Raw genomic sequence first — 54,458 nt, 5'->3', positions numbered from 1 at the left:
GTTGCCGCAGTCTTTACGCCCTTCGCAACCTTCGACGCTACCGACTTGCCGGCTTTCGGCTTGGCGGCTGCCGATTTTGCAGCAGGTTTTTTCGCAGCTGCCGGCTTGGCGGATTTGGCCGAAGCAGCTTTCGCCGCTGGCTTGGCTGCCGCCTTGCCGTTGGACTTGGCGGCCGGCTTTTTCGCGGGAGCCGATTTGCTGGCCGCCTTGGCGGCAGCGGGCTTGGCCGCGGGTTTTTTCGCAGCTGCGGGCTTCTTCGCGGCCGCCGGCTTGGCGGCTTTTGCAGGAGCCTTGGCGGCGGCCTTCGCGGCAGGCTTTGCCGCCTTGCCGTTGGACTTGGCCGCAGCAGGCTTCTTGGCCGGTGCTGCGGATTTGCTCGCTGCCTTGGCAGCAGCCGGTTTGGCGGCTGGTTTGGTGGCAGCCGCCGGCATCTTGGCGACTGTCTTCTTCGCATCCTTCGACCGCGCGGCGACTGCCGCTGCGGCTCCGGTACCCGCTTTACCCGACTTTGCTGCTGGTTTCTTGACCATGGCGATTTACCCCTTCTCCTCGGTTGCAAGTATCGCGCGAAACTCAACGATTACAAGGTGGTCCCGCTTTTATCGACAGATTTGACGGCAAACCTTTCACTCGGAGCCCGGTTTGGCCCCGGTTTCCGGAAACAGATCGTGATCGAGCAGGGCGCGGCCGAACTGGTAAAGCATGTCCGCAGCTGCGTCGTCTCCGCGACTTTTCAGCCGGTTATAGGCCTTTCCGGCGGCGAAATTCATGCGCTGCGTGGCACCGGCATCGGTTTCATGGAGAGCTTGAGCAATGCATATGGCGATCTCGATGAGCGCCATTTGCAACTGTTCGTTGTCGCTCTTCGTCATCTATTTCAGATACGGCCCGAAGCAGGCCGGGTTGGTGGAAACCCTGCATTCGGCATCGAAACTCCTGGAGCCGGAATGCTGGACGATGCTGGCGAAAGCGCCAGCGAACGCCGCCGAAAGAAGGCAGACGATTCCAATTCTGTGCAGCAAAGGCACGCTCCGTGCATACAGAGCCCCCGTAAACCCGTTGCGTGGATAATATTTCGATAGGATTACCAGTGGCTTAACATCCCGAAATCGGCCAACCTCGCGGATCGGCGCCGCTGACACCCGCTTGCTAACGAGATCAGGACAGCCGATTGTGGGGCCGGCGGGCGCGCTCATTCCGAACCGGCGAGGCAAATAAATGGCAGCCAGGAAACCCATCGACACGGCCCCGAAGGATGGCCGGAAGGTGCAGGTCTATTGGATCGACGCCGACGGCCAGGAGAACGAGTCAATCGCGCAATACCGGTCGCTCGAGCGGCTCAAGGCGGCCGGCGGCGAATGGGACGAAAGCGATGCCGGCTGGTGGGCGTTTGTCGACAGCGACACCCAGAAGCGGATCACCCCGCATTCCTGGACATCCGGCGACGAAGAGGACTAATCCTCGACAATCGGCGGTCCCGGTCCCGCATTGAACGGTTTCGTCAAATTTTCGCCGCGCTTTGTGCGCACGCGAATCTCATGGAACAATATTGCCGCATCATGCGCCCGCGCTATGTCGGAGGGATGAGCAAGCTCATATGGCTTCCCATCGCCGCGGCGGCGTGCTGTAGCATGACCGCCGGCTGCACCCGCACCTCCGACGGCTCCGTCGTGCTGGCCAGGCAGATGTCGCTGCCGCGCGCCCTCGGGGGGACGCCTGCGCCTTCCTATACAGCCCCTTCGCTCCAGCAGCTTCCCCCACCCGCCGGACCGGCTCCCGTCGCGTCCGAACCGAGTTTCGCCGCCCCGGCCCCGCCACGGGCGCCGGCGCGATCGAGGCAAGCCGGCGTCAAGGTATGGAAGCCGGCGGTGGTGAGGGCACCCTTCGCGCGCTCCGACCCGTCGCGCCCGGTCGCATGCCGGAATGAAACAACCGCCAACGGCCGCATTCGAGTCGTCTGCCAGTAGACCACCCTTCGTCCAGCAGCTTCCGGCGTCGCCATGAGCGTTGGCGCCCGACGCAGGATTCACGCGCCTGTCACGAGCCCCGTGATCTTCTGTTCGATGGCGTAAGAGGGAAGCGTCATGGACGATCCGCTGACAAGATTTCTGGTGCCCTGGACTGAAGAAGAGCTCGAAAGGCTCAGGCAACTGGCCGCTCATAATGAGCGCATCGGTTCCATTGCCAGGAAGCTGGGGCGCACCCGCATCGGAATTCGCGCGCGGGCGGTGCAGGACGGCATACGCCTGCGGGAGGATGACAGCTTCGGGACGAGAGCTGTCGATTACAGTCTTTGATTCTGCGGGATCAGGGTGGCGCAGGCGCTGCCCGGCCGCGACGGCCGATCGGGAATGGATGGACTACCGGACCGGATCAGGCAACAGGCCGTCGCGGCCACCAATTCGCCCACGGCATCGGACCGAAAGGTGCGAAGCGGTGTTCGGATGAATCCGATGCGCGAAGGATGTAGAGCGGCATGACGATGCCGTTCAGGCCTGCCGCCCTAGCGGTTCGAACGCGGTTTCATCGTGCCAATGTCGACGATGACGCTGCCCGATATCCTGACGTCCCAGTCGCCCACCTTCACCACGCCATTCTGCAAAGGTGTGTCGGGCTCCGGCTCGAGGACTTCCGCCCGCGGCTTCACGATACGGAAGTCGCCCTCCACACCCGGCAGATCATTGCTCGGCTTCGACGATTGAGCGAGCGCACTGGCGCTGCACAGGCCGAGACAGGCCGCGCCCGCGAGCAAGGCGACTATCCCCGGTGATGTCTTCCACGCTGATCGCATCCCGGATGTATAGGCATCAGGGCCGGTGATTTCAAATCACGGATTCTCCATCGGCGCGACGCGGTCGCGACCATGTGGCCGCCAGGACCGGCGACTTGCATGAGATTTTAGAGGAGAGAAAATTTGGTGGAGCCAAGCGGGATCGAACCGCTGACCTTCTGCATGCCATGCAGACGCTCTCCCAGCTGAGCTATGGCCCCACATCCGGCCGTGGCCGGCGCCGTTTCCGGCAAAGTCCGGCGAGGTCTGGTCCCCGCCGTTGTCGCAGGCGGCTTCTAAACCCGCCTCTCGTCAATATCAAGCCCGCAAATCCGCCTTTTCAGGCGAAAGCAGCGGCGAACCGGCTAACGTGCCGTGCCGCCGCCGGTCAGATTTCGTCGTCGTCGTCGCCGACGCCGATGATGTCGGCAACATCGTCGTCTTCTTCTTCCTCGTCGGCAAGGAAGGTGTCGTCGTCATCGTCGTCGCCCAGGTCGACGTCGTCGTCGTCATCGCCGAGATCGGGCAGGTCGTCGCTTTCGCCCTTGGCCTCGTCGTCAGCTTCCTCGAGCGAAACCACCTCGGGGGCCTCTTCCTCGGCGTCCACTTCCTTCTCTTCGACTTCTTCTTCCTCGACGGCGCTCTCGGAAGCGGATTCGAAGTAGGTGCGCGGATAAGACTTGCCTGTATACGGCGAAACGATCGGATCCTTGTTCAGATCGTAGAATTTCCGGCCCGTCTCCGGGTCGATGCGTTTTGTGCCAAGTTCGGGTTTCACCACGGGTCCAGCCTCGTCATAAAAAGGTTGGTCCCCATAGCCAAGCTTTGCCGCCCTGTCAAAGCCAAAAGACCACGCCGCAAAACGTGCCGGCCCCAACGCTTTTTTCCGGATGACGGGTCGATCCGGGCGTGTTAGGAAAACTGCGCAAAAACGATCACCCCGGCTTTGAGCGGATGCTCGGCCGAACAAATCCAGGACATATGAAAATGGCGCATGACGCCAAGCAACAATCTGCGACCGCGCGGCGATCGTCGGCGCTTTCCGGCACCGCGCGCGTGCCCGGCGACAAGTCGATCTCGCACCGCTCCTTCATGTTCGGCGGTCTCGCTTCAGGCGAAACCCGCATCACCGGCCTGCTCGAGGGCGAGGACGTGATGCGCACCGGCGAAGCGATGAAGGCGATGGGCGCGCATATAACAAAGACCGGCGACGAATGGGTGATCCGCGGCACCGGCAACGGCGCGCTGCTCGAACCCGCCGCGCCGCTCGATTTCGGCAATGCCGGCACCGGGTCACGGCTGACGATGGGCCTTGTCGGCACCTACGACATGGAAACCACCTTCATCGGCGACGCCTCGCTGCAAAGCCGGCCGATGGGCCGCGTGCTCGATCCGCTGCGCGAAATGGGCGTGCAGGTGCTCAAAAGTGCTGCCGGCGACCGCATGCCGCTGACATTGCGCGGGCCCAAGGTCGCTGCGCCGATCTCCTACCGGGTGCCGATGGCCTCGGCGCAGGTCAAATCCGCCGTGCTGCTCGCCGGCCTCAATACGCCGGGCATCACCACGGTGATCGAGCCGGTGATGACGCGCGACCACACCGAAAAGATGCTGAAGGGTTTTGGCGCCAATCTCGAGGTCGAAACCGACAGCCAGGGCGTCCGCCATATACGCATCGAAGGGCAGGGCAGGCTGGCCGGACAGGTCATCGCGGTGCCGGGCGACCCGTCGTCGGCCGGTTTCCCGCTGGTGGCAGCACTGATCGTGCCGGGCTCCGACATCACAATCGAAAACGTGCTGATGAACCCGACCCGCACCGGCCTTCTGCTGACGCTGCAGGAAATGGGCGGCTCGATCGAGATCCTCAATCCGCGCTCCGCCGGCGGCGAGGATGTCGCAGACCTGCGCGTGCGCGGTTCGGAATTGAGGGGCGTCACCGTGCCGCCGGAGCGCGCGCCCTCGATGATCGACGAATATCCCGTGCTGGCCGTCGCCGCCGCGTTCGCCGAAGGCGAGACGCTGATGGAAGGCCTCGACGAACTGCGCGTCAAGGAAAGCGACCGGTTGTCGGCCGTCGCCAATGGGCTCAAGGCCAACAGCATCGATTGTACCGAAGGCGAGGCATCGCTCGTGGTGCGCGGCAGGCCCGGCGGCAAGGGTCTTGGCGGCGGCACGGTTGAAACCCATCTCGACCACCGCATCGCCATGGCCTTCCTGGTACTCGGTCTCGCCGCCGAAAAGCCGGTCACCATCGACGACGCCAGCATGATCGCAACCAGCTTTCCGGAGTTCATGGGGCTGATGAGGGGCTTGGGGGCGGAGATCGAGTTTGCGGCAGAAGCTGCCGGGTGACGATGACGGCCCGGATGTCGTTCGCGGACGCACTGTCGGTTGCAGCGACGCGCTGCACTGACCGGCGAACCGTCCGATGACGCTCTTAAGCTGGCTCGCCGCGGCCCTGACGACCGGCTTCCTCTATGTGATGGGAGCCGTGCCGTTCGCCGTCTGGTCGGGCCGCGCCGTCTATGCCGGCGTTCTGGCCAGCGCTTCGGCGCCCGATAGCAAAGGCAAACCGCGCCCCGGATTTGCCGCGACGCTCTGGCTGGTCGTCCTGCCGGCCTGCCTTATCGCCTACGCTCTGTTTCGCGGGTTCGACGTTCCCAATGACGGCAATGCCGCAGACGAATGGGGGCAGGTGCTGTTCCTCATCCTGTCGCCCTGTTTCGGCCTGATCGCCGGCTACGGGCTCGGCTGGCTGCTCGGCCGCGACAAGGCGCGCCGGGCAGGGTGAGTTTCGACATCGATGTCGTTTTGTTTGGGCGGCGGCCGTTTCAGGCCGCAGCTTCAAGAAGCTTCAGCGCATTCCCTACCTTCATACGGAGGTCGTTCAGGGTGTCCAGAACGCCTTGTCCTGCAAAGGGCTGTCCCAGGTCGAACGCTATATAGAAGGCGTTCTTAGGGTCGCCTTGAAGTATCGTCCCATGGGGCAAGAGAGAACTGAGGAGCCCTCCGCTTCCGTCTTGGGGGTACTTGTCCAAGAAGGTAATATGTCTGATCCCCCCACCTGCTTTGTTTCCGGCACTATCGAGGAAATCGAGCCTCTCAACTTTTTCCACACTCATGGTGGGAATGAGCACCCGGTGCTTGTCGGTAATGTCTAGCAGATGTAGATCGTACAGCCCCAGTTTCCCACCGTCATAGGGCTGTATATCATCAAAGATGACCCGGCACACTTTATCGGAGGGAGCCAATCCTTTCTCTTTATGTCTCTCGATGGAAGCTTCACCCGATTGCCGGTCCTTGCGGAACGGAAAATAGACATCCCTGGTGACGGTGCCCCCGTTGGCTTCGACAAGGGTACAGTACGCATGGTCGAGGGACGCCCGGAGATTATGGAGCGCATCACCCAGCACGGTGGATGTGTGTTTGGGGAACGCGACCCGTTTAGGCGTGGCGTGGTTCAACGATCTGTGATTGCGCTTGGGGCGCAGTCGTTTCATGTTATCCGCGATGTAGTGCCGGAAGATGGTTTCCAGCTGGCGAACGTGATGTTCGGCCCGTTCCACCTTTAGATATGGACCATAAAAATCCACATTCGCCATGTCAGAACTCCCTAAAGACAAAGACTAGGAAAGGGAGAACAGGTATTGCACCGCCTTCTGAAAACCCTCCCGATCATAAGACCGAGAGGGCAGAAAGCGGGTAGCGCCTGATGGTCTAGCGACAGTGAGGGAGTGCCAAAAGGTTGTTCGGCTCCACCCCGTCCGACTCGGTTTTGATGTACTTTCGGCCATTCCGGGAGGACACCATCAGCCAAACAGAATTGCCGTGCTGATCGACAGTCCAGAAGCGGTCGCCGCCTTCTATATGGGCGATCATCTGGTCAACAGTTCGGTACCATCCGTCGCCGCCGGGTCCGCCCACCCCCTGTAGGCGGCGGTCTTTGTCAGCGTTGTCGGGGGTGTGGCAAGTAACTTGGTATGTGCCTGTCATATCGGTTCTTTCTTCGAAAAGAGCCGCAGGACGCCTTGACGGAATCACCCTTGGGAGTAGTGTGGTGATCGAGTTTCATGTGCTGAGCCGTCCTGTGGCTTGGTTGCATTAACGGCGGCGAACTTCCGATTCGCCGCCGTTTTCATTGGAACGGATGCAGAACTGAATTAGCAAGCGCTAAATATCTTCTTGCTCGGTTTTCACAGGGGGCTTCTTCTTTCTCTTCAAAAGCTGCCGGCCTGATCCCCCTTGCCTTCCGGCTGCTTCTCCGCTTCAAGCCTCTGCATGACCCGACCTCTCCTCATCGCCATCGACGGTCCGGCCGCGTCCGGCAAGGGAACGCTGGCCCGCCGGCTAGCCGACTATTTCCATCTGCCGCATCTCGACACCGGGCTGACCTACCGCGCCGTCGCGCACATGCTCATGGAAAAAGGCTGGCCGCTGGACGACGAAGCCCACGCCATCGAGGCGGCGAAGCTGGTCGATCTCGGCAGGCTCGACAAGCATGCCTTGTCGGCGCACGCCGTCGGCGACGCCGCCTCGCGCGTCGCGGTCATCCCCGAGGTGCGAAAGATCTTGGTCGGGAAGCAGCGCGCCTTCGCCCGGCAGCCTTCAGGCGCGGTGCTCGACGGCCGCGACATCGGCACGGTGGTCTGCCCCGACGCCAATGTGAAACTCTACGTCACGGCAAGCGCAAAGGTGCGGGCAATGCGCCGCTTGCGCGACATCGAATCGCGCGGCGGCAGCGCCGATTTCGCCGAAATCCTTGCCGACATCGAGCGCCGCGACGCGCGCGACATGGGCCGCGAAGACTCGCCACTCAGGCCGGCGGAAGACGCGCACTTGCTCGATACGTCGGAAATGTCTATAGAGACCGCGTTTCTGGCGGCCAAAGCCCTGATCGACAAGGCCCTGTCTTCCGGAAGCACAGCCTGAAGCCTCAAAATTCTCGCTGCAGCCGCCAGGGCGGTGTCGCGATCCATTTTCGGGCGTCGGGTGAAAAGCCGCCTGCCAGCATTCTTTTGCGCCGGAACCGCCGCTCGAAAGCGGCACCAGGCCCCAAAGGGCCGGAACGCTGGTCAGGTCAACGCAACACAAACCCACGGCGCCGGTCCCGCGATGCGGGACTTTCCAGGAGAACATATGTCACAAGCAAATCCCACCCGCGACGATTTTTCCGCGCTGCTCGAAGAGTCGTTTTCCGACGGCCATTCGGGTGAAGGCCAGGTCGTCAAAGGTCTGATCACCGCCATCGAAAAAGACATGGCCATCATCGACGTCGGCCTCAAGGTCGAAGGTCGCGTGCCGCTGAAGGAATTCGGCGCCAAGTCCAAGGACGGCCAGCTGAAGGTCGGCGACACCGTCGAAGTCTATGTCGAGCGCATCGAAAACGCACTTGGCGAAGCGATGCTGAGCAGAGAGAAGGCTCGCCGCGAAGAGAGCTGGGTCAAGCTCGAAGAGAAGTTCAACAAGGGCGAGCGCGTCGAAGGCGTCATCTTCAACCAGGTCAAGGGCGGCTTCACCGTGGATCTCGACGGCGCCGTGGCCTTCCTGCCGCGCAGCCAGGTCGACATCCGCCCGATCCGCGACGTCACCCCGCTCATGCACAACCCGCAGCCCTTCGAGATCCTCAAGATGGATCGCCGCCGCGGCAACATCGTCGTGTCGCGCCGCACCGTGCTCGAGGAGAGCCGCGCCGAACAGCGTTCGGAGATCGTGCAGAACCTCGAAGAGGGCCAGGTTGTCGAAGGCGTCGTCAAGAACATCACCGACTACGGTGCGTTCGTCGACCTCGGCGGCATCGACGGCCTGCTGCATGTCACCGACATGGCCTGGCGCCGCGTCAACCATCCGACCGAAATCCTCAACATCGGCCAGACGGTCAAGGTGCAGATCATCCGCATCAACCAGGAAACCCACCGCATCTCGCTCGGCATGAAGCAGCTCGAGTCGGATCCGTGGGAGGGCATCGGCGCCAAGTACCCGCTCGGCAAGAAGATCTCCGGCACGGTGACCAACATCACCGATTACGGCGCCTTCGTCGAACTGGAGCCCGGCATCGAGGGTCTCATCCACGTTTCGGAAATGTCGTGGACCAAGAAGAACGTGCACCCCGGCAAGATCCTGTCGACCACCCAGCAGGTCGATGTCGTCGTGCTCGAAGTCGACCCGGCCAAGCGCCGCATCTCGCTCGGCCTCAAGCAGACGCTGGAGAATCCGTGGGAAGCCTTCGCGCGCACCCATCCGGTCGGCAGCCAGGTCGAGGGCGAGGTCAAGAACAAGACCGAGTTCGGCCTGTTCATCGGCCTCGAAGGCGATGTGGACGGCATGGTCCACCTCTCCGACCTCGACTGGAACCGTCCGGGCGAGCAGGTCATCGAGGAGTACAACCGTGGCGACATGGTGAAGGCGCAGGTTCTCGATGTCGACATCGAGAAGGAGCGCATCTCGCTCGGCGTCAAGCAGATGGCGCGCGATGCGGTCGGCGAAGCGGCAACGTCGGGTGAACTGCGCAAGAACGCGGTCGTCACCTGCGAAGTCACCGGCGTCAAGGACGGCGGCCTGGAAGTCCGGCTCGTCGACCACGACATCGAGACCTTCATCAAGCGTTCCGACCTGTCGCGCGATCGCGACGAGCAGCGCCCCGAGCGTTTCTCGGTCGGCCAGAAGGTCGACGCGCGCGTCATCGCCTTCGACAAGAAGACCCGCAAGCTGCAGGTCTCGATCAAGGCGCTGGAAATCGCCGAAGAGAAGGAAGCGGTCGCCCAGTACGGCTCGACCGACTCCGGCGCTTCGCTCGGCGACATCCTGGGCGCCGCGCTCAAGGGCCGCGACAAGTAAGCTTGTCGCTGCGCCGCATTGCGGCCTGAAACGAAAAACCCGCCGGAGCGATCCGGCGGGTTTTTTGCATTCGGCGTTCCAGTCCTCGCTCAGGCTTTGCCGTAGATCGGCACGACGGCGCCGCTCGCCACCAGGTTGGCGGGCGATGCGAGATGGACGATTGCCTCCGCGGCCGCTTCGAGGCTCACCCATTTCGAAAAATCCGCCTTGGGCATGGCGGCGCGGTTCACCGGCGTATCCAGCGTCGAGGGCGCCACCGCATTGACCAGGATGCCTGCCGATTTCAACTCTTCCGCCAGTGCGACGGTCATCGCGGCCACCGCCGCCTTGCTCGCCGTGTAGGCGACCATGCCGGCACCCTTGCGCGGCTCGAGTGCGGCGCGCGCCGCGACATTGACGATACGCCCGCCCGCCCCCGATACGAGCATTGCCGTTGCCGCCGCCCGGCTGCACAGAAAGACGGTCGTGGCATTGATATTCATCATCGCGGCAAAATCTCCGGGTTCCATTTTGTCGATCGGCGCCATCGCAAAACCGCCTGCGGTATGGACCGACGCCCAAAGGCCGGGGATCGCCGTGTAGAACGCATCGACTGCCCCGGCATCGGTCAGATCGACATTCGGCGCGACGCGGACCCGTTCGTGGCCGGACAGGGCAAATCCGGACGGCGCCGCATCATGGTTCACCGGCACATGGCATATGGCTCCGGCCTCGAGCAGCCGCGCCACCACCGCGTTGCCCAACGCCCCGGTGCCGCCGGTCACCACGACATGCTTGCCCTCGAATTCGTTTGCCATCACGGTTCTCCCTGCCGCTGCGCGGTTCATCGCGCCATACTGATTGCCCAAGCGCCCCGCGTCGAGCAGTCCATTCCGCGACAGTGCGTTCAACGCCGGGGTTTAGGCCTGCTTCTTCTTCAGGAGATGCCGGCGCGCCTTGGCGCGGTTGCCGCAGGAGGACATGTCGCACCAGCGCCTGGTGCCGTTCTTGCTCTCGTCGATGAACAGGAAACGGCACTTTTCGTTGGCGCATTGGCGGATTCGCCTGTCGTTGCGCGCCAAAAGCAGATCGGCGGCGGACCACAGCACCGAGGCGAGCAGCGCCGGCATCGACACGCTCGACCAGGAGACTTCCCAACCGCCATCGGCCGAGGCCAGCTTGCGGCGCGGCGGGGCTTCCGCGAGCGCGCTGTTCACGACGATGAAATCCGCCGCCAGCAAAGGCCTGTCCGTCGCCGCGGCGGCGAACAGGCGATGCAGCGCCTCGCGCAGGCTGATCGCTTCGCTCAGCAGATCTTCAGCTTTCGCCGGTTCTGTTTTCGACTGCGCATCGGCCGACTTCAGCAATGTTTCATCGACGCCGCTTTTTGCCTTCAGCCAGCCGAGCAGCGGCGGAAAGCTCGTCAGCTCGTCCGTCGGAACAGGGCTCCCCCGCCAGTAGCGCGTGTTGACGAAGTCGAGGCAGAGCCCTTCGGGGGGCGCTACGATCACCGTGGTGACGGCCTGGTGTCGGGAGACTGTCATGAGCGAGCTATAGCTAACCCCCATGCCGGTTGACAAGTCCGGCGCGTGGTTGTTTAACCCCCAAGCTGGTTATCTGCATATGGAGGAGAAAATGCTCAACCATGTTTCCATCGGCGTGCGCGATATCAACCGCGCCAAGCGGTTTTACGATGCGGCGCTGCAGCCGCTCGGCTACCGTTGCCTCGATGCCAGCGGAACATCGCTTGGTTATGGCGGCGATGTTTCCGTCTTCCTGATCGATAAGGCCGAACGTCCCGTCGAAGCCGACGCCGGCTCGCATCTGCATTTCTGCTTCGATGCGCCGAACCGTGGCAGCGTCGACGCTTTCCATGCGGCTGCGCTCAAGGCCGGCGGCAGCGACAATGGCGGCCCCGGCCTGCGCGACAATTACGGCCCGAACTATTACGCCGCGTTCGTCGTCGATCCCGACGGCTATCGCATCGAGGCCTATTGCGGCAACGCAAGCTGAGCGGGGAGGCGATCATGGCTTCCATCCGCGTCGAGATATTCATCGAGGCGCCGCCCCAATTCATCTGGGATGCCGCCCGCGATGTCGGCGCCCTGCACACGCGTCTCGTGCCGGGCTTCGTCACTGATACGCGGCTCGATGGCGACGTCCGCATCGTCACCTTCGCCTCCGGGCTGGTCGCCCGCGAACGCATCGTCGATGTGAACGATGAAGGCCGCCGGCTCGTCTGGTCGGTCGTCGACGGCCAGCCGACGCATCACAACGGCGCGCTGCAGGTGTTTGAGGAAGGCGAGGGCAGCCGCGTCGTCTGGATCGCCGACCTCCTGCCCAACGAACTCGCCAGGCCGATCGGCGCCATGATGGAACACGGCATGACGGCGATGAAGCGCGCCATGGAACATCAGTTTGCCGATGCTTAATCCTGCCCGGCAAAACGCACCGATCCTCACAAGGAAACCGCCTAGAACTCGCGGCCGATGCGCGCGTCGACCGAATGCCGGTTGCCGCCGCGGATGACGAAGAACAGGAAGATCGCAGCCCACAGGATCGACTTTTCGGCGCCGCCGTAACCCTGGTCCATGGTGACCCAGTGGAACCAGACGGTGACCAGAAGCACGAACAGCGCGGCGAACGACGCCGGGCGGGTCAGGAAACCGACAGCGATCAAGATGCCGCCGAAGAATTCGGTGAACGATAGCAGGGGCGACCAGAACACGCCGGGATAGAAGCCGAGGCTTTCGACCATGCCCGCGGCGCCGAACGGATCGCCGATCTTGCCGAGGCCATGCGTGACGAGCGCCAGGCCGGCGACGACCCGCAGGATGGTTTCGACGCCGTCATGCGCGGCGGCATAGATGCCCTTGAGCGCGGGAACGATAAGGCGGCGGCTGGTGGTCTGCGTGATGTCGCTCAAAATCCGATCTCCTGAAGATATGCTTCACGCACTCGGCAGTGGCGCATTCACGGTCAAGTAAACAGGTTTTGAGAACGGCGTGATCGTCGATTGCCCGCGCATGGTTCCGCGGTCGGAAGCCAAAGTGCGGAACCCATCCGCCGAAAGGGCGTTTCCAAAACACACGGCGGTTCAGCCGCCTGAAAATCACGAAAGGAGAAACCGATGAATTGGAACCAGATCGAAGGCAATTGGGAGCAGTTCAAGGGCAAGGTGCAGACCCAGTGGGGCAAGCTCACCGACGATGATCTCGATGTCATCAAGGGCAACCGGCGGCAGCTCGCCGGCCGTCTCCAGGAGCGCTACGGCAAGGCCGAGGACGACGCCGAACGCGAGATCGACAGCTGGCTGTCACGCCACTGACCGAACCGTCTCAGGCAAAGCCCCGCCTCGAGCGGGGCTTTTTCGTAGAAAACTGTCGAGCTGGCTACGGCAGTTTTTCGTCCAGCTCGCTGCACAGGGCGGGGTCGGTCTTGTCGAGGCGGAATATCCGGTCTTCGGTGCCGAACGAAAAGAAATCGGCCGGATTGCTCAGGTCGAACGATGGCCATCCGGCAATCGCGTCGGGCATGTAGAGAACGATGCTCCTGCCGTCGCGCAGGTCAACGGGAAAATCGCCTCCCTCTTCCGCCGACGAGCCGTCCTCGCTGGTGGTGGCATGGCAGTCCAGTCCGCCTTTCGCCTTGAAAGCCTCGATGAGCGGTTTGTCCTGGATGTCCTGGTTGGCCGGATCGGCCCAGGCACAACTTCCAGCGACGAAGAACTGCCCGCTCTTCGTGACGAACTGGATGCGGATCGCGGTTCCCTCGATTTCCTCGTATTCCATCAGCGACAGCCGCACCGAGCGCGTCGCCTGTTGCTTGTTTTTGGCAAGATGCGCCTCATCGTACATACGGCCGTAGCAGGCGCCGCCGTCGCCCTTCGCCAAAAGGTCGCTCAGCGGATCGGCGAAAACGGCGGTCGCAGCCGCCGCCGTGAACGCCACTGCCAACGCGGATTTTTTCAACGTCTTCATGCCCATCCACCGTTCATGCCGGAGGACGATACGATGCGGCCCGGAATTCCGCAAACCGCACAGGATTTCGGCTCAGCTCGATACGCCGGGCCACTCGGCGATACGCTGGTAGACTTCCTCCGGAACGGAAATCCCCTGCTCGGCCGACTTGCGGCGCGCCTCGGCTTTGGCGAGACCCGGGATATGGACGCCATAGTCGCCGCCGAGCCTCTCGATCTGCGCGTGCATCCGTTCCTCGAAGCCCGGACCGAAGACCCTTGGGTCGATTGCCAAGACGAACATGCCGGTTCCCGGACCTTCCGCCCCGCTGCCAAAGGGTGGCGCATCCACCGACCAGTTGGCACCCGACAGTCCGGCCGACAGGACTTCGACCATCAGCGCGATGTTGGCGCCACGCGCGCCGCCGAATGCAAGCAGCACGCCCTTCATCGCCTCGTTGGCGTCGGTGGTGGGATTGCCCTCACTGTCCAGCGCCCAGCCGGCCGGAATCGGCTGGCCGTCCTGCGCCGCCTTGCGCACATTGACGAAAGCCGTAGCGCTCGACGACTGGTCGATCAGCAGCGGCGGCCCGCCGGCCTGCGGCGCCGCGAAAGACATCGGGTTGGTGCAATAGACGGCCTTTGTGCCGCCTGACCCCGCCACGATCGGCGGCCCGTTGGTGGTCGCCAGCGACACGAAGCCGGCTTCGGCCAGCCGCCCGGTGAAATATCCTAGCGAACCGCAGGTGTAGGAATTCTTCTGGCTGAAAATCGCGACCCCGCAAACCGTCGCAGCCGAAACCAGTTCGTCGAAAGCCAGGTCGAAACCTGGATGCGCCGCGCCGCCACGTGCATCCGACGTCACGATCGCCGGTGCCAGCCTGGTGATCTCCGGCACTGCCTGCCCGTCGATGCGCCCAGTCCGCAGATCCTCCAGATAGTCGATGAAATGCGCCAGTCCGACCGAGGCCTGTCCATCGGCTCCCGCAGCCACCATGGCCTTCGCCAGCGAGGACGCTGTCTTCGGGCTAGACCCGGCCGCCATGGCTGCCCGTTCGCAAAGCGTCCGCGCCTCGTCGAGACTGAGGGTTTTCATCGTCATCGCATCATCCAAGGCGAGATGGTATCCGGGCTTCGAGTTTGCGGAAGAGGAAGACCAGCACGCCGGTGATCGCCATGTAGACCAGCGCGAGCAGCAGCAGCGGTTCGTAGGTGATGAACGTTTCCTGCCGCACCCGCGAGGCAACGCTGTAGATGTCGACCATAGTGATGGTGGCGACGAGAGGCGTTGCCTTCAATTGCAAGACCGTCTCTCCGGCCAGCGTCGGCAGAGCGCGATGGATCGCCTGCGGCAGCCAGATGCGCCGGAAAACCTTCCAGCGGCTCATGCCGAAGGCGCGGGCGGCTTCCAATTGCCCGCGCGGCACGCCGGCGAAGGCGCCGCGCATCACTTCGCCCTCGTAGCCCGCGTAGGAAATGGTCAGCGCCATCACGCCGTATGGCCAGGCCTGCCGCAGATACGGCCACAGGAACGATTCCCGTATCCACGGAAATTGCGGGAACAGCGAGCCGAGCCCATAATACAGGAGCCAGAGCTGCAGAAGCAGCGGCGTTCCACGGATGATCGTGCAGAACGCCTTCGCCGGGACGGCGAGCCAGATCGGCCCGGTGACCTGCACGAGGCCGAGCGGAAGCGCGATGGCAAGCCCCAGCGCCGACGTCACCACGAGCAGCCAGATGGTGCGCCAGATGCCCTGCAGCGCCAGCGGCATGTACTGCGGCAGCCAGTCCCAGCGCATGAAGATCGCCGCTGCCATAACGATCGCCAGCGCGATCAGGATGAGCACGATCCGGTGCGGCTGCAGCCAGCCCATCACGCGCCGCCGGAGCGGGATGGCCAGCGCCTCGCTCATCAGTGCGGTCCCGAGACCGAGGGCATGCCGCGCCGCGACCAGCGCTCGACACGCTTGATGATGACCTCCGAGAACAGCGTCAGCGACAGATAGAGCACGCCCGCCGCCATGAAGAAGGTGAAGTAGGCCTTGGTGGCGCCGGCCGCCTGGCGCGTCGTCTGCGTCAGTTCGCTGAAGCCGACCACGGCCAGCAGCGCGGTGTCCTTGGTGGCGATGAGCCAGAGGTTGGCGAGGCCGGGAATGGCGAACGGCAGCATCGCCGGCAAGGTGATGCGCCGAAGCAGCAACCCCGGCGGCATGCCGTAGGCGCGCGCCGCCTCGATCTGGCCCTGCGGGATCGCCAGGATGGCGCCGCGCAGCACTTCGGTGGAATAGGCGCCTTGCACGACTGCCAGCACGCCGATGCCGGCGATCAGTCCGTTGATGTCGACCGGCGGATAGCCGAGCGCGGTCATGAGCTGGTTGATGAGGTCGGTGCCGGCGAAATACAGGATCAGGATCAGCACCAGTTCAGGCACCGCCCGCACGACCGTCGTGTAGGTCTCAAGCAGGTCGCGCACCACCGGCCCGCCATAGAGCTTGCCATAGGCGCCTCCGATGCCGATCAAAAGGCCGAGGCCGAAGGCGCCGCAGGCGATCTGGATCGAGGCGGCAAGGCCGCGCAGCAGGTTGGCGCCCCAGCCGGGCGGCTCGAACGACAGGAGTTCCAGCGTGCTGGCTCCGAAAAGACTGACGAGTACGTCCAGCTTGTATCCTCGCGTCTGAGATTGCGGGCGAATCCGGAAGTGTCCGGCCGCCACGCTTCAAAACGGGCGGCCGGGAAACGTGCCTCGATCAGTTCGACTGGGCGGCTTCGCCGTAGACGTCGAAGTCGAAGTACTTCTTGGTGATCTCGGCATATTTGCCGTTGTCGCGGATCGCCTTGATCGCGGCGTTGATCTTGCCCTTGAGCTCGGCATCGTCCTTGCGCACGCCGGCGCCGACGCCGGGGCCAAGCACTTCGTCATCCGGTGCGACGATACCCTTCATGTCGCAGCAGCCCTTGCCCTGGTCCGATTTCAGGAAGGCGTCGAGCGCGATGGAATCGGCCTGCGTGGCGTCGATGCGGCCGGCGGCGAGGTCCTGGTTGGCTTCGTCCTGCGTCTGGTATTCCTTGATCTCGGCGGCCTCGGTGAAGTGCTTCTTGGCATAGGCCGCGTGCACGGTGGAAACCTGCACGCCGATGATCTTGCCTTTCAGCCCCGCCGGCGACGCGTCGAAGGTCTGGTCCTTGGCGCCGGCGACTCCGGTCGGCGTGTTGTAATACTTGTCGGAGAAGTCGATCTCCTTCATGCGATCGGCGGTGATCGACATCGAATTCATGATGGCGTCGATCTTCTTGGAATTCAGGCCGGGGATGAGGCCGTCCCACGGGATCGGGGTCAGCACGCAGTCGAGCTTGGCTTCGGCGCAGATCGCATTGACGATCTCGACTTCCCAGCCGCCCCAGGCGCCGGACGCATCCTGCGAATAGAACGGCGGATAGGCTTCGGGCGAAAAGCCGACCTTGGTCTGCTGGGCGCTCGCCGAGGCGACGCCAGCCAGCGCGATCAGCGCCGCCGCGGCCGCGGTCTTGAAGAAAGTTTTCATTTCAGTTCTCCCATTTCCCTTTTGTTGTTCCCGGTTTTCCCGCAATCGTTCATCCGACGTTGCGCAGAAACTGTTTCAGCCGGTCGGATTTCGGCGCACCGAAAACTTCCGCCGGCGGTCCTTCCTCCTCCACCTTGCCGTTGTGCAGGTAGACGACATGGCTCGCCACTTCGCGGGCGAACTTCATCTCGTGGGTGACGAGGATCATGGTGCGCCCCTCGCGCGCCAGGTCGCCGATCACCTTCAGCACCTCGCCGACCAGTTCGGGGTCGAGCGCCGAGGTCGGCTCGTCGAACAGCATGACGCGCGGCTGGATGGCCAGCGCGCGGGCGATGGCGCCGCGCTGCTGCTGGCCGCCGGACAGGAAGGCCGGATAGACGTCGCGCTTTTCGGCGAGGCCGACGCGCGCCAGCAGCTGCTCGCCATAAGCGATCGCCTCGTCGCGCTTGACGCCAAGCACATGCACCGGAACCTCGATGACATTGTCGAGCAGCGTCATGTGGCTCCACAGATTGAAGTTCTGGAACACCATGCCGAGTTTTGAACGGATGCGCTCGATCTGGCGGCGGTCGGCCGGCACGGTGTTGCCGTGGCTGTCGCCCTTCAGCCTGATCTCCTCGCCATTGACGCGGATGATGCCGCTGGTTGGATTTTCCAGGCAGTTGATGCATCGGAGCAACGTCGACTTGCCGGAGCCGCTGCCGCCGATGATCGCCACCACGTCGCCGTCGCGCGCCGACAGCGACACGCCCTTCAGCACGTGCAGCTGGCCGAACTTCTTGTGCAGGTCCTCGATGTGGATCGCCTCGGCGGCGTCTTCCACCGCGGCCCGGATGGCTGGAACGGCGGTTGCCGCCGTCATCGGCGCTTGCTCCCGCGCGGCATCGTCTTCCCGTCAGCGTGCAATCGGCCGGTCATCGCCCTGTCATCGGTTCCCCTGGCGGTGAGGATGGACCCGTGCGCCTTGTCGCGTCAACCGGGCCACCGTCCGCTCTTGTCTTTCCCCATTACGGCACTTGCGGCGTTGTTATGCAAGTGTATAAATATTCTCCTCGTCGTCACTCAGCCAATTTTCCGGGAAGAAACCTCACGTGAACGCTTACGGCTCACAGTCCATGGCGGCGCCGCTCCGGCGCGTCCTGATGCGCTCCGCGGCCAACGCCATGCGCGGCGCCGACCGGAAGGAATGGCACTACGGGCCGGGCTTCGACGCCGCCAGGGCAGCCCGCCAGCATGCAGCGCTTGCCGAGCTCGTCGCGGCTTCCGGTGCCGAGATCGCCTGGATCGACGACCGCGAGGACGGCCTGTCGGATTCCGTTTTCACGCACGACCCGTCGCTGATGTCGGATCACGGCGCCATCATCCTCTCGATGGGCAAGACGCTGCGCCATCCCGAGCCGTCCCTGCATGAAGAAACCTACAAACGACTGGGCGTGCCGGTCCTTGGCCGCATCGAGGCACCGGGCCAGGTCGAGGGCGGCGATTGCGTCTGGGTCGATGCCAAAACGCTTGCCATCGGACGCGGCGTCCGCACCAACCAGGCTGGCATCCAGCAGATGGCCAACCTGCTCGGCCCGCATGGCATCGATGTCCTCGGCTACGACCTGCCTCTCTGGCACGGCGAGGAGGCCTGCCTGCATCTGATGTCGGTCATTTCGCCGCTCGCCGACGACCTCGCGCTGGTCTACGCGCCGCTGCTGCCGGCTGCCTTCTACCAATTGCTCCGGGCGCGCGGCATCCGGCTGGTCGAAGGCGACGCCGACGAATTCTTCGCCTCGAACGGGCTCAGCCTCAACGTCTTGCCGACGGCGCCCCGCGAAATCATCGCGGTCGCCGGCTTCCCGAAAACCAAAGCCGCCATGGAAGCGGCCGGCTGCGTGGTAAAAACCTTCGAAGCCGATGCGCTCTGCATCGCCTGCGAGGGCGGCCCCACCTGCCTGACCCGGCCGATCCTGCGCCGGTGACCATGCAAGGCCGGCGCAAATTCCGCCGCGAAGGCGAGGAGCGGCGACGGCAGGATCTGATCGAGGCGACGCTGGACTGTGTCGCCGAGCGCGGACTGCAAGGCGCCACCGTGCGGGCCATCGCGCTGCGGGCGGGCGTTACCGCCGGCCTCATCCGTCACTATTTTCCCGGCAAGGAGGAATTGCTGCAGGCCGCGTATGCCACGATCATGGGCAGAATGACGGAGCAGGCAAAAACGGCGCTTGCCACGGTCGCTCAGGATCCGCGGCAGCGCCTTTCAGCCTTCGTCGAGGCCAGCCTGCTGCCGCCGGTCATCGACGCGCGGGTATTCTCGCAATGGGCAAGTTTCATCGGCCGCGCCAGTTCGGACCCCGCGCTCGCTGCGGCCCACCGTGCCGGCTATCTCGGCTTTCGCGACGAGGTGGAGGCGCTGGTCGCCGAAGTGCTGGTGGCGGCCGGCCGTACTGCCGCCAAGCCTGAACTACGCCGCTACGCCATCGCCATCAACGCCATCATCGACGGGCTGTGGATCGAAGGCTGCCTTGCCGGCGATTTTTTCGAGACGCGCGAACTGGCCGAAATCGGTATCGGTTCGGTGGAGGAAATGCTCGGGCTGAGGTTGCGGGAGCCGGTTTGTTCGGCGAAGGAATAGGGACCTCTATGAAACTTTTGGGTTACTTGTCGCGGCGGTTACCCCCACCCCTAACCCCTCCCCACAAGGGGGAGGGAGACGCCGTCGCAACCTATTCCGCAAGCTTCTCGGCTTTTCGCTTGAGCGGAGGCACGAGAGTATCCCCCTCCCCCTTGTGGGGAGGGGTTAGGGGTGGGGGTAATTTTATCACCGATCGCACTTCATTTCGGTCAGCCCGCCAGGAGCATCACCCATGACCACCACCGGCGAAGCCCTGATTTCCCTGCTCGAGGCGCATGGCGTCGACACCGTTTTCGGCATTCCCGGCGTCCACACCATCGAGCTCTATCGCGGTCTGGCGCGGTCGAAGATCCGCCACGTCACGCCGCGCCACGAACAGGGCGCGGGCTTCATGGCCGACGGTTACGCCCGCGTGTCGGGCAAGCCCGGCGTCGCCTTCGTCATCACCGGTCCGGGCCTGACCAACACCATCACCGCAATGGCGCAGGCGCGCGCCGATTCCATCCCGATGCTGGTGATTTCCGGCGTCAACAAGCGCGATTCGCTCGGCAAGGGTCTCGGCTTCCTGCATGAGCTTCCCGACCAGCGCGGCATGATGGAGAAGGTGGCACTGTCGTCGGAGAGGATCGATGAGCCGGCGGCGCTCGCCGGCGCAATGGCGCGCGCCTTCGCGCTGCTGTCGTCCGGCCGGCCCGGGCCTGTGCATATCGAAATCCCCACCGACGTAATGGGGCTGCCCGCCGGCGATGTCACCTTCGCTCCGGTTCGCGATCGTCCCGCTACGCCCGACAGCGCAGGCATCGCCAGGGCAGCGAAACTTGCCGCCGCCGCCAAAAGCCCCGTGATCTTGGCCGGCGGTGGCGCCAAGCGCGCCGAGGCTGCATTGCACCGGCTCGCCGAACTGCTCGACGCGCCGGTCGTCACCACGGCGAATGCGCGCGGGCTCCTGCACGGCCATCCGCTCGGCGTGCATGCCAGCCCGAGCCTGAAGTCCGTCCGCGCCTTGATGGCCCAAGCCGATTTCATCATCGCCGCCGGCACCGAATTCGGCCCGACAGATTACGACATGTATGCCGACGGCGGCTTTGCGGCACCGGCCAACCTTGTCCGCATCGACATCGACGCCACCCAACTCGCCCGCTGGCCGGCGGCCGTTGCGATCGAGGCAGACGCCTCCACCGCGATCGAGGCTCTGCTGGCAGTCCTGCCCACCGGAAAGAAAAGCGGAGGCGCTGCCCGCGCCGTCGCCGCGCGCGACGCGGCCTGGCAGGAAATCGGCCCGGCCATGCAGGACCAGGTCAAGGTGATCGAAACAATCCGCGACGCGCTCCCTGGCGCGATCATTGTCGGCGATTCCACCCAGCCGGTCTATGCCGGCAACCTGTTCTACGATCACGACCGGCCCGGCGGCTGGTTCAACGCCGCCACAGGTTTCGGCGCGCTGGGTTACGGCCCGCCGGCCGCCGTCGGTGCGGCCCTGGCCGATCCATCAGCGCCCGTCGTCTGTCTCTCCGGCGATGGCGGCTTCCAGTTCACGTTCCCGGAAATGGGCGCCGCGCTCGACGCCGGCGCGGCCGTCATTTTCGTCGTCTGGAACAACCGCGGCTACCGCGAGATCGAGACCTCGATGCTGGATGCCGGTGTCGAGCCGGTCGGCGTCTCGCCGGCCCCGCCGGATTTCTGCCGCATCGCCGATGCCTATCACATGCCGGCCGAGCGCCTGATGTCCACCGAAAGCCTGCCCGCCGCGCTGGCGCGCGCCCGCAGCCTTGGCAAGTCCTGCCTGATCGAGATTATGGTGGCGTGAGGCGGCTTGTGTTTTTGCTGCTTCCGCAAACCGCCGGCGATTGGCGGAGCCACCATGCCTGAACGGTGATGAAGCGCGAGGCTTGGAAGTTCGGCGCCCAAGCGTGAATGAATCCGCCCGCTTCGACGGCTTTTCGCTCTTCGGTGAAGATTCTTTCGAGTGATTTCAATCGCTTGCACGATTCCTGAAAATATTTCCGCTTTCGTCTTTTCCACGCCCCTGCGGCCCCGCTTTAACCTTTTGCCTGTTCTCATTTTCGAGGCGAGGCGTGGTGGAAAGGCAGGATCGGCAGGACAGGGAGACGGAGCGCCATCGCACAACGCTGATGCGCCTTCTCGCCTTCATCTTCGTCTATGCCGGGCTTGCCGACGACACCGGCTCCGCCGCCTCGGACACCGGCCGCGCCGGCCGCGCTTTTGAGGCCAGCCGCGAGGCCTGGACATTGTCGCGCCGGGCCTGCCGCAGGCTGCTTCTGCTGCTGAGGCCCGTCGAGGCCGCGACGCGCCGCCTGATCGTCGTTCTGGCGAGCGGCCTGCCCATCCTGAACCCGCGCGCCGCGGGCTCCGAACACCCGGCGACGCAGCCGGCGCCGACCCGGTCCCCCTCCCCCTTGTGGGGAGGGGTTAGGGGTGGGGGTAGTTCCATAGCCGCTCCGTCCGGCGACGGCAAAACTTCCGATGCACGTCCGCCGCTTTTCGCGCTGGCCGACCGACCCAAGCGTTACGAGTGGTTCTTCTCGGGAAAACCGCATGGCGCGGGCTGGAAAGGTCCGTCGCCAGCCCTGCCCGGCGACGACGAACTCGACGCCGCCGGCATCCTGCGCCGCATCGCAGCGTTGGCGCGGGCGCTCGACGATTTGCCGGCACAGGCCGATCGTCTGGTGCGCTGGCGGCTCCGGCGCATGGCTGCCCGCGCGGCGGGCAAAGCCAGAGCCCTGTCGCCGCTCAGGCCCGGAATTCCGCCGGGCTCCTTGCCGCGCCGGGCTCCGAAACGGGAGCGCCGCGAAGAGCACGACCTTTTGTCCGAAACCCACGCGCTCGCACGGGACGCCCTGGTGCGCTTCGACACGTCATGACGCGACGGCGTCCCCGTCTCCTCATCCTGAGCCTGTCGAAGGGCTCAATGGCCAGGGCGGATTTCCGCAGCGTGGCAACGGAGATGCTTGTGCGGTGCACGGTTGTTTTCTCTCGAAAACAGCCGTTTGTTATACCATTTCCGCATCAAGTATTGCCTTCCCGATAAAAGCGATTAAGAAGCCACGACAGACAGGCCAGCAAGCCGAGCGGAGCGCGCCATGACGACAATCACCGAAATCCCGAAACTGGTCACTGTTTTTGGCGGATCCGGTTTTGTTGGACGGCATGTGGTGCGCGCGCTGGCACGGCGCGGCTACCGGGTGCGCGTCGCCTGCCGTCGCCCCGATCTCGCCAACTTTGTTCAGCCGCTCGGCAATGTCGGCCAGATCCAGCCGGTACAGGCCAATATTCGCGTCCGCTGGTCGATCGACCGCGCCGTCGAAGGCGCCGATCATGTCGTCAACCTGGTCGGCATCCTTTACGAAGGCGGCAAGCAGAAGTTCTCGGCGGTGCATGATGAGGGCGCCCGCGCCGTCGCGCAGGCAGCAGCCGCCGCCGGTGCCGGCCTGACCCACAATTCCGCCATCGGGGCCAGCGTCGATTCGGCTTCGCTTTATGCGCGGAGCAAGGCGCGCGGTGAAATGGCCGTGCTCGAGGCCAACAAGAATGCCGTCATCTTCCGTCCATCGATCGTCTTCGGTCCGGAAGACCAGTTCTACAACCGCTTCGCCGACATGGCGCGCTATTCGCCATTCCTGCCGCTGCTCGGCGGCGGCAACACGCGGTTCCAGCCGGTTTTCGTCGGCGACGTCGCCGAAGCGATCGCTCGTTCGGTCGACGGTACGGTCAAGGGCGGCACGATCTACGAACTCGGCGGCCCGGAAGTGATGACGTTCCGTGAATGCATGGAGGAGATGCTGGAAATCATCGACCGCAAGCGGCAGTTGGTGACCGTTCCGTGGTGGCTGGCTGAATTGCAGGGGTCGATCCTTGGCATGCTGCCGAGCCCGCTGCTCACCACCGATCAGGTGACGCAGCTAAGGAACGACAACGTCGTTTCCGCGGATGCCGAGAGACAGGGACGCACCATCACGGCGCTCGGCATTCAGCCCCAGGCGTCCGCCGCGATCCTGCCCTCCTATCTGTGGCGCTACCGGCCGGCCGGCCAGTTCACCCGCAAGACGCTGGCCTGAGTGGAGCCGATCAAGCTTGGAAGCAATCGCCGGTTGGCTGCCTGAAGGTCTTGCCACAGCGCCTGCCGCGCTGCTTGTCGTTGCCAGTTTCTTCACCTCGGCGCTGACTGCCGCCTTCGGCGTCGGCGGCGGCCTCGCCATGCTGGCGCTGATGGGCCTGTTCGTGCCGGTCGCAGCCCTGATTCCCGTGCATGGCGCAGTGCAGTTGGGCTCCAACACCGGCCGCACCTGGCATCAGCGCGCCAATGTGCGCATGGACGTCGCCATGCCGTTCATCGCCGGCAGCGTCGTCGGCGCCATTGCCGGCGTCTTCCTGGTCGTGCAGTTGCCTGATTCGGCGCTGAAGATCATGCTCGGCGCCTTCATCATCGCCATCACCTGGGTGAAGATCCCTGGCCTCGCCACGCTCGGGCGCATCGGCATGGCGGCCGCCAGTGCGGTGCTTGCTCTCACCACCATGTTCGTCGGCGCCACCGGGCCGTTGATGTCGCCGATCCTGGCGCAGATCCTGCCCAACGACCGCAAGGCGCTGGTTGCCACGCACGGCGCCGCGATGACTGTCCAGCACGGGCTGAAGATCCTCGTCTTCGGGATCGCCGGCTTTGCCTTCTGGCAGTGGCTGCCGCTGATCGCCGTGATGGTGGTTTCCGGCTTCCTCGGCACGGTTTTCGGCACCAGCTGGCTGGACAGGATTCCGGAAGACACGTTCCGCAAATGGTTCCGCATCGGCATCACCATCCTGGCGCTCGACCTGCTGCGCCGCGGGGTGATGGATTATCTCTGAGGCCTTCAGCCCCAGATCAGCAGCGCCGCCAGGCCGGCGCCGCCGACGATCAGCCGCCACCAGCCGAACATCGAATAGCCGTGCCGCGATACGTAATCGAGCAGGTAGCGCACGACGATCACCGCCATCACGAAGGCGGCGATGAAGCCGACGACGATGATCGGCAGGTCGGCCGCCGAAAGGATATCGCGGTTCTTGAACAGATCGTAGGCGAAGGCGCCGGCCATGGTCGGCATCGCGAGGAAGAAGGAAAACTCCGCCGCCGAACGCTTGTCGGCGCCCATCAGCAGCCCGCCGACGATGGTCGAGCCGGAACGCGAGGTGCCGGGGATCATGGCAAGGCACTGGATCAGCCCGATGCCGAAATAGACCCGCAGCGGAAAATCCATGACGTCGTGATACTTCGGCTGCAGCGCCCAGCGATCGACCCCCAAAAGCACGATGCCGCCGAGAATCAGCATGATGCAGATCAGCATCGGTGTTTCAAACAGCACCGTCTTGATAAAATCATGCGCCAAAGCGCCGATCACGGCCGCCGGCAGGAAGGCAATCAGGATGCCGAGCACGAAACGCCGCGCCCGTCCGCTGGACGGCAGGTCGGCGGCCAGCCGCAGCAGCCGTGCCGCGTAAACACTCAGGATGGCCAGGATCGCGCCAAGCTGGATCAGCACCTCGAAAGACTTGCCTGTCGATTTGAAGCCGAGAAAATGGCCGGCAAGCAGGATATGGCCGGTGGAGGATACCGGAATGAACTCGGTCAGCCCCTCCAGCAGGCCGAGCAAAAGCGCGTCAACAATTGTCTGGTTTTCCATCGGGACCCTCGGCCGGCCGCCGCGGCCGTCGCTTGCTTGTCACGGCGTCCGTCTGCCCGTATAGCTCGGGTCGCCTCATCAGCCCTCAGAATCGGGCGGGCCAAGACTTACTGGCGCTGCCTTGAATTGGCCAGAGCCGATCGATAATCGCGGTATCATGCTGACCCTTTTCCACCACCCCCTCTTTGCCACAAGCCGCTTTGTCCGCCTGTCCTTCGGTGAATACGGGGAGGAACTGGCACTCATCGAGGAAAAGCCGTGGACACGGCGCAAGGAATTCCTGGCGTTGAACCCGGCCGGAACCCTGCCGGTGCTTCTGGCGGAAGGCGACGTGCCGATCGTCGGCGGCACCGTCATCGCCGAATATCTCGACGAGACGCGCGGCGTGTTGAAGCGCGAGCGCCGGCTTTTCGCCGAAGATCCAATGGAACGCGCCGAAATCCGCCGACTGATCGATTGGTACCTGCAGAAGACCGAAGGCGAGGTCACCCGCCACCTGGTGCGCGAACGCGTGCTGAAGCCGCTGATGCCGAGTACCGATGGCGGCGGCTCGCCGGATTCGGGCGCCATCCGCGCCGCCCGTTCCAACATCAAGCAGCATATGAAATACACCAACTGGCTGGCCGGCACCCGCAACTGGCTCTCCGGTCCGCGGCTGTCCTATGCCGACCTCGCCGCCGCCGGCACGCTGTCGGTGCTCGATTATCTCGGCGAGATCGACTGGACCGACTATCCGTCGGCCAAGGACTGGTACACGCGGCTGAAGTCGCGGCCATCGTTCCGGCCGCTGCTCGGCGATCGGGTACGCGGCCTGTCGCCGGCGTCCCACTACGGGGATCTGGACTTCTGATGCGCGCCGCCGGGGCCATCGCCGATCCGGCGCGCCTCCGGGACCTCATCGACCGCGAGGCGAAAAAGGCCGGTTTCGATATTGTCGCCGTCACCACGCCCGACGCCATTCCCCTCGCTCCGGAGCGCCTCGGTCAATTCGTCGCAGAAGGTCTGCACGGTTCGATGGAGTGGCTGGCCGAAACCGCTTCCCGGCGCGGCGACCCAAAAACGTTGTGGCCGGATGTCCGCTCGGTCGTCGTGCTCGCGATGAACTACGGGCCGGATGCCAATCCGCTCGGCATTCTGGAAAAACGCGACCGTGGCGCGATCTCCGTCTATGCGCAAAACCGCGACTATCACGACGTCATCAAGGGTCGGCTGAAGGAGATTGCCGGCAAGCTCGCGGCGCGCGGCGGCGCTGACGTCAAAGTCTTCGTCGATACCGCGCCGGTGATGGAAAAGCCGCTGGCGGAAGCCGCCGGCATTGGCTGGCAGGGCAAGCACACCAATCTCGTCAGCCGCGAATTCGGCTCGTGGCTTTTCCTGGCCTCGATCTTCACAACGGCCGAACTGACGCCCGACATGCCCGAGGACGACCATTGCGGTTCCTGCCGCGCTTGTCTCGACATTTGCCCGACAAATGCCTTTCCAGCACCCTACCGGCTCGATGCGCGGCGCTGTATTTCTTACCTTACCATCGAGAACAAGGGTCCGATTCCGCGCGAGTTCCGCGAAGCGATCGGCAACCGCATCTATGGCTGCGACGATTGCCTCGCCGCCTGCCCGTGGAACAAGTTCGCGCGTTCCGCTTCCGAAATGAAGCTTGCGCCACGTGACGATTTGCGCGAACCACGGCTGGCCGAACTCCTTGCACTCGACGATTCCGCCTTCCGCGCGCTGTTTTCCGGTTCTCCGGTCAAGCGCATCGGCCGCGACCGTTTCGTCCGCAACGTGCTTATCGCCGCCGGCAATTCCGGTGATTTTTCGCTGATCGGCCAGTGCCGCGACCTCGCGCATGATCTCTCGCCGCTGGTGCGGGGGGCTGCCGTTTGGGCCCTGTACCGGCTGATGCCGTCGCCGGCTTTCGCCGAAATCGCGACCCACCTTGCAAGCGAAGAAATAGATGATGACGTGCTTGCGGAGTGGAGTGCCGCTCGCCCAGCGGGTAGCGCTAATCGCACGAACCATGGAATTCATGCATGACGGATCGCTTCTTCATCTTCGGCGCAGGCTATTCCGGCAAGGCATTCGCTCGCGCCAATCGCGGCGATGCCGCCATCGCCGGCACGACGCGCTCAGCCGAAAAATTCGATCAACTGCGCCAAATTGGCATCGAACCCCTGCTTTTCGACGGGGCCGACCTTCCCCGGGAGACTGCCCACGTCTTGCGCGAAACCACGCACCTCATCGTTTCCATCGCCCCGGGCGACACGGGCGATCCAGTGCTTGCGCTCGCCCGCGAGGTCATCACCAAACAGACGCCGCGCCTCCGCTGGATCGGCTATCTCTCCACCGTCGGCGTCTATGGCGATCATCAAGGTGCCTGGGTCGACGAAGAAGGCGATTGCCGGCCGGTGTCGAAGCGCTCGATCCAGCGGCTCGCCGCCGAAAATGAATGGCTGGCACTCGGACAGGAGACCGGCCTGCCGGTCGCCATCCTGCGGCTCTCAGGCATCTACGGTCCCGGACGCAACGCTTTCGTCAACCTGGCGAACGGCACCGCCAAGCGGCTGATCAAGCCGAACCAGGTATTCAACCGCATCCACTGCGACGACATCGCCGGGGCGCTTTGGCATCTCGCCGCACGCAATCTCGGCGGCGTCTTCAACGTGACGGATAATGAGCCGGCGCCGCCGCAGGACGTGGTGAGCTATGCCGCGAAGCTGATGGGCGTCGAACCGCCGCCGGAGATTCCCTTCGCGTCCGCCCAACTTTCGCCAATGGCGCGGTCCTTCTATGGGGAGAACAAGCGGGTTTCCAATGCGGCGATCAAGGCGGCGGGCTATGATTTCCAGTTTCCGGATTACCGTTCCGCCTTCGACCACATGTGGGCAACCGACACCTGGAACGGTGCAGGCGACGCCGATGCGAGGAGTGCAATCCGCGCTGATTAGTCCACGCCCGACGCGAAGCGTGTTATGATGCTCGGGCGTTTACCTTCGCGTAACCATCGTGGCCCAGGCTTGGGGGTGGATTTATTCTCATGGAAACGCCGATGAAATCGTTCCTTCAGGCTGCACGCCGCTTGGCCGCGATTGTGATTGCGACCTCCGCGATGATGGCTGGAGCCGCCGTTGACGGCAATGCCGAGCAACTGGCCAAAAACCTGTTCGGCTCCCAGAGGCTGCCGGCTGCGACCACGCCGAAATCCTTCGGTTTCTACAGCAAGGGCTGTTTTTCCGGCGGCGTCGCCATCGCCACCGACGGTCCGACCTGGCAGGCGATGCGCCTCTCTCGCAACCGCCGCTGGGGTCATCCCGCGATGATCAGCCTGATCGAAAAGCTGTCCCGCGACGCAACCGCCGACGGCTGGCCGGGACTGCTGCTCGGCGATATCTCGCAGCCACGCGGTGGCCCGATGCTCACCGGCCACGCCTCGCACCAGATCGGTCTCGATGCCGACATCTGGTTCATGCCGATGCCGGATCGCCGGCTGTCGTCCCGAGAGCGCGAAAACATGAGCGCGGTTTCGCTGGTCAACGAGAAAACCCATCTGGTGAAGGATAAGCTCTGGCGGCCGGAGCATGCACGCCTGTTGAAGCGTGCCGCAAGTTATCCCGAGGTCGAACGCATCCTGGTCAACCCTGGCATCAAGAAGAAGCTCTGCGATACCGTGAGGGGCGACCGCAGCTGGCTGCGCAAGGTGCGGCCGTTCTGGGGGCACGACTATCACTTCCACGTCCGCATCGGCTGCCAGCCGGGTTCGACAGGTTGCAAGCGGCAGCAGGCTACACCGAGGAGCGACGGCTGCGACGAGTCGCTCGCCTGGTGGTTCACCGAGGAACCCTGGCGCCCCAACAAGAACCCGGATGCGCCCAAGGCGCGCGACCTGATGACGATGGCGAGCCTGCCCAAGGAATGCCGTGCCGTGCTTGCCGCGCCTGAACCGGAATCGGAAATGGCGGTGACCATCGGCGGCAACGGAACAGCCGTGGCCGCAGTAGCAGCGCCTGAGCCTCCGGCGATGGTCGATCCATCGGCTTCGATGCCGGTCACCGCCAACTCGTTTGCGCCGACGCCGAAGATCGGTATTCCGATGCCGCGGCCGCGGCCGCAGAACTAACGGTGTTGCGCGACGGGCGCTTTTCTGGCAACGGATCGGTCACACGACTTCAACCGATTTAATCCGCTTGCCCAAGAGCCCAGATGGCTTCGAAACTGCGCCTCGCCCTGATCGCACATGACGAAAAGAAGGACGACATGGTGGCGTTTGCCGCCGCTCATGCCGACTTTCTCGCCGGCTGCGATATCGTCGCAACCGGAACCACCGGCCAGCGGGTGCTTGAAGCATGCCCGCAACTTGCCGTTCGCCGCCTGAAAAGCGGTCCGCTCGGCGGCGACCAGCAAATCGGCGCGCTGATCGCCGAGGAGGCGATCGACGCGGTGATTTTCTTCGTTGATCCGCTGACGCCGATGCCGCATGACGTGGATGTCAAGGCGCTGATGCGGCTGGCGATCGTCTATGACATCCCGATGGCGCTCAACCTCGCCACCGCCAGGATCGTCGTCGACAACAAGAAGAACGGCTGAACGCCGCCTGTGAGGGGAATGGAAACGAGCATGGCAAACCAGAACGGCGACGAGAGCGTCCTGCAGTTTCCGATCCTGATCGGCGATATCGGCGGCACCAATGCCCGCTTCGCCATTCTGCTCGATTCCTATGCGGAGCCAAAACAGTTCCCGATCGTGCAGACCGCGGATTTCGCCACGATCGACGATGCAATCCAGACCGCTATCCTGGACCGCACCTCCGTCCAGCCGCGTTCGGCGGTACTCGCCGTCGCCGGTCCTGTCGATGGCGACGAGATCGAGCTTACCAATTGCCCCTGGGTGGTACGGCCGCGGGTGATGATCGAGAATCTCGGCCTGCGCGATGTGGTGGTCCTCAACGATTTCGAAGCCCAGGCTCTCGCCGTCGTGGCGCTCGGTGAAGAGCACATGGAAAAAATCGGACCCGGGACGCCCGAGCCGACCGCCGGCCGTGTCGTGCTCGGCCCGGGTACCGGCCTCGGCGTCGCCGGTCTTATCCACGCCTGCAACCGCTGGATCCCGGTTCCCGGCGAAGGCGGCCACATGGACATCGGCCCGCGCACCCCGCGTGACTTTCAGGTGTTCCCGCATCTGGAGCCGATCGAGGGCCGCATTTCCGGCGAGCAGCTTCTGTGCGGACGCGGCCTCGTCAACATCTATCGCGCCGTCGCCAAGGCAGACGGTGCCGCTCCGCGGTTCACCACACCGGCGGAAATCACAGGCGCTGCCCTGGAGAAGTCCTACAGGATCGCCGAGGAAGCGCTGTCAATCTTCGTGACATGCCTCGGCCGCACCGCCGGCGACCTGGCACTCGTGTTCATGAGCCGCGGCGGCGTGTACCTGACCGGCGGCATCGCGCAGAAGATCGTGCCGGCACTGCAAACGGGCGAATTCCGCGCCGCTTTTGAAGACAAGGCTCCACACAAGGAGTTGATGCGCGACATGCCGGTCTATGTGATTACGCATCCGCTGGCGGCGCTTGCGGGTCTCGCTGCCTATGCCCGCACGCCGGTCCGTTTCGGCGTCGAGACATCCGGGCGCCGCTGGAAAGCCTGAACCGGGTCACGCGGTATTTGCCGGAAGCCGTTGCGCATCGGCCATAGGCAAGCCCGGCCGATGCGGTTAAGAGAGGCGCCGACGCCGCAATAGGCGTTCTGTCGCAGCGGACGTGAACGGGCCCGGAATTTGACACTGCCAGAAACAACGAAGAAGCGCGCGGATCCGGGCGAGGTCGTCGCCGTCATCCGGCGCATCCTCGCGGAAAACGGCCGCGACTACCGCTGGCACTATGTCCTTGCCACGCTTTGCCTGCTCGCCGTCGCGGCCACCACCGCCTTCAGCGCCTGGATCATGAAGGACGTCATCGACGAACTGTTCTATGAACGACGCCAGGACCTGATCCTGCTGGTCGCCGGCTCGATCGCGCTTGCCTTCGTCATTCGCGGCTTCGCCACCTACGGCCAGTCGGTGATACTCGCCAAGGTCGGCAATAACCTCGTCGCCCGCTACCAGCGCCGCATTTTCGACCACCTGATGAAGCTCGGCGTGAACTTCTTCAACGATACGCGCTCCGGTCAGCTGGCCGCGCGCATCAACGAAAACGTCAACGGCATCCGCGATCTGCTCGGCATGACCCTGAAGTCGGTGGCAGGCGACGCAGTGTCGCTGATCGCGCTGGTCACGGTGATGTTCATCCAGGAGCCGGTGCTGTCGGCGATGGCGCTGCTCATCGGCCCGCCGCTCGTCTACACGGTCAACTACCTGATGCGGCGGCTGCGGCGCATCACCCGCGAATCCGTCGAGATCAACTCGCGGCTGATCGGCGCCATGCAGGAGGCGACGCAAGGCATCGCCATCGTGAAGGCCTTCACGATGGAAGAGCAACTGTCGAAGAAGATTTCCGAGCTGGTCAGCAACGCAGAGGCGCGCGCCAACAAGATCGCGCGGGTGTCCGAGCGGGTAACGCCGATCGCCGAAATCCTCGCCGGCTTCGCCATCGCCGGCGTCATCGCCTATGCCAGCCATCGCAGCGCTGCCGGCGTGCAACCGCCCGGCTCGGTATTCTCGTTCATCACCGCATTGCTGCTCGCCTATGATCCGGCGCGGCGTCTGGCCCGCGTCCAGGTCAACCTGGAACGGTCGCTGGTGAATGCACGGATGATCTACGAGATCCTCGACCTCGAGCCTCGCCAGGGCGACGCGCCGGATGCGCCGGCACTGCGGATCACGAGCGGCGACATCATGTTCGACCACGTCTCATTCTCCTATGCCGAAGCATCGCCGGTGCTGCACGATGTGAGCTTCGGTGCCGCCGCGGGCAAGACGACGGCGATCGTCGGCGGCTCGGGCGCCGGCAAGTCGACGCTGACGGCACTGCTGCAGCGCTTCTACGACCTCGACAGCGGCACCATCTCGATCGACGGCCAGGACATCGCGAAGGTGACCAAGAAGTCGCTGCGCAATTCGATCGCCTATGTCTCGCAGCAGCCCTATCTTTTCGAGGGCACTATCCGCGACAACATCCGCTACGGCCGTGCCGACGCCACCGACGCCGAGATCGAGACGGCGGCGAAGCTGGCGCAGGCCGACGACTTCATCCGCCAGCAGGCCAACGGCTACGACACGCTGGTCGGCGAGAACGGCGTCACTCTCTCCGGTGGCCAGCGGCAGCGCCTGTCGATTGCGCGCGCCATCGTGCGCAACGCGCCGATCCTGCTGCTCGACGAAGCGACCTCGGCACTCGACAATGAGTCCGAGGCGCGCGTTCAGGAAGCGCTCGCCGAGGTGATGAAGAACCGCACCACGATCGTCATCGCCCACCGGCTCTCGACGGTCGTCAGCGCCGACCAGATCATTGTCCTCGAAGAAGGCCGGCTGGTCGAGCAAGGCACCCACCGGGCGCTGCTCGCCAGGCCGCACGGCGTTTACGCACGCTTCCATCGCTTGCAGAACGAAAAGGGCCTGGGCATCGTCGACGACATCAAGGCAACGCCGGTCAAGCCGAAGCGGGCGAAGGCGGTGAAGATAGCAGCAGGGGGCACATCATGAGCGAAATGGGGCTGGTCGTCGTTGGTGCTGCAGGGCGCATGGGACAGGCGCTCATCCGCGCGATCCATTCGATCGAAGGTGCCCGCCTTGCCGGCGCGATCGAACGGCCGGGTTCACCATTCCTGGGCAAGGATGCCGGTGAACTGGCGGGCGTCGGCGCAATCGGCGTCGCCATCTCCGACGACCCGTTGCCCGTCTTTGCCAAGGCTGACGGGGTGCTGGATTTCACCGTGCCCGCCGCATCGGTGGAATTCGCCGGCTACGCCGCGCAGGCGCGCATCGTGCATGTGATCGGCACCACCGGCTGCACCGAGGCGGATGACGCGAAGATCGCCGCGGCGGCCCGCCATGCGACAATCGTCAAATCCGGCAATATGAGCCTCGGCGTCAATCTTCTGGCCGTACTGGTCGAGCAGGCGGCGCGCGCGCTGGATGCCGCGGATTTCGACGTCGAGATCCTCGAAATGCATCACAAGCACAAGGTCGACGCGCCATCAGGCACGGCACTGCTGCTCGGCGAGGCGGCCGCAACCGGACGCGGCATCCCGCTTGCCGGCAACGAGGTGCGCGTGCGCGACGGCCACACCGGTGCGAGACCCGCCGGAACCATCGGTTTTGCCACGCTGCGCGGCGGCTCGGTCGTTGGTGATCATTCGGTCATGCTCGCCGGGACCGGCGAAACCATCACGCTTTCCCATCACGCCGGCGACCGGGCGATCTTCGCGCGCGGCGCCGTCAAGGCGGCTCTGTGGGCGCACGGCAAGAAACCCGGCCTCTATTCGATGCGCGACGTGCTGGGATTGAGCTAGTCCGCAAACCGTATCCCCACCAATCGGCAACTGGAAAGGAACACCATGTCTGGAACTCTCGTCCTCGTCCGCCACGGCCAGAGCGAATGGAACCTGAAGAACCTGTTCACTGGATGGCGCGACGTCGATCTCAGCGAAAAGGGCGTCGACGAGGCGAAGGCAGCTGGACAGAAACTCGCGGCTCGCGGCCTGAAATTCGACATTGCCTTCACGTCGGCGCTCGTTCGCGCACAGCGCACCTGCCAGTTCATTCTCGATGCTACCGGCCAGAGCGATCTGCGGACCATTCGCGACGAAAGACTCAACGAGCGCGATTACGGCGATCTCAACGGGTTGAACAAGGACGACGCCCGCAAGAAGTGGGGCGAGGAGCAGGTGCACATCTGGCGCCGCTCCTACGATACGCCGCCGCCCGGTGGAGAAAGCCTCAAGGACACCGGCGCCCGCGTCTGGCCGTACTACATGCACGACATGCAGCCGCACGTGCTGCGCGGCGAAACCGTGCTGGTTGCCGCGCACGGCAATTCCTTGCGCGCGCTGATCATGGCGCTGGAAGGAATTTCCGGACCGGACATCGTCAGCCTGGAACTCGGCACAGGCGTGCCGATGATCTACAGGCTCAATGCCGATTCCACCGTCGCCTCGAAAGAGATCCTCGAAGGCTGACGGCCCAGCGTTCCAGCACGACTGAGCAAAAAGCGCGTTGACACTGCTTTCCCGCCCGCTTACATGAGCGGCGCTGCCCAGATGGCGGAATTGGTAGACGCGCACGGTTCAGGTCCGTGTTCCGCAAGGAGTGGAGGTTCGAGTCCTCTTCTGGGCACCATTTGCACCCAAGTCTTTGATTTGGCTGCAAGCGTTGGTTCTCAAACGGTTTTCTCCCTCGACTTGGGTTCAGGCTCGGGTACATTCGAGGGATGGAAGACATGCAAGCGCCAAGCTATCTGATCAACATCAACGGCACCTACTACGCATAGGTCCGCGTGCCCTCCGACATCGTCGAGAGCTACGGCCGGAAGCAGCACAAGAAGTCGCTGCGGACAAAGGACCACGCCGAGGCATGTCGAAAGCTCCATGGTGTTGTCGCCGGGATCAAGCAGAAGTTCGAAGGATACCGCGCCACCTTGATCGCGCAGACCGTCGCGGCCGAAGTGCCCAAGCCGACACCAACTCCGCAGTCCTTCGCTGAACTTGGACGGCAGCGTAGCCGCGACATCGCCGAACAAGCATTGACGATCCGCGCCGATCTCTATGAGGAAGTTGCCGCTGCGTCCGTGGTGTTCTACGTTTAAACCATCTGGGGGGAGATAAGATGGCTCGGAAAGATGGACCACTCGTAATCAGTGTCATCAATATGAAGGGTGGCGTTGGAAAATCTACAATCTCGGCGCTTCTCGCCCGGCATGGAGCCATAAGAAGAAATCTGGACGTTCTCGCCATCGACTTGGACCCTCAAGCAAACCTGAGCCAAGCATTGATGCACAACAGCTACGGCCAGTTTCTCACCGATCAACGTGCATCCATTGTTGAGGTTTTCAATGGATATTTGCCACCGAGCCCGTCCTCGTCAGGGCCTAGCCCGCTAGGGCCAGATGACGCTGTAGAAGGGATTTTCGAGTGGGAGGATCGCTCTCTGGACCTAATACCAGCACGATTCGATTTCTCCGATAACCTGACAAATGCAATCCGACCGGACGCAAAAGCATTAGCTCGCTTCATTGCTGCTAATTTTAAGGACAAAGACCTTATCATAATCGACTGCGCACCCACTGAGTCCATACTTACTCATGCTGCTTACCATGCGAGCAGACTTTTACTCGTACCCGTGAAGCCTGAGTATTTTGCGACAATTGGGTTCCCGTTGCTCGCGCAATCCTTGACCAACTTCAGGAGGCAAAATCGAGGCCACAAAATAGAGGTCGCGGGTATCGTTATCAACAACGGCTTTTACCACGGCGGCAATAATGGAGGGCCTGAGAAAACGCAGGCGATGGCAGATATTCGCGCGGACGCTGCTAAGAACAACTGGCATATGTTTAAGCATGAGATACCATTTTCCCGAGGATTCCCCAAGAAGATGCGTGGTGATTTTAGCTACTCCGGAAACTCCGATATGTTTTCCTACTTTGCCAACGAGTTTTTCAAATCGATCGGAATGTGAGTTCTATGAAGCCGTCTTCCAATAAGATTCTGACCAAGCTGCTAACGCTTCTCATCGACGAATGGGGGTACGACTCGGTGACGCGCGCGCTTGAGGGGATGAACCGATCCGAGCGACAGAATGTCCGACGTGAGAGTGTGCCGAGCGAGCGGCCGACGCCAACAGGCATGGTGTTGCGACAGAAACTCCCGAAAGCAACTAAAGATTTGCTCCTTAGCGTTGCTGGCCAGTACGAGGCGAAGCGATTTCTGCCGACGATCGCAGATGTACGAAATTTCCTCGAAATACGAGGCGCGCGAACCGGCCAGTTCAAGCAGCGACCGGAAGCCTTTCGCCGGGTTTTGGAAGTCTTGCTGGAGACTCCTCACGACCGGCTTGACAAGATTGTGCAGGAGGGGTTGCGATCCGGTCCATCCCAGTTAGGCCCCATCTCGGATGCGATCAGGTCAACCAACGACGCCATGCGATCGACAGAGGTTGCGGGCTCTACAAGTCGTGAGGATGACAAAGGCTCGCAAGTAGAAAATTGGCCGAGTAAATCGGTCAAGGGTGACCGGCGATCTGGGGGTGGGAGATGACAATTGCTTGTCTCGGCTGGGGATCGTTAGTTTGGGACCCGAGGGAATTGCCAATTCAACGTCTGTGGTTCGAGGATGGTCCGTTCATGCGAATTGAGTTCGCGCGCCAATCGAACGACGACAGGATCACTCTGGTTATTTCTGATGCCGCCGTCCCCATAAGAACACTTTGGGCCGTGATGGATACCACAGATTTGAACGTCGCGAAGGAAGCACTGCGACAGCGCGAAGGCAAGCCAATCCGGGATCACATTGCTCATTGGCAGACCGGAGATGCGTCACCGGCAGCTATCCCCAATTTGGGAGAATGGGCTGCCGCTCACGGTATTCGCGCGGTGATCTGGACAGCCCTGCCGCCGAAGTTTGACGGCACAGAAAACCGTATACCGACCATCGATGAGGTTCTTGCGCATCTAGCAGGCTTAGTAGGAAACAAACGTGAGAATGCGGAGCGATACATTCGCCTCACACCACGCCAGATCGACACGGCCTACCGACGCAGGATAGAAGCTGAACTGGGGTGGGCGCCCTTAGTCGATTGACCTCGCCTTCTTCGATATGAGTTGCCAGGCGGGTACAAGCTCGGGTACATAGCAGACAGTCGAGAGAGATTTCGTAAGGAAATCAACGTTGCTAATGTCAATCCTCTTCTAGGCACCAAAAATTCCCCGAAAACGCTTTTGCGACCCAGCGAGCTGGGTGCTCATCCCCTTCGCGCGAGACCGCCGGAGTGGCCTCAGGTCGACGGTGGACTTCCTAGTCTAGACCACCGAATCCCTCAGCCAATCGAGGTCATCCGGCGACAGCTCGATATCCAGCGCCTCGAGGCTGTCCGCGAGTTCGGCAAGCGTGCGTGGCCCGATCAGGGGGATCGACGGGAAGGGCTGTGCAAGAACGTAGGCCAGCGCGACATGGATCGGGCTCTTGCCGAGCTTGGCGGCGAGTTCCACCGCGCGGTCGCGGCGGCGGAAATTCTTCTCCGAGTACCAGACCCGCACCAGTTCCTCATTGTCCCGCTTGTCCCGCCCCGCCAAGTCGGTGAAAAAGCCGCGGCCCTGGCTCGACCAGGCGAAGTTGGGCATCTGCCGGGCCGTCAGCCAGGCCCTCCATGCGTCGGTCGATGAGGTCACGCAGCCCGCCCAGATGGGTTCCAGCATCTCGGCCAGCGAGAAATTGTTGGAGAGCGCGCCGGGCTTCTGCTTGCCGGTCCGTTCGGCATAGGCGATCGCCTCGTCCATGCGTTCCATCGTCCAGTTCGAGCCGCCGAACGGCCCGCGAATGCGTCCCGCCTTGGCCTCGCGATCCATCGCGTCGATGAATTCGCCGACCGGCACGTCGGGATTGTCGCGATGCATGAAATAGACATCGACATGGTCGGTACCGAGCCGATCGAGCGACTGCGCGAGCTGCTTTCCTATCATGTCGGGATAGCAGAGCGGCGAGTGCGCGCCCTTGCCGATGACGACCGACTGCTGGCGCACACCGCGGCTGGCAAGCCATTCTCCGAGCAGCTTCTCCGTATAGCCCGAGCCATAGATGTAAGCCGTGTCGAACAAATTGCCGCCGGCCTCGAAAAAAGCGTCGAGCAGGATCGCGCCCGAAGAGAAGGTGCGGAAATCCTCGAAGCCGAGGGCAAGGACCGACACCGGCTTGGACAACCCCGGAATGGCGCGCTTACCGATTGCGGTGCCACCGGGACGCAACGGTCTGCCGGAAATCGTGTTGACGCGCTTCTCGGCCTTTTCGATCGCATATTCGAGCCCGACGGCGGCACGCCACTTGTCCAGCACCCGCAAGGTGCCGCGGCTGTCGGCCCAGCTCATTCCCGGCCAGGCAAACTCCTGCTTCCCTTCGAGGATGGCCTCGCCGGCCGCGTCCACCTCGAAGGAATAGAGATGCCGCGTCTCGTTGAGGCTGATCGTCTCCCGCCCGCCATCCGGCTGGATCACGTCGATCCTGCCCGGCCCGACGTCGCGGCTGCCGCCGGCGAACCAGAAGTCGGGAACCTCGATCCGACCTTTCGTGCCGAAGATGCGCAGTACATTGTCCTGGTTCACGGAGATGGAGCAGGAAACCTCGGCGACGATGCCGCCGGGGAAATGCAGCAGAGCCGACGCCCACTCGTCGACGCCGGATTTTCCGAGATGCGCGACGCCCACAACCTTGTCCGGCTCGGCGAACGGTTCGCCTGTCGCCGCTCCCGCAATCAGGCGCGCCATGGAGACGGGATAGCCGCCAACGTCGAGAATGCCGCCGCCGGCGAGATCGTTGGCATAGAGCCGGTGCTCAGGCATGAAGCCTGGCATGGCGAAGCCGAAGCTCGACTTGATCATGCGCACGTCGCCGATGGCGCCGGATTTCACCAGTTCGACCAGCTTGCCGGTTTGCGGGTGCAGCCGATACATGAAGGCCTCGCCGAGGAATGTGCCGGCCTGGCGCGCAGCGTGCATCATCGCGGCAGCTTCGAATGCAGTCAGTGCAAGGGGCTTCTCGCAGAGCACATGTTTGCCTGCCTCGGCCGCCTTGATCGCCCATTCCGCATGGTACGGATGCGGTGTCGCGATGTAGATGGCATCGACCGCCGGGTCGGCGAGTAGCGCCTCGTAGCCGGCAACGATGCGGGCACCCGGAAAGCTCTCGGCGAGCCCGGCCTTGCCCGGATCGCGCGTACCGATGGCGGCGAGTACCCCCGTCCTGGAATTCGCGATGCCGCCTGCAAACGCCTTGGCGATGCCGCCCGGCCCGAGTATGCCCCAGCGGACAGCTTTGTTGGCACTCATTTCATTCTCCTTGAGGCTGGGAGACTATAGTCTCCGACCACCTTGTCTTTGATGTCGGGTGAAATTCGATCAGCGAAGGCGTTTCCCGTTTTCGTCGAACAGGTAGGACTTGCGTATCGAAACGGTGATCTCGGCAGCATCGGCGACCCCGTCGGCATCGCGCTGGATGACAAGTCCGTAGTCCCCCGCGGTGCTGGCATAGATGAAGCTCGTACCGCCCAGGTGCTCGACGATGTCGACGTTGACGAGAAGGTCCGCGTCGCCCTTTCCGGCGTCGCCGAAATGCTCCGGCCGCACGCCGACCACGACGCGGCTTCCCGGTTCCGGCGCCGGCCCGGCGAGTGGTTGCGTGAGGCGGGTAGTCCTCTCCTGGCCAGCGAGTTCGACCGTCACACCTCTCCCGTCGCCTTCGACGACGAGCGCCGGGATGAAGTTCATTTTTGGCGAGCCCACGAAACCGGCGACGAACTGATTGTCGGGATCGTTATAAAGGTCCAGCGGCCTGCCGACCTGTTCGATCGTGCCGTCGCGCAGGACCACAATCCTGTCGGCCAGTGTCATCGCCTCGGTCTGGTCATGGGTCACATAGATCATGGTCACGCCAAGTTCCTTGTGCAGGCGGGCCAGTTCCACCCGCATCTGCACGCGCAGCTCCGCGTCGAGGTTCGACAGCGGCTCGTCGAAGAGGAAGAGTTGCGGCTCGCGCATGATGGCTCGGCCGATCGCGACGCGCTGCCGTTGGCCGCCGGAAAGCTGGCGCGGCTTGCGTTTCAGAAGCTCGGCGATGCGCAGGATGCCCGCCGTGCGCTCGACCCGTCTTGCGATGTCGGCCTTGTCGTGGCCGGTCATCCTGAGCCCGAAGCTCAAATTCTGCTCCACCGTCATGTGCGGGTAGAGCGCATAGGACTGGAACACCATGGCGACGCCGCGCTCGGCCGGCTCGACATCGTTGACCACCCTGCCGCCGATCGACACGTCACCCTCGGTCACGCTCTCGAGGCCCGCGATCATTCTGAGCAGCGTGGACTTCCCGCAGCCCGAGGGACCGACGAAAACCACGAACTCGCCATCGGCGACCTCCAGGCTCGCTCCGTGAATGATCTCGTAGGAGCCGAAGCGCTTGACGACTTTGCTGAGCGTAACACCTGCCACGTTCACCTCTCGATCACTTGACCGCGCCGGCCGAGATGCCGGCGATGAAATGGCGCTGCAGCGTCACGAACAGGACGAGCATCGGCGCCGTCAGGATAACGGCACCGGTCATGATGCCGCCCCACGAAACCTTGGTGAGTCCGATCAAACTGCCGAGCGCAACCGGCGCCGTCATCATCGCGGGCTGGCTGTTGATGAGCAGCGGCCAAAGATAGTTGTTCCAGCTGTGCAGGAAGAGGATGATCGACAGCGCCGCAAGCGTGGGCCGCGCCAGCGGGACGGCGACATAAAGGAAGATGCGCCATTCCTTCACGCCCTCGACACGCGCCGCGTCGAAGAGTTCGGAAGGCATCATCGCGAAGGACTGGCGCATGAAGAGGACGCCGAGCGAATTGAAGAGCGGCGGCACGATCAGCGCGAACCACGTGTTGTCGAGATGGAAATCGCGCGCCACCATGATGAACTGGGGTATCACGACGACGAAATAAGGCAGCGTCAGCGTGCCGAGTATGGTCGCCAGCACCACGCCTTTGCCGACGAAGCGGTAGGAGGCGAGTGCCCACCCGGCCATCGAAGTCAGCGTGACCGAAAGCAGCGTATAGGCGGTGGCCACGAGGATCGAGATCGTGGTCGCGCGGATGAAACCGGTGTCGGCCTCTAGCGCGTTGAAATTCTCGAGGAAATGCGTCGACGGCGTCAGCACGACGTGAGGGCTGAAGATGCCGTTGTCGTCCATGGTCGAGAAGATGAACATCATCCACAGCGGGAACAGCCAGATCAGCGCGAGCGGAGCAAGCGCCGCGTGCAACAGGATGTTGCGCCTGCGTTGGGCGGAGGATCTGCCGCTCATTCGCGTTCCCTTCCGAGCCAGAGATTGAGCAGGGAGATCGCAATCGCCAACGCGGCGATCGTGTACGCAACCGCCGACGCGTAGCCGAAGTTGAATGCGTTGAAGCCCTGCCGATAGAGGAACAGACCGAGTGTCTCGGTCGCCTGGCCGGGGCCGCCCCGGTTGGTGATCAGGAACGGCTCGGAGAAAAGCTGCATGGTGCCGATCACGGAAAGCACGACGCACAGCAGGATGACGGGCTTCAGCAGCGGCAGCGTCATGAAGAAGAACTGCCGAACCTTCGAGACGCCGTCCAGGGTCGCCGCCTCGTAGACGTCCTCCGGTATGGACTGCAGCCCGGCAAGGATGATGATGGCGTTGTAGCCCGCCCAGCGCCAGGTCAGCGCTATGATGATCACTGCCATCGCGGCGTTCGGGTCCGAAAGCCACGGAATGGTGGTCAGCCCGATGCCGGCGAGCATCTTGTTGATGATGCCGAACTCGTTGAACAGCAGGCGGAACATCGCGGCGTACGCGACCTCGCCGACGACCACGGGCGCGAAGAAGGCAAAGCGGAAGAGGCCCCTGACCTTGAGCGCGGGCGAGTTCAGCAGCGTGGCGAGCACTGTCGCCAGCGCGATCATGATCGGCACCTGGATCACGAGGATGACCAGCGTGTTCTGGAGCGCATTGGCGAAAGCCGGATCGACGAGGAGCCGTCCCCACGTCATGCGGGGATTGAACGTCCAGTTGGCGCTCCTCGTGTTCAGGAACGACAGCCAGAACGAGTTGATGATCGGCCAGATCCAGAACGCCAGGAAGATAAGCAGATAGGGCGTCAGAAAGGCATACGCCGTCTGTGTACGCTGCCGCATGTCCGATCCTGCGAAGCCGTTGGAATGCCGGGCAGGCAGGCTGCCTGCCCGGTTTCGCCATCTTGTCTATTCGGCGACCGGCAGGCCGGTTGCACCCGCGACCTGATTGGCCACGTCGTCCAGCGCCGCTTTGGCGTCGGGATATTCGCCGTTGAGATATTTGAGCTGGGTGGCGACCATGATGGCGTTCGCGTCCTGGAAGAACGGCGTGCCGCGGCTCGGCTTGATCTTGGGCAGCGTGGACAGGATATCGACCCACACCTTCTGGCCATTCCAGAACGGCTGTTCGGCCTTGACGTAGTCGTCATCGAGGGCGCCGAGCAGCGAGGGTACCAGGCCGAACTCCTTCAGCATGGTGACCTGGCCCTCATTGGTACCAAGGGTGTAGTTCACATACGCCCATGCGGCTTCCTTGTTCTTGGAGCTGGCCGAGATGGCGAGCGAGGAACCGCCAAGATTGGCGGCGCGCGGGCCGTCGGCGGTGACGCCGGGCATCATGTAGACGCCCCATTTGCCGGCGAGGTCCGGCGAGGTGGAGCGGATCGTGCCCTCGTACCAGCCGCCATACATCTGCGTAGCGACCTTGCCGCCGGTGTTGGCCTGGATCTTCTCGTCCCAGGTCCCGGCAATCAGCAGGCCGTTGTCCTTCAGCTTCTTCACGACCTCCAGCGCGGCGACGCAGGCCGGCTGGTTGACGGTGATCGACTGTCCGTCGCTGGCGAAGTATCCGCAGCCCTGTTCGTTGGAAATCATGCGGAAGAACTCGGTATCGCCGTTGATGTCGGCTTGCGTCATCGAAACGCCTGGGTTGGCTTCCTGGATTTTCTTGCCGGCGGCAATGAAATCGTCCCACGTCTTGATCGACGCCGGATCGATACCCGCCTTCTCGTAGAAATCGCGGCGGAAGAACATAGCGACCGGGCCGGAATCCCAGGGCATCGCATATGCCTTGCCTTCCACCTCCAGTTCCGTGCGCTTGAAGTCCGGGAACTTGGCGGCGATCTCGTCGGTGTAGCCAAGCGTCTTCAGATCGACGAAGCAATCGGGGAACTGGCTCCAGAAAATCTCGGATTCGTGGTTCTCGACGGAAATGATGTCTGGCAACCCGACCCCGCCGGCCGCGCAACCGGCCAGCATCTTGTCGAACGTCTGCTGGTTGCCGAGATCCTCGACCGTGACCTTGATATCGGGGAATTGCTTATTGAAGCCAGCCACCGTCGCCTTGAGCGACGAGGCCGCGATATTCCAGCTCCAGGCCGTGATTTCGCCGGATTGCGCGAAGGCAGGACCGGAGAACAGCACAAGCGCGGCGCACGCCAGTTTGATACGCATGAAATTCCTCCCAGAATTTATCCGCTCGTTGCGTTCGTTGTGAGCAGGGTTAGACTAGGCCCGCAGGTGAGGCTGTCCCCGACAAAGGGAAGATGAACTTGGCGGAAAGTAAGGTCGCGGAAAGAGCGTTCTATCAGCCCGGTGCGAGCAGCGTGGAAGGCCTGCCGCTCGCGCTTCAGATGTTCCACAACCGGCCGCTGGTCATGCTCAAGCCGCATTGGCACGCGCAGGTCGAGGTCAATTTCATCGTCGACGGACATGTGCACTACCGCATGAACGACCACGACATCTCCCTCTCAGCCGGCGACATGTGCCTGTTCTGGGGCGGCCTGCCGCATCAGCTGGTCGACGCTTCGGACACTGTGTTCTACGCCGGCGCCCACCTGCCGCTCGTGCACTTTTTCCGTCTTCACCTGCCAGCCGACGTCCGCCATCGCCTGATGACGGGCGCCACGCTGGTGACCAGCGCCACCGACGATTCCGACCGGCACAATTTCGAGCGCTGGTTTCGCTACGGCCGTTCGGGCGATCCCGCCAAGGCCCAGCACGCCGTCGACGAACTCGTCCTTCGGCTTGAGCGGGTGCGTTTCGAACCTTACCGCCTCGTGCCCGAAGTCCAGACACTCGACGCCGCTGCCAGCCCCTTCGACCAGCAGTCCTCGCGAAACGTCGGGCGCATGTGCGATTTCATCGCCGAGAACTTCCTCTACGAGATCGATTCCGTCGACATCGCGGCGGCGGCCGACATCCACCCAAAATACGCCATGAGCCTGTTCCGGAAATCGACTGGCATGACGCTCAACGAATACGTCAATCTGCTGAGATTGAGCTACGCGCAAGCACTCCTGATGGATCAGGATGCCAATGTGCTGAGGGTCGCCATGGAAAGCGGCTTCGGCTCCCTCAGCGCCTTCAACAAGGCGTTCCGCAAGCTTGCCGGCATGTCGCCGTCCGACTTCAAGAAGAGTTCAGCGAAAAGTACAGCCTGACATCCGGTCGCCCGCTGTACTGGCCTAGCCCGCACCGCCAAAATCGGCGCGGCCATCCTTCAGTGCAAGGCGCGAAAGCAGGAAGTCGATTTCCTGCCGCGCCGTGGCGGTCAGGCCGCTGCCCGGCTTGCGTTGCGCATCGGAGGCAATGGCGCCGCGCTTCATCATCACGTATTTGCGCACCGCGAGGCCGACGCCCTGCTGATGCTCGTAGCGCAGATAGGGGAGATGCGCGTCGAACAGGTCGTGTGCCTCGTCGCGGCGGCCAGAAGCCGCGAGCCGCACCACGTCGACCAACATGTCGGGAAAGGCATAGCCGGTCATCGCGCCATCAGCGCCGCGCGACATTTCGAAATCGAGGAACAGGCCGCCATTGCCGCAAAGGATCGACAGCGGACGCAGCGAGCCGTCCTTCTGGAAGCCGCGCAGGGCGGAGATCTTTTCGAGTCCCGGCCAGTCCTCGTGCTTCAGCATCACGCAGGACGGGTTGTCGGTGACGATGCGCTTGATGACGTTCGGCGTCATCACCACCGTCAAGGTGAGCGGATAGTCCTGCAGCACCCATGGAATGTCTTCGCCAATCGCCTCGACGGCCTGCTTGAAATAGCCAATGATCTGGTCGTCGGTGCGCAAAGCCGGCGGCGGCGCGATCATCACGGCTTTCGCACCGGCCTCCATCGAGGCGCGCGCCAGCCCCCGCATGGCCGCAAAACCCGGTGCAGACACACCGACGATGACCGGCTTGGAAAAGCAACCGACGACGCGCTTGACGATTTCGATCGATTCCTGCGCCTCGAGCTTGGGCGCTTCACCCATGATGCCGAGGATGGTCAGCCCATCGACGCCGCAGCGCTCGTAAAAATCGACCATCGTGTCGATGGAGCCGACGTCGACGCGGCCGTCAGGGTGAAACGGCGTCGGCGCAATTGCATAGACGCCTTTGGTGTCTGCGGAGATGGTCATTGGCAGCTTCTCTTTGGAATGGCTCAGATGCTCGGGATCATGCCGCCGTCGACGCGCAGGATCGAGCCGGTGACGTATGAAGCCCGCAGGCTGGCGAGGAACGCAACGACATCGGCATATTCCTGCGGCGTTCCGTAACGCCCAACGGGAATGCTCGCCGCGCTTCCGGCCACGATCTCCTGCACCGGCCGGCCTTCGCGCTTGGCGCGCTGCTCGTCGAGGAAGGTGATGCGCTTCGTGGCTATGCGTCCCGGCAGCACCACATTGACCGTGACCCCGTCGCTTGCGACCTCCCGAGCCAGCGTCTTCGACCAGCCGACGAGCGATGAGCGCAAGGCGTTGGAGATGCCGAGGTTCGAGATCGGTGCGACGACACCCGAAGAGGTCGATGTGATGACCCGGCCGAACTTGCGCTCGCGCATTGCCGGCACAAGGCGGTCGGTGATGCGAATGACCGAAAGCACCATGGAATTGAACGATCTCTCCCAAAGTTCGGGATCTTGACCCAGAGCCGGAGTGGGAGGCGGTCCGCCGGTGTTGTTGACCAGCACATCGACGGCACCGAACCTCTTCCCGATCGCGGCGATGTTGCCCTCGATCACGGCCGGCTCGGCGAGATCCCAGACCAGCGGCAGGAAGTTGTCCCCCTCGAATTCGGAGGCCGACTCTTCGCGATGGACCGCTGCCGCGACGTTCATGCCCTCGGCGGCGAGCGTGCGTGCAATCGCTCCACCGAGACCTCCGCCGGCGCCGAAAACCAAAGCCGTTCGGCCGTTCAATCCCAGATCCACGATCACCTCTCGAAAAGCCGGACAATGATGGTTTTCTGGATCGCATAAAATATGGCTTTCCGTTTCTTCATCTTTTACAAAATGTGCGTATGGACACGCGTTTCCTCGAGACGTTTCTGGCGGTCGCCGAACAAGGGTCGCTGATGGCCGCGGCAAGGCGCCTGAACATTTCTCCGGCCGCCGTGGCGCAGCGTATCCGCGCGCTCGAAGGCGAATTCGGAGTGAAACTGCTGACCCGATCCGGGCGTGAAGTCGCACCGACAGAAGCGGGCCTGGCGGTGATCCAGAAAGGGCGGGACCTGCTTCGCGAGGCTCGCGACCTGGTCAGCATCGCCGGCTCGGGATCGATGTCCGGCGAATTGCGGATCGGTTCCGTCAGCAGTGCACTGACCGGCATCCTGCCGGACGTCATGCGGCACCTTTTTGCGACACATCCATCCATCGATCTGTTCATCAAGCCGGGTTCATCGAAGGATCTTTACGCCGAAGTGGTCGCGGGCAATCTCGATGCCTGCGCCATCGTGGAGCCGCGCCTCGCCCTGCCAAAGACCCACGTTTTCAGGAGCTTGCGCGATGAGCCACTGGTCCTGATCGCACCTTCGGCTCTTGCGGGTGGCGATGCGGTCACATTGCTCGAAAACGAGCCTTTCATCCGCTACGACCGCAGCCACTGGGGCGGGCACATCGCCGACGAATACCTGAAGCAGATGCGGATCAGGCCGCGCGACCGGCTCGAGGTGGATTCGCTCGAGGCGATCGCCGTGATGGTAAGCCGCGGCATCGGCGTCTCGCTGGTGCCGGATTGGGCACCGCCCTGGCCGGCGGGACTGGACATCGCCAAGTTCGAACTGCCGCCACCCGCGCAGGGTCGCCGGATCGGATTGTTCTATGTTCGGATGTCGCCGCGACAGAAGCTTATCGACGCATTCGTGTCGGCGGCATTTCCGTCCGGCTGAACATCCGGATTCAAGCCGTGGACGTCGCAAGGATCCGCCCTCCACGACAACTGAAACAGCTGTGATAGGACCAAGCAATGCTTCGGCTTCCGTAGCGGATATGCTTTCGGCTTGGCTGACCAAGTGTTTCCGGACGACTCCAAACGTGTTTCGTTGCCTTGGAACCGACCGATCAAGGCCACATTTGCTGCCTCATTTCATCCCTACGCGCCGGGGAACGTAACAGGTAGGGACTCTCCGAATGCAGAATAAGCTCGCCGCGCTGGCCGCGGTCGTGACAGTGTCTGGCTTGATGCTGGCCGCTTCGGCACAAACCGCGTCGGCTCAGTGCGGCCGCGCCTCGTGGTATGCGCTCACCTCCAAGACCGCCTCCGGCGAACGCATGAACCCGGCGGCCATGACGGCGGCGCATCGCAGCCTTCCATTCGGCACCAAGCTCAAGGTCACCAACAAGCGCAACGGCAAGGCGGTCGTCGTCCGCATCAACGATCGCGGGCCGTTCATCAAGGGCCGCGTCATCGATCTTTCCAAGGCAGCCGCCCGCCAACTCGGCTTCATCGGCGCTGGCCACACTTCCGTCTGCATGGCCAGGCTCTAGACCAGGAGCCTGTTTGCCGCTGTCTCGGCGATCGCGGCGGCGAGGCTCATCCCCCATTGCGACCGGCAATAGGCGCGGAAATCGAAGCAAGGCAGGCCGGGGCAGACTTCGAATTCGATGAGGTGGACGGTGTTGTCCGCCTCCACCCTCAGGTCGAACGAGAACACGTCGCGCAGCCCGAGCTTTCGCATCAGAGCGGCGCCGATCTCGCGGATGCGACGATCGGCTTCAGGCTGGGCGGCAAGGACCGGCCGCAACTCGGGCTCCGCATAAAAGCCCTCGGCCCTGGCCCCTGCGCCGGTATCGCCATAGAGCGCCATACTGTCGGACATGGTCTGGAAATCGGCCCCGGAGTCGACGAAAAACACGCCCAGTTCCTGATTTCCGGCAGCCGGCGACACGGCCAGGAAACTCGCCCGCACATTGCGCCCGGCGACATAGGACTGCACCACCGCGTCATCGCGGTAATCGGCAAAAATACGCCGGCTAAGTTCAAGCGCCTTGTCGGCCGAATCGCAGCGCGAATCTACCCAGATACCGATCTTGGCTCCGAGCCGGTTCGGCTTGACGAAGTAGCCGGAAGTAGATTCCGGCGGCGGGGCGATCCAGTCGCCGTCGCGGGCAAGGCCCGCTTCCGGCACCGGCAGGCCGAGCGCTTTCAATACGGCGCCCGCGCGGAACTTGTCCTGGCAGAGCGCAAACAGCGTGTCGTCTGAACCTATGGTCGGGATTCCACGCAGCCGGGCCAATGCCGGCGCGGCACCGCCACGGAAATAGGCGATGCCATCGGTCAGTGTCCAGACGAGGCACCGCGCGGTATCCACCGTGGACAGGTACGCCGAAGCATCGTCCAGCATGACAGGCCTGAAGGAAATGCCGCGTTGGGCACAGGCAGCGGCGATCTCGTCGAACTCCAGCGCAAGGTCGGTCGATTGCGCCAGATAGGAGGAAATCTCGAGGGCCTGGCGATCGCCATGGCCGTCGGCAAGCAGAAGCCTGCGGCAAGCCGCCTCCGGCTCGTAGATCAGCACGAGTTCATGCGGCGGAAGCGGCATGTTTCCTCAATCGATGCTAAAGCAGGACATTGGGCTCGAACCGGCCATTGACCTCAATGTCGAGCAGGAAGGTCTTGCCGGCCTCGGGATCGGCGGCGCGAGCGGCGGCGTCCATGCCCTTCCATGCGGAGGTGACGACGATGCGCGACGCATCCGGCCCGACAAAGGCCGGGCAGGTCGACAGGCGCGCCGGCACGGCTATCGAGCGCAGCAGCCGGCCGTCGGGAGCATAGGCGTCGAGGCGCCCGCCATCCCAGCGGGCGTTCCACAGAACACCATCGGCATCGACCACCGAACCGTCCGTCCATCCCTCAATGCCCCTGGTGTCGACGAAGAGCTGCGGCTCGCCGATCGGGAGACCCGTGGCGGCATCGCAATCGACGCGATGAATGAGATTGCCCACCTTGCCGGTGAAGTAGGCGACCGTGCCTTCGGCGGAAAAGCAGATCGAATTCGGCACCGTGATCCGTTCATAAAGACGGCGGATCTCGCCCTTGTAAAACCAGTAGATGGCGCCGGCCTTCAATGCCTCGTCCTTGGCCATCGTGCCGATCCAGAACGAACCTGAGGGATGGACGCGAGAATCGTTGGCGCGTGTCGCGGCATTGTCGGCCTCGAGCGCGGTGTGCAATGCCAGTGCGCCGGTCCTTGTGTCGCGGACATAAAGACCATCCTCGGCGACGACCAGTTGGCGCCCGGCGTCGACCGTGGCGATCGCGCTGCCCATGAAGGGCAGGTCGTGGACGACGGTACGCCCGTCCGGGAACTTCTTCTCGAGCAGCTTCCTGCCGGTAATGTCGAACCAGAACAGGGTTTCAGACCCTGGATCGTAGGCCGGGCCTTCACCGAGTTCGCAGACCTCGCCGGAAAAGATGCTTGCGCCTTCGCTGCCCATGCTCACTCCCCGCCGAATATGCGGTCCCAGGCAGCGACGGCTGCCCGGGATCGGCTGCCGACATCGGCGGCGTCCATGCCGGGTTTGTAGAGGCTCGATCCGAGCCCGAAGGTGCGGACGCCGATCTTGCCGAAAGCCTCGAAGTCGTTTTCCGAAACGCCGCCGACCGCACCGACGACGGTATCCGCCGGAAGCACGGCGCGGATCGCCGCGATGCCTTGCGGGCCGAGTGCGCTGGCCGGAAAGAATTTCAGCGCCGAGGCCCCGAGCTTCAGCGCCAGGAAAGCCTCGGTCGGCGTGAAAACGCCGGGCATCGTGACCATGCCCAACTCGGCGGCGCGCGCCATCACGGCCGCATCTATGTTGGGGCTGACCAGCAGCCGCCCGCCGGCGCCATCGAGATCGCCCACCTGTTGCGGCGTCAGCACGGTGCCGGCGCCGATCAATGCCGAATCCGGCAGCAGAGCCGCAATCCCTTCGATCGATTTGAAAGGATCCGGCGAATTGAGCGGCACCTCGATCGCCTCGATGCCCGCCTCGAACACGGCTTCAGCGATGTGCTGCGCCTCTTCCGGCCGGATACCGCGCAGGATGGCGACGAGCCCGCGCTTCAGCGTCGGGAAGGGCGTGCTCATGTGGCGCTCCTTGTTGTCCAGCCAAGACGCCTGGCCGCTTCGAACAGGCCGGCGCGCACGGCCTCGTCGGCATCTGCCGACAGCACCGTCAAACCGGCGAGGTCGAGTGCCGCCCTGTACAGCAAGCCGAGCCCTCCGGAAGCCACGAGGATGGCCTTGCCGTCCACTGCCTTGAAGGTGCGCCGCGCCGATGCGATCTCACCGCCGATCAGCAGGCCGGAAAGTTTCGCCGCCGCGTCGTCGGATTTGAGGTTTTGCAGCAGCGTCGCCGCACGGATGCGGAACAGGCCATTGCCGACATCGCCACCCTCGGCCAGCGCCTGGCTGCAGGCGTCGCGGAAAACAGCATCGCCGGGCATTGCCGCGGCGGGAGCATCGCCCAGCGAATGACGCAGGATCGATTGCTTGGACAGGATGGAAAACAGTTCGCCGGTGAGCCAGGTGCGGAAGCCGGTCACCGCGCCGTCTCGTGCCTCCACCCATTTCGAGTGCGTGCCGGGCATGCAGACCAGCTGATGGCCGGAGGCAAACAGCGGCGCGATCCCGGCCAGCTGCGTTTCCTCACCACGCATCACGTCGGGCGCATCGGCATCGCGCTGCGCCAGCCCCGGCAGGATGCGGACGTCGCGCGCCAAGCCCGGCACCGCAACCGCTCCCGCAATCATGTCGTCGAGCCGCGCCGGCAGCGTCACATAGGGCGCTTCGACCCAACCCTGCCGCGCGCCGGCCATACCGCAGATGATGACGGGCAGGTCGCCCGCCGCGCCCATTTCGCCGAGATGCTTGTCGAGGATCGTCGCGAAACCGGCCGTCCCGGCGCTGACCATGCCTTCGTCGCTGCGCCGCTCTGCCAGCACGGTCCCGATGCCGTCAAGCAACCAGATGCGAAAACTCGACGTACCCCAATCGGCGGCTGCGAAGGCCGGTGCGCTCACAGATAACCTCCATCGACGATCAGGGTCTGCGCGGTCAGCATGCGCGAAGCATCCGAAGCTAGGAACAGGCAGGTGCCGACCATGTCGTCCGGCTGCATCACCTCCTTGATGCACTGCTTGGCGACATGGGCGGCAAGCGCCTCGTCCGTTACCCACAGCTCCCGCTGCCTCTCGGTGATGACCCATCCGGGCGCCACCGCATTGACCCTGATGCCGTCCTTGCCGAGCCGTCCGGCGAGCCCCTTGGTCAGGCCGATGATGCCGGCCTTCGCCGCCGTATAGGACGGCATGTCGGGATGATTGATGAGGAAGGAGGTCGAGGTGAAATTGATGATCGAACCGCCGCCGGCGTCTTTCATCCCCGCAGCAACGGCCTGTGCGGTGAAGAAATGCGGCCTGAGGTTGATCGACTGGTTGTCGTCCCAGAACTCGACTGTCACCTCCTCCGCCGCATGCCGCGTGTCAAGCGCGGCATTGTTGACGAGCACCGTCACCGGTCCATGTGCGGCTGCAGCCTTGGCTGCTGCGTCGCGTAGGGCTTCGACGTCGCGGAGGTCGGCGCTGAGGAAAAGCGGGCGCTTTCCGGCAGCCTTCTCGACACGGTCGCACAGAGCAAGGCTCTGCGCCTCGGCAATGTCGATGAAGGCGACCTTGCAGCCTTGCAGGGCGAAACCCTCGGTTAGCGCAGCACCTATGCCGGACCCGCCGCCGGTGATCAGCACCGAGGCGCCGTCGAGGTCCGGAAATCTGGCGGAAGGCATCATGGCGGGATCTCGTCTCGTTCGCGGTGATGGAAGATCAACGGCGGTGTGCATGACACGCGGCAGAGCCAGCATCAAGACCAAGCGTGGCGTGGCGACCCGGCCGAGCCAAAATCACAAGGAAAAATGGCCGGCGAGACGACGCTAAGTTCGTTAGGGCTAAATGGCCTTGGCGCGTGAAGCGCCGCGGAAAGCGTCCCGCAGATAGCCGAGCGTAGCGTCGGCATCGACCGGCTTGCCGAACAGATAACCCTGCCCGCCGGCGCAGCCGAACTGCACCAGCCGGTCGGCCTGCGCTTCTTCCTCGATGCCCTCCGCCACGACGTCCATGCCGAGACCTTCGCACATTGCCAGGATGGCGCGGATGATGTGCTCGGAGGGCCTGTCGTCGAGGATCGACGATACGAAGGCACGGTCGATCTTCAGCTTGTCGAAGTGGAACTCGCGCAGGCGTCCGAGGGACGACTGGCCGGTGCCGAAATCGTCCAGCGAGACCCTGATGCCGACGCGGCGAAGGTCGTTGACGATCTTTTCGGCCGAAGCAGGATCGGTCATGAGGCCGGTCTCGGTGATCTCGATCTCCAGCCGCCGCGGATCGAAGCCGGTGCGGTCGAGGATCGCCAGTATATGCAGGCCGGTGTTCTGGTCGACCAGTTGGGACGGCGACAGGTTGAAGGACAGGAACAGGTCCGACGGCCAGTTGCGCGCCGCTTCCGTCGCCTTGCGAAGCACCAGTTGCGACAGCGGGCCGATGATGCCGCGCTCCTCGGCAATCGGAATGAAGGTTACCGGCGAAACGAAGCCGAGATCACGATCGGTCCAGCGCGCCAGCGCTTCGAAACCGACCACACGGCGGTTCTTCAGGTCGACGATCGGCTGGAAATGCGGCTCGACCTCGCCGGCCGAGACCGCACGGCGCAACGCCTGCTCGATGCGTGTCACGCGCTTGGCGGCCTCTTCCATTTCGCGCGTGTAGACGACGACCTTGCCACGGCCCGAGCGCTTCGCCTGGTAGAGCGCCGTCTCGGCCTTGTGCAGCAGGATCTCGGTTGTCTCGTCGCCGGAATAGAACAACGAGCAGCCGACCGAGGCGGACAGGCGCGCGGTGCGTTCGCCGACATCATAAGGCGCTGAAAGAATTTCGATCAGCATCTTTGCCTTCTCGCTGGCGGCCTCCTCGCTGAAGACCATCGGATATAGAAAGGCGAACTCGTCGGCGCCGATGCGGGTCACCGCGGAATGCCCGTCCATCGCGGCCCGCAGGCGCATGGCGACCTGGATCAGGATGTCATCGCCCGCCGTGTGACCGAACAGATCGTTGATGGGCTTGAATCCGTCGAGATCGAGGATGCCAACGGTGAAGGGCGCCGGATCCTCGGAACGGTCGCTGATCAGGCGGTCGACCTTGTCGACAAACCGCCTTTGGTTGCCGAGGCCGGTCAATGGATCCGTATAGGCTAGATCCGAACCTTCCCTGCTGTTTTGGCCGGTGCCAAACAACATCTGCATCATAAACCCTGTCTTAGGTAAGCGTGTCGCTGTGACCATGACAGGCAAGCGTTTATGAAACGTATCGTTTTATGTCCCAATTCGCCGGCGAAAGAGTTATTCATGCTGCCCCAAGGGCAGGGCGCATGCGTGGAATTGGGCCGCCGATCCGCGCAACCAATGGCGTGAGGCGATCAAAACCACTACATGCTTGTTCGCGCAGAATCGGAGAACCCCATGCCGCTCAAAGTCGCCGTGCAGATGGACCACATATCGACCGTTTCAATTGCCGGCGACACCAGCTTCGCCCTGTCGCTGGAAGCGCAGCGGCGTGGTCACAAGCTGTTCCACTATACGCCCGACCGGCTCTCGCTCGTCGACGGCAAGGTCTTTGCCAGGATCGAGGAAATGCAGGTGCGTGACGTGAAGGGCGACCACTACACGCTCGGCGAGCCGATCCGCACCGACCTTTCCGAAATGGACGTGATCCTGCTCAGGCAGGACCCGCCTTTCGACATGAACTACATCACGACCACCCACATACTGGAGCGCATTCACCCAAAGACGCTGGTGGTCAACGATCCCAATTGGGTGCGCAACAGCCCGGAGAAGATCTTCGTCACCGAGTTTCCCGACCTGATGCCGGAAACCCTGATTACCAAGGATTCGCAAGAGGTCGCGGCGTTCCGCAAACAGCATGGCGACATCATCGTCAAGCCGCTCTACGGCAATGGCGGCGCCGGCATCTTCCATCTGCACGAAGCCGACCGCAATCTGGCCTCGCTGCTGGAGATGTTCGGCCAGATGTTCCGCGAGCCCTACATCGTGCAGCGCTATCTGAAAGACGTGCGCAAGGGCGACAAGCGCATCATCCTGGT

Annotated in this window: 61 protein-coding genes and 2 tRNA genes (2 of these 63 cut by a window edge); 33 read left to right on the top strand and 30 right to left on the bottom strand. The window is 63.4% G+C overall.

Annotation, left to right across the window (positions count from 1 at the left end; all coding sequences use genetic code 11):
• Both OHD58_RS05405 and OHD58_RS05400 read right to left on the bottom strand, forming a co-directional pair.
• Positions 1–530: the 5' portion of a hypothetical protein gene (locus OHD58_RS05405; RefSeq protein ID WP_263802032.1), read on the bottom strand. It extends 88 nt beyond the left edge of the window; the window shows 530 of its 618 coding nt (coding positions 1–530); its start codon is at positions 528–530; the stop codon falls past the left edge of the window.
• 96 nt (positions 531–626) lie between these two features.
• Positions 627–842: a hypothetical protein gene (locus OHD58_RS05400; protein WP_263802031.1), complete on the bottom strand. Its 216-nt coding sequence runs from the start codon at positions 840–842 to the stop codon at positions 627–629.
• Positions 843–1,218: 376 nt separating this feature from the next.
• On the opposite strand from OHD58_RS05400, the gene OHD58_RS05395 reads away from it, so the two are divergent.
• Positions 1,219–1,458 (top strand): hypothetical protein, encoded by a 240-nt coding sequence (locus OHD58_RS05395; RefSeq protein WP_263802030.1) that lies wholly within the window; start codon positions 1,219–1,221, stop codon positions 1,456–1,458.
• 626 nt (positions 1,459–2,084) lie between these two features.
• A complete protein-coding gene (locus tag OHD58_RS05390; RefSeq protein WP_263802029.1) occupies positions 2,085–2,297 on the top strand; it encodes a hypothetical protein in 213 nt (70 codons plus the stop codon).
• A gap of 206 nt (positions 2,298–2,503) precedes the next feature.
• On the opposite strand, the gene OHD58_RS05385 is transcribed toward OHD58_RS05390, so the two are convergent.
• The 3 genes from OHD58_RS05385 to OHD58_RS05375 form a co-directional block, all read right to left on the bottom strand.
• Positions 2,504–2,752 carry a hypothetical protein gene (locus tag OHD58_RS05385; protein ID WP_263802028.1) on the bottom strand — a complete coding sequence of 83 codons (249 nt, stop codon included), beginning with the start codon at positions 2,750–2,752 and terminating at the stop codon, positions 2,504–2,506.
• A 163-nt stretch (positions 2,753–2,915) separates the two neighbouring features.
• Positions 2,916–2,991: transfer RNA gene (locus OHD58_RS05380), tRNA-Ala, on the bottom strand.
• Positions 2,992–3,158: 167 nt separating this feature from the next.
• Positions 3,159–3,551: a TIGR02300 family protein gene (locus OHD58_RS05375; protein WP_263802027.1), complete on the bottom strand. Its 393-nt coding sequence runs from the start codon at positions 3,549–3,551 to the stop codon at positions 3,159–3,161.
• Between the two features lie 206 nt (positions 3,552–3,757).
• Between OHD58_RS05375 and aroA the strand changes: the two genes are divergently transcribed.
• On the top strand, positions 3,758–5,119 hold the full coding sequence (aroA, locus tag OHD58_RS05370; RefSeq protein WP_263802026.1) for a 3-phosphoshikimate 1-carboxyvinyltransferase: 1,362 nt from the start codon (positions 3,758–3,760) through the stop codon (positions 5,117–5,119).
• A 76-nt stretch (positions 5,120–5,195) separates the two neighbouring features.
• Positions 5,196–5,558 (top strand): hypothetical protein, encoded by a 363-nt coding sequence (locus OHD58_RS05365; RefSeq protein ID WP_263802025.1) that lies wholly within the window; start codon positions 5,196–5,198, stop codon positions 5,556–5,558.
• Between the two features lie 40 nt (positions 5,559–5,598).
• Here OHD58_RS05365 and OHD58_RS05360 read toward each other — a convergent pair whose 3' ends face one another.
• Together OHD58_RS05360 and OHD58_RS05355 are read right to left on the bottom strand one after the other, a co-directional pair.
• Entirely contained in the window at positions 5,599–6,369 is a 771-nt protein-coding gene (locus tag OHD58_RS05360; protein ID WP_263802024.1) for a hypothetical protein, read from the bottom strand.
• 115 nt (positions 6,370–6,484) lie between these two features.
• A complete protein-coding gene (locus tag OHD58_RS05355) occupies positions 6,485–6,760 on the bottom strand; it encodes a DUF3892 domain-containing protein (RefSeq protein WP_263802023.1) in 276 nt (91 codons plus the stop codon).
• A gap of 285 nt (positions 6,761–7,045) precedes the next feature.
• Between OHD58_RS05355 and cmk the strand changes: the two genes are divergently transcribed.
• Together cmk and rpsA are read left to right on the top strand one after the other, a co-directional pair.
• Positions 7,046–7,696 carry a (d)CMP kinase gene (gene cmk, locus OHD58_RS05350; RefSeq protein ID WP_263802022.1) on the top strand — a complete coding sequence of 217 codons (651 nt, stop codon included), beginning with the start codon at positions 7,046–7,048 and terminating at the stop codon, positions 7,694–7,696.
• Between the two features lie 207 nt (positions 7,697–7,903).
• Positions 7,904–9,601: a 30S ribosomal protein S1 gene (gene rpsA, locus OHD58_RS05345; protein WP_263802021.1), complete on the top strand. Its 1,698-nt coding sequence runs from the start codon at positions 7,904–7,906 to the stop codon at positions 9,599–9,601.
• An 89-nt stretch (positions 9,602–9,690) separates the two neighbouring features.
• Here rpsA and OHD58_RS05340 read toward each other — a convergent pair whose 3' ends face one another.
• Positions 9,691–10,398: an SDR family NAD(P)-dependent oxidoreductase gene (locus tag OHD58_RS05340; RefSeq protein WP_263802020.1), complete on the bottom strand. Its 708-nt coding sequence runs from the start codon at positions 10,396–10,398 to the stop codon at positions 9,691–9,693.
• A 102-nt stretch (positions 10,399–10,500) separates the two neighbouring features.
• Positions 10,501–11,124, bottom strand: a complete 624-nt coding sequence (locus OHD58_RS05335) for a CGNR zinc finger domain-containing protein (RefSeq protein ID WP_263802019.1) — start codon at positions 11,122–11,124, stop codon at positions 10,501–10,503.
• 91 nt (positions 11,125–11,215) lie between these two features.
• On the opposite strand from OHD58_RS05335, the gene OHD58_RS05330 reads away from it, so the two are divergent.
• The gene (locus OHD58_RS05330) at positions 11,216–11,593 is read left to right on the top strand and encodes a VOC family protein (protein WP_263802018.1); all 378 of its coding nucleotides are present in this window, start codon (positions 11,216–11,218) and stop codon (positions 11,591–11,593) included.
• 14 nt (positions 11,594–11,607) lie between these two features.
• On the top strand, positions 11,608–12,012 hold the full coding sequence (locus OHD58_RS05325; protein ID WP_263802017.1) for an SRPBCC family protein: 405 nt from the start codon (positions 11,608–11,610) through the stop codon (positions 12,010–12,012).
• A gap of 41 nt (positions 12,013–12,053) precedes the next feature.
• Here the strand turns inward: OHD58_RS05325 and OHD58_RS05320 are convergent, their stop codons facing one another.
• Complete coding sequence (locus OHD58_RS05320; RefSeq protein ID WP_263802016.1) at positions 12,054–12,506, bottom strand: DoxX family protein; 453 nt, start codon at positions 12,504–12,506, stop codon at positions 12,054–12,056.
• A 204-nt stretch (positions 12,507–12,710) separates the two neighbouring features.
• Here OHD58_RS05320 and OHD58_RS05315 point away from each other — a divergent pair, with 204 nt between their 5' ends.
• Positions 12,711–12,908 carry a CsbD family protein gene (locus OHD58_RS05315; RefSeq protein ID WP_263802015.1) on the top strand — a complete coding sequence of 66 codons (198 nt, stop codon included), beginning with the start codon at positions 12,711–12,713 and terminating at the stop codon, positions 12,906–12,908.
• Positions 12,909–12,972: 64 nt separating this feature from the next.
• Here OHD58_RS05315 and OHD58_RS05310 read toward each other — a convergent pair whose 3' ends face one another.
• The 6 genes from OHD58_RS05310 to OHD58_RS05285 form a co-directional block, all read right to left on the bottom strand.
• Positions 12,973–13,560 (bottom strand): hypothetical protein, encoded by a 588-nt coding sequence (locus tag OHD58_RS05310; RefSeq protein WP_263802013.1) that lies wholly within the window; start codon positions 13,558–13,560, stop codon positions 12,973–12,975.
• Between the two features lie 72 nt (positions 13,561–13,632).
• On the bottom strand, positions 13,633–14,634 hold the full coding sequence (locus OHD58_RS05305) for an Ldh family oxidoreductase (protein WP_412177179.1): 1,002 nt from the start codon (positions 14,632–14,634) through the stop codon (positions 13,633–13,635).
• A 10-nt stretch (positions 14,635–14,644) separates the two neighbouring features.
• A complete protein-coding gene (locus OHD58_RS05300; RefSeq protein WP_263802011.1) occupies positions 14,645–15,451 on the bottom strand; it encodes an ABC transporter permease in 807 nt (268 codons plus the stop codon).
• Entirely contained in the window at positions 15,451–16,161 is a 711-nt protein-coding gene (locus tag OHD58_RS05295) for an ABC transporter permease (RefSeq protein WP_412177178.1), read from the bottom strand. Before OHD58_RS05295 ends, OHD58_RS05300 begins: the two co-directional genes overlap by 1 nt.
• Before the next feature lie 124 nt (positions 16,162–16,285).
• Positions 16,286–17,080, bottom strand: coding sequence for a transporter substrate-binding domain-containing protein (locus OHD58_RS05290; protein ID WP_263802010.1), 795 nt, complete (start codon positions 17,078–17,080; stop codon positions 16,286–16,288).
• A 49-nt stretch (positions 17,081–17,129) separates the two neighbouring features.
• Positions 17,130–17,942 carry an ABC transporter ATP-binding protein gene (locus OHD58_RS05285; protein WP_263802009.1) on the bottom strand — a complete coding sequence of 271 codons (813 nt, stop codon included), beginning with the start codon at positions 17,940–17,942 and terminating at the stop codon, positions 17,130–17,132.
• A gap of 253 nt (positions 17,943–18,195) precedes the next feature.
• Here OHD58_RS05285 and OHD58_RS05280 point away from each other — a divergent pair, with 253 nt between their 5' ends.
• The 6 genes from OHD58_RS05280 to OHD58_RS05255 all read left to right on the top strand — a co-directional run bounded on the left by OHD58_RS05280 (position 18,196) and on the right by OHD58_RS05255 (position 24,557).
• Positions 18,196–19,044, top strand: coding sequence for a dimethylarginine dimethylaminohydrolase family protein (locus OHD58_RS05280; RefSeq protein WP_263802008.1), 849 nt, complete (start codon positions 18,196–18,198; stop codon positions 19,042–19,044).
• A 2-nt stretch (positions 19,045–19,046) separates the two neighbouring features.
• A complete protein-coding gene (locus tag OHD58_RS05275; RefSeq protein ID WP_263802705.1) occupies positions 19,047–19,697 on the top strand; it encodes a TetR family transcriptional regulator C-terminal domain-containing protein in 651 nt (216 codons plus the stop codon).
• Between the two features lie 232 nt (positions 19,698–19,929).
• Positions 19,930–21,504 (top strand): 5-guanidino-2-oxopentanoate decarboxylase, encoded by a 1,575-nt coding sequence (locus OHD58_RS05270; protein WP_263802007.1) that lies wholly within the window; start codon positions 19,930–19,932, stop codon positions 21,502–21,504.
• A 271-nt stretch (positions 21,505–21,775) separates the two neighbouring features.
• Positions 21,776–22,579, top strand: a complete 804-nt coding sequence (locus tag OHD58_RS05265; RefSeq protein ID WP_263802006.1) for a hypothetical protein — start codon at positions 21,776–21,778, stop codon at positions 22,577–22,579.
• Between the two features lie 219 nt (positions 22,580–22,798).
• Positions 22,799–23,773 (top strand): complex I NDUFA9 subunit family protein, encoded by a 975-nt coding sequence (locus OHD58_RS05260; protein ID WP_263802005.1) that lies wholly within the window; start codon positions 22,799–22,801, stop codon positions 23,771–23,773.
• A gap of 16 nt (positions 23,774–23,789) precedes the next feature.
• The gene (locus OHD58_RS05255; RefSeq protein ID WP_263802004.1) at positions 23,790–24,557 is read left to right on the top strand and encodes a sulfite exporter TauE/SafE family protein; all 768 of its coding nucleotides are present in this window, start codon (positions 23,790–23,792) and stop codon (positions 24,555–24,557) included.
• A 5-nt stretch (positions 24,558–24,562) separates the two neighbouring features.
• Here the strand turns inward: OHD58_RS05255 and OHD58_RS05250 are convergent, their stop codons facing one another.
• Positions 24,563–25,369 carry an undecaprenyl-diphosphate phosphatase gene (locus OHD58_RS05250; protein ID WP_263802003.1) on the bottom strand — a complete coding sequence of 269 codons (807 nt, stop codon included), beginning with the start codon at positions 25,367–25,369 and terminating at the stop codon, positions 24,563–24,565.
• A 157-nt stretch (positions 25,370–25,526) separates the two neighbouring features.
• Between OHD58_RS05250 and OHD58_RS05245 the strand changes: the two genes are divergently transcribed.
• The 14 genes from OHD58_RS05245 to OHD58_RS05180 all read left to right on the top strand — a co-directional run bounded on the left by OHD58_RS05245 (position 25,527) and on the right by OHD58_RS05180 (position 37,088).
• The gene (locus OHD58_RS05245; protein ID WP_263802002.1) at positions 25,527–26,219 is read left to right on the top strand and encodes a glutathione S-transferase family protein; all 693 of its coding nucleotides are present in this window, start codon (positions 25,527–25,529) and stop codon (positions 26,217–26,219) included.
• Entirely contained in the window at positions 26,219–27,403 is a 1,185-nt protein-coding gene (gene queG / locus OHD58_RS05240) for a tRNA epoxyqueuosine(34) reductase QueG (RefSeq protein WP_263802001.1), read from the top strand. Before OHD58_RS05245 ends, queG begins: the two co-directional genes overlap by 1 nt.
• On the top strand, positions 27,400–28,314 hold the full coding sequence (locus OHD58_RS05235) for an SDR family oxidoreductase (RefSeq protein ID WP_263802000.1): 915 nt from the start codon (positions 27,400–27,402) through the stop codon (positions 28,312–28,314). Before queG ends, OHD58_RS05235 begins: the two co-directional genes overlap by 4 nt.
• A 101-nt stretch (positions 28,315–28,415) precedes the next feature.
• The gene (gene mepA / locus OHD58_RS05230) at positions 28,416–29,483 is read left to right on the top strand and encodes a penicillin-insensitive murein endopeptidase (RefSeq protein WP_263801999.1); all 1,068 of its coding nucleotides are present in this window, start codon (positions 28,416–28,418) and stop codon (positions 29,481–29,483) included.
• An 83-nt stretch (positions 29,484–29,566) separates the two neighbouring features.
• Positions 29,567–29,950 carry a methylglyoxal synthase gene (locus tag OHD58_RS05225; protein WP_263801998.1) on the top strand — a complete coding sequence of 128 codons (384 nt, stop codon included), beginning with the start codon at positions 29,567–29,569 and terminating at the stop codon, positions 29,948–29,950.
• Positions 29,951–29,980: 30 nt separating this feature from the next.
• On the top strand, positions 29,981–31,006 hold the full coding sequence (locus OHD58_RS05220; RefSeq protein WP_263801997.1) for a glucokinase: 1,026 nt from the start codon (positions 29,981–29,983) through the stop codon (positions 31,004–31,006).
• Positions 31,007–31,135: 129 nt separating this feature from the next.
• Positions 31,136–32,998, top strand: a complete 1,863-nt coding sequence (locus OHD58_RS05215; RefSeq protein ID WP_412177161.1) for an ABC transporter ATP-binding protein — start codon at positions 31,136–31,138, stop codon at positions 32,996–32,998.
• Positions 32,995–33,807: a 4-hydroxy-tetrahydrodipicolinate reductase gene (dapB, locus tag OHD58_RS05210; RefSeq protein WP_263801996.1), complete on the top strand. Its 813-nt coding sequence runs from the start codon at positions 32,995–32,997 to the stop codon at positions 33,805–33,807. Before OHD58_RS05215 ends, dapB begins: the two co-directional genes overlap by 4 nt.
• 45 nt (positions 33,808–33,852) lie before the next feature.
• The gene (locus tag OHD58_RS05205) at positions 33,853–34,473 is read left to right on the top strand and encodes a 2,3-bisphosphoglycerate-dependent phosphoglycerate mutase (protein WP_263801995.1); all 621 of its coding nucleotides are present in this window, start codon (positions 33,853–33,855) and stop codon (positions 34,471–34,473) included.
• A 75-nt stretch (positions 34,474–34,548) separates the two neighbouring features.
• Positions 34,549–34,633: transfer RNA gene (locus tag OHD58_RS05200), tRNA-Leu, on the top strand.
• Positions 34,634–34,790: 157 nt separating this feature from the next.
• Positions 34,791–35,099: a DUF6538 domain-containing protein gene (locus OHD58_RS05195; RefSeq protein WP_263801994.1), complete on the top strand. Its 309-nt coding sequence runs from the start codon at positions 34,791–34,793 to the stop codon at positions 35,097–35,099.
• A 20-nt stretch (positions 35,100–35,119) separates the two neighbouring features.
• On the top strand, positions 35,120–35,968 hold the full coding sequence (locus OHD58_RS05190) for a ParA family protein (protein ID WP_263801993.1): 849 nt from the start codon (positions 35,120–35,122) through the stop codon (positions 35,966–35,968).
• Between the two features lie 5 nt (positions 35,969–35,973).
• Positions 35,974–36,546, top strand: a complete 573-nt coding sequence (locus OHD58_RS05185; RefSeq protein WP_263801992.1) for a hypothetical protein — start codon at positions 35,974–35,976, stop codon at positions 36,544–36,546.
• 86 nt (positions 36,547–36,632) lie between these two features.
• Positions 36,633–37,088, top strand: coding sequence for a hypothetical protein (locus OHD58_RS05180; RefSeq protein ID WP_263801991.1), 456 nt, complete (start codon positions 36,633–36,635; stop codon positions 37,086–37,088).
• 219 nt (positions 37,089–37,307) lie between these two features.
• Here OHD58_RS05180 and OHD58_RS05175 read toward each other — a convergent pair whose 3' ends face one another.
• From OHD58_RS05175 to OHD58_RS05155, 5 genes are all read right to left on the bottom strand, one after another.
• Positions 37,308–39,326, bottom strand: coding sequence for an aldo/keto reductase (locus OHD58_RS05175; protein WP_263801990.1), 2,019 nt, complete (start codon positions 39,324–39,326; stop codon positions 37,308–37,310).
• Between the two features lie 69 nt (positions 39,327–39,395).
• Positions 39,396–40,478: an ABC transporter ATP-binding protein gene (locus OHD58_RS05170; RefSeq protein ID WP_263801989.1), complete on the bottom strand. Its 1,083-nt coding sequence runs from the start codon at positions 40,476–40,478 to the stop codon at positions 39,396–39,398.
• A 13-nt stretch (positions 40,479–40,491) separates the two neighbouring features.
• Complete coding sequence (locus OHD58_RS05165) at positions 40,492–41,328, bottom strand: carbohydrate ABC transporter permease (RefSeq protein ID WP_263801987.1); 837 nt, start codon at positions 41,326–41,328, stop codon at positions 40,492–40,494.
• Entirely contained in the window at positions 41,325–42,182 is an 858-nt protein-coding gene (locus tag OHD58_RS05160; protein WP_263801986.1) for a carbohydrate ABC transporter permease, read from the bottom strand. The genes OHD58_RS05165 and OHD58_RS05160 overlap by 4 nt, the downstream gene beginning before the upstream one ends.
• Positions 42,183–42,248: 66 nt before the next feature.
• Positions 42,249–43,514 carry an extracellular solute-binding protein gene (locus OHD58_RS05155; RefSeq protein ID WP_263801985.1) on the bottom strand — a complete coding sequence of 422 codons (1,266 nt, stop codon included), beginning with the start codon at positions 43,512–43,514 and terminating at the stop codon, positions 42,249–42,251.
• Positions 43,515–43,606: 92 nt separating this feature from the next.
• On the opposite strand from OHD58_RS05155, the gene OHD58_RS05150 reads away from it, so the two are divergent.
• The gene (locus OHD58_RS05150; RefSeq protein ID WP_263801984.1) at positions 43,607–44,503 is read left to right on the top strand and encodes a helix-turn-helix domain-containing protein; all 897 of its coding nucleotides are present in this window, start codon (positions 43,607–43,609) and stop codon (positions 44,501–44,503) included.
• A 24-nt stretch (positions 44,504–44,527) separates the two neighbouring features.
• Here the strand turns inward: OHD58_RS05150 and OHD58_RS05145 are convergent, their stop codons facing one another.
• Together OHD58_RS05145 and OHD58_RS05140 are read right to left on the bottom strand one after the other, a co-directional pair.
• The gene (locus OHD58_RS05145) at positions 44,528–45,466 is read right to left on the bottom strand and encodes a dihydrodipicolinate synthase family protein (RefSeq protein WP_263801983.1); all 939 of its coding nucleotides are present in this window, start codon (positions 45,464–45,466) and stop codon (positions 44,528–44,530) included.
• A 23-nt stretch (positions 45,467–45,489) separates the two neighbouring features.
• On the bottom strand, positions 45,490–46,257 hold the full coding sequence (locus OHD58_RS05140; RefSeq protein WP_263801982.1) for an SDR family oxidoreductase: 768 nt from the start codon (positions 46,255–46,257) through the stop codon (positions 45,490–45,492).
• An 89-nt stretch (positions 46,258–46,346) separates the two neighbouring features.
• On the opposite strand from OHD58_RS05140, the gene OHD58_RS05135 reads away from it, so the two are divergent.
• Together OHD58_RS05135 and OHD58_RS05130 are read left to right on the top strand one after the other, a co-directional pair.
• Positions 46,347–47,213 (top strand): LysR family transcriptional regulator, encoded by an 867-nt coding sequence (locus tag OHD58_RS05135; RefSeq protein ID WP_263801981.1) that lies wholly within the window; start codon positions 46,347–46,349, stop codon positions 47,211–47,213.
• Between the two features lie 241 nt (positions 47,214–47,454).
• Entirely contained in the window at positions 47,455–47,811 is a 357-nt protein-coding gene (locus tag OHD58_RS05130; RefSeq protein ID WP_263801980.1) for a septal ring lytic transglycosylase RlpA family protein, read from the top strand.
• Here OHD58_RS05130 and OHD58_RS05125 read toward each other — a convergent pair.
• The 6 genes from OHD58_RS05125 to OHD58_RS05100 all read right to left on the bottom strand — a co-directional run bounded on the left by OHD58_RS05125 (position 47,808) and on the right by OHD58_RS05100 (position 53,601).
• Positions 47,808–48,866 (bottom strand): D-alanine:D-lactate ligase-like protein, encoded by a 1,059-nt coding sequence (locus OHD58_RS05125; protein WP_263801979.1) that lies wholly within the window; start codon positions 48,864–48,866, stop codon positions 47,808–47,810. The two genes, OHD58_RS05130 and OHD58_RS05125, sit on opposite strands and share 4 nt — an antisense overlap.
• 16 nt (positions 48,867–48,882) lie before the next feature.
• Entirely contained in the window at positions 48,883–49,761 is an 879-nt protein-coding gene (locus OHD58_RS05120; RefSeq protein ID WP_263801978.1) for an SMP-30/gluconolactonase/LRE family protein, read from the bottom strand.
• A 2-nt stretch (positions 49,762–49,763) separates the two neighbouring features.
• Positions 49,764–50,396 carry a 2-dehydro-3-deoxy-6-phosphogalactonate aldolase gene (locus tag OHD58_RS05115; protein WP_263801977.1) on the bottom strand — a complete coding sequence of 211 codons (633 nt, stop codon included), beginning with the start codon at positions 50,394–50,396 and terminating at the stop codon, positions 49,764–49,766.
• The gene (locus OHD58_RS05110) at positions 50,393–51,331 is read right to left on the bottom strand and encodes a 2-dehydro-3-deoxygalactonokinase (protein WP_263801976.1); all 939 of its coding nucleotides are present in this window, start codon (positions 51,329–51,331) and stop codon (positions 50,393–50,395) included. Before OHD58_RS05110 ends, OHD58_RS05115 begins: the two co-directional genes overlap by 4 nt.
• Positions 51,328–52,095 carry an SDR family NAD(P)-dependent oxidoreductase gene (locus OHD58_RS05105; RefSeq protein ID WP_263801975.1) on the bottom strand — a complete coding sequence of 256 codons (768 nt, stop codon included), beginning with the start codon at positions 52,093–52,095 and terminating at the stop codon, positions 51,328–51,330. Before OHD58_RS05105 ends, OHD58_RS05110 begins: the two co-directional genes overlap by 4 nt.
• A 156-nt stretch (positions 52,096–52,251) precedes the next feature.
• Positions 52,252–53,601, bottom strand: a complete 1,350-nt coding sequence (locus tag OHD58_RS05100) for a putative bifunctional diguanylate cyclase/phosphodiesterase (protein WP_263801974.1) — start codon at positions 53,599–53,601, stop codon at positions 52,252–52,254.
• A gap of 216 nt (positions 53,602–53,817) precedes the next feature.
• On the opposite strand from OHD58_RS05100, the gene gshB reads away from it, so the two are divergent.
• Positions 53,818–54,458, top strand: partial view of a glutathione synthase gene (gene gshB / locus OHD58_RS05095; protein WP_263801973.1) — the 5' portion only. It continues 301 nt past the right edge of the window; 641 of the gene's 942 nt are visible here — the first part of the coding sequence; its start codon is at positions 53,818–53,820; the stop codon falls past the right edge of the window.

The sequence above is a fragment of the Mesorhizobium sp. ZC-5 genome (genome assembly GCF_025753855.1).
Classification (GTDB): Bacteria; Pseudomonadota; Alphaproteobacteria; order Rhizobiales; family Rhizobiaceae; genus Neomesorhizobium.
This window is presented reverse-complemented; position numbering and strand designations above follow the sequence as displayed.

Excerpts from the sequence above, each read along its gene's own strand:
- OHD58_RS05400 (WP_263802031.1), bottom strand. The coding sequence starts at position 842 with ATGGCGCTCATCGAGATCGCCATATGCATTGCTCAAGCTCTCCATGAA.
- OHD58_RS05395 (WP_263802030.1), top strand. The coding sequence starts at position 1,219 with ATGGCAGCCAGGAAACCCATCGACACGGCCCCGAAGGATGGCCGGAAG.
- OHD58_RS05390 (WP_263802029.1), top strand. The coding sequence starts at position 2,085 with ATGGACGATCCGCTGACAAGATTTCTGGTGCCCTGGACTGAAGAAGAG.
- aroA (WP_263802026.1), top strand. The coding sequence starts at position 3,758 with ATGGCGCATGACGCCAAGCAACAATCTGCGACCGCGCGGCGATCGTCG.
- OHD58_RS05365 (WP_263802025.1), top strand. The coding sequence starts at position 5,196 with ATGACGCTCTTAAGCTGGCTCGCCGCGGCCCTGACGACCGGCTTCCTC.
- OHD58_RS05360 (WP_263802024.1), bottom strand. The coding sequence starts at position 6,369 with ATGGCGAATGTGGATTTTTATGGTCCATATCTAAAGGTGGAACGGGCC.
- OHD58_RS05355 (WP_263802023.1), bottom strand. The coding sequence starts at position 6,760 with ATGACAGGCACATACCAAGTTACTTGCCACACCCCCGACAACGCTGAC.
- cmk (WP_263802022.1), top strand. The coding sequence starts at position 7,046 with ATGACCCGACCTCTCCTCATCGCCATCGACGGTCCGGCCGCGTCCGGC.
- rpsA (WP_263802021.1), top strand. The coding sequence starts at position 7,904 with ATGTCACAAGCAAATCCCACCCGCGACGATTTTTCCGCGCTGCTCGAA.
- OHD58_RS05340 (WP_263802020.1), bottom strand. The coding sequence starts at position 10,398 with ATGGCAAACGAATTCGAGGGCAAGCATGTCGTGGTGACCGGCGGCACC.
- OHD58_RS05335 (WP_263802019.1), bottom strand. The coding sequence starts at position 11,124 with ATGACAGTCTCCCGACACCAGGCCGTCACCACGGTGATCGTAGCGCCC.
- OHD58_RS05330 (WP_263802018.1), top strand. The coding sequence starts at position 11,216 with ATGCTCAACCATGTTTCCATCGGCGTGCGCGATATCAACCGCGCCAAG.
- OHD58_RS05325 (WP_263802017.1), top strand. The coding sequence starts at position 11,608 with ATGGCTTCCATCCGCGTCGAGATATTCATCGAGGCGCCGCCCCAATTC.
- OHD58_RS05315 (WP_263802015.1), top strand. The coding sequence starts at position 12,711 with ATGAATTGGAACCAGATCGAAGGCAATTGGGAGCAGTTCAAGGGCAAG.
- OHD58_RS05310 (WP_263802013.1), bottom strand. The coding sequence starts at position 13,560 with ATGAAGACGTTGAAAAAATCCGCGTTGGCAGTGGCGTTCACGGCGGCG.
- OHD58_RS05305 (WP_412177179.1), bottom strand. The coding sequence starts at position 14,634 with ATGAAAACCCTCAGTCTCGACGAGGCGCGGACGCTTTGCGAACGGGCA.
- OHD58_RS05300 (WP_263802011.1), bottom strand. The coding sequence starts at position 15,451 with ATGAGCGAGGCGCTGGCCATCCCGCTCCGGCGGCGCGTGATGGGCTGG.
- OHD58_RS05290 (WP_263802010.1), bottom strand. The coding sequence starts at position 17,080 with ATGAAAACTTTCTTCAAGACCGCGGCCGCGGCGGCGCTGATCGCGCTG.
- OHD58_RS05285 (WP_263802009.1), bottom strand. The coding sequence starts at position 17,942 with ATGACGGCGGCAACCGCCGTTCCAGCCATCCGGGCCGCGGTGGAAGAC.
- OHD58_RS05280 (WP_263802008.1), top strand. The coding sequence starts at position 18,196 with ATGGCGGCGCCGCTCCGGCGCGTCCTGATGCGCTCCGCGGCCAACGCC.
- OHD58_RS05275 (WP_263802705.1), top strand. The coding sequence starts at position 19,047 with ATGCAAGGCCGGCGCAAATTCCGCCGCGAAGGCGAGGAGCGGCGACGG.
- OHD58_RS05270 (WP_263802007.1), top strand. The coding sequence starts at position 19,930 with ATGACCACCACCGGCGAAGCCCTGATTTCCCTGCTCGAGGCGCATGGC.
- OHD58_RS05260 (WP_263802005.1), top strand. The coding sequence starts at position 22,799 with ATGACGACAATCACCGAAATCCCGAAACTGGTCACTGTTTTTGGCGGA.
- OHD58_RS05250 (WP_263802003.1), bottom strand. The coding sequence starts at position 25,369 with ATGGAAAACCAGACAATTGTTGACGCGCTTTTGCTCGGCCTGCTGGAG.
- OHD58_RS05245 (WP_263802002.1), top strand. The coding sequence starts at position 25,527 with ATGCTGACCCTTTTCCACCACCCCCTCTTTGCCACAAGCCGCTTTGTC.
- queG (WP_263802001.1), top strand. The coding sequence starts at position 26,219 with ATGCGCGCCGCCGGGGCCATCGCCGATCCGGCGCGCCTCCGGGACCTC.
- OHD58_RS05235 (WP_263802000.1), top strand. The coding sequence starts at position 27,400 with ATGACGGATCGCTTCTTCATCTTCGGCGCAGGCTATTCCGGCAAGGCA.
- mepA (WP_263801999.1), top strand. The coding sequence starts at position 28,416 with ATGAAATCGTTCCTTCAGGCTGCACGCCGCTTGGCCGCGATTGTGATT.
- OHD58_RS05225 (WP_263801998.1), top strand. The coding sequence starts at position 29,567 with ATGGCTTCGAAACTGCGCCTCGCCCTGATCGCACATGACGAAAAGAAG.
- OHD58_RS05220 (WP_263801997.1), top strand. The coding sequence starts at position 29,981 with ATGGCAAACCAGAACGGCGACGAGAGCGTCCTGCAGTTTCCGATCCTG.
- dapB (WP_263801996.1), top strand. The coding sequence starts at position 32,995 with ATGAGCGAAATGGGGCTGGTCGTCGTTGGTGCTGCAGGGCGCATGGGA.
- OHD58_RS05205 (WP_263801995.1), top strand. The coding sequence starts at position 33,853 with ATGTCTGGAACTCTCGTCCTCGTCCGCCACGGCCAGAGCGAATGGAAC.
- OHD58_RS05190 (WP_263801993.1), top strand. The coding sequence starts at position 35,120 with ATGGCTCGGAAAGATGGACCACTCGTAATCAGTGTCATCAATATGAAG.
- OHD58_RS05185 (WP_263801992.1), top strand. The coding sequence starts at position 35,974 with ATGAAGCCGTCTTCCAATAAGATTCTGACCAAGCTGCTAACGCTTCTC.
- OHD58_RS05180 (WP_263801991.1), top strand. The coding sequence starts at position 36,633 with ATGCGAATTGAGTTCGCGCGCCAATCGAACGACGACAGGATCACTCTG.
- OHD58_RS05175 (WP_263801990.1), bottom strand. The coding sequence starts at position 39,326 with ATGAGTGCCAACAAAGCTGTCCGCTGGGGCATACTCGGGCCGGGCGGC.
- OHD58_RS05165 (WP_263801987.1), bottom strand. The coding sequence starts at position 41,328 with ATGAGCGGCAGATCCTCCGCCCAACGCAGGCGCAACATCCTGTTGCAC.
- OHD58_RS05160 (WP_263801986.1), bottom strand. The coding sequence starts at position 42,182 with ATGCGGCAGCGTACACAGACGGCGTATGCCTTTCTGACGCCCTATCTG.
- OHD58_RS05155 (WP_263801985.1), bottom strand. The coding sequence starts at position 43,514 with ATGCGTATCAAACTGGCGTGCGCCGCGCTTGTGCTGTTCTCCGGTCCT.
- OHD58_RS05150 (WP_263801984.1), top strand. The coding sequence starts at position 43,607 with ATGAACTTGGCGGAAAGTAAGGTCGCGGAAAGAGCGTTCTATCAGCCC.
- OHD58_RS05145 (WP_263801983.1), bottom strand. The coding sequence starts at position 45,466 with ATGACCATCTCCGCAGACACCAAAGGCGTCTATGCAATTGCGCCGACG.
- OHD58_RS05135 (WP_263801981.1), top strand. The coding sequence starts at position 46,347 with ATGGACACGCGTTTCCTCGAGACGTTTCTGGCGGTCGCCGAACAAGGG.
- OHD58_RS05130 (WP_263801980.1), top strand. The coding sequence starts at position 47,455 with ATGCAGAATAAGCTCGCCGCGCTGGCCGCGGTCGTGACAGTGTCTGGC.
- OHD58_RS05125 (WP_263801979.1), bottom strand. The coding sequence starts at position 48,866 with ATGCCGCTTCCGCCGCATGAACTCGTGCTGATCTACGAGCCGGAGGCG.
- OHD58_RS05120 (WP_263801978.1), bottom strand. The coding sequence starts at position 49,761 with ATGGGCAGCGAAGGCGCAAGCATCTTTTCCGGCGAGGTCTGCGAACTC.
- OHD58_RS05115 (WP_263801977.1), bottom strand. The coding sequence starts at position 50,396 with ATGAGCACGCCCTTCCCGACGCTGAAGCGCGGGCTCGTCGCCATCCTG.
- OHD58_RS05105 (WP_263801975.1), bottom strand. The coding sequence starts at position 52,095 with ATGATGCCTTCCGCCAGATTTCCGGACCTCGACGGCGCCTCGGTGCTG.
- OHD58_RS05100 (WP_263801974.1), bottom strand. The coding sequence starts at position 53,601 with ATGCAGATGTTGTTTGGCACCGGCCAAAACAGCAGGGAAGGTTCGGAT.